The following is a 54,206-nucleotide window of genomic DNA, read 5'->3' as shown; positions in this document are numbered from 1 at the left end:
GCCGGCATGGCGCGCGAGCGCGTCGACGAAGCTGTCGATCGGCCCCGTGCCGACGCCGTTGACCCGCACTTCCCGGCCGCCGTCGAGTATGGTGGCCTCCAGCACGCGCCGCCCTTTCACCTTCTCGTCGGGATAGGTGCGGTGATCGACATATTTGAAGCGCGCGCCGGGCTGGTCGACATAGAGCTTGCGGAACTCGTCATGGATGCGGCTGGAAGGCAATTCCTTGCCTTCGGCATCGGTGATGGCCTGGACTTCGCGGCTGAACTCGATCTGGAGATTGCGCGGCAGGTTCAGCCCGTAGTCGGCCTGGAGCACATAGGCGATGCCGCCCTTGCCCGACTGGGAATTGATGCGGATGATCGCCTCGTAGGAGCGGCCGACATCCTGCGGGTCGATCGGCAGGTAAGGCACCTCCCAGATCGGCGAGTTGGCCTTGGCCGCGGCCTTCATGCCCTTGTTGATGGCGTCCTGGTGCGAGCCCGAGAAGGCGGTGTAGACCAGTTCGCCGACATAGGGGTGCCGTTCCGGGATCACCAACTGGTTGGAATATTCGTAGACGTCCTTCATGCGGTTGATGTCGGTGCAGTCCAGCATGGGATCGACGCCCTGCGTGTACATGTTCAGCGCCAGCGTGACGATGTTGACGTTGCCGGTGCGTTCGCCGTTGCCGAACAGGGTGCCTTCGACGCGATCGGCTCCCGCCATCAGGCCGAGTTCGGTACTGGCGATGCCGGTGCCGCGGTCGTTGTGCGGATGCAGCGAAATGATGAGATTTTCACGGTTGTCGAGGTTGAGGCACATCCATTCGATGCGGTCGGCATAGACGTTGGGCGTCGACATCTCGACGGTCGACGGCAGGTTGAGGATCAGCTTGTTCTCCGGCGTCGGCTTCACGATCTCGGCGACCGCGTTGCAGATCTCCAGCGCCACCTCCAGCTCCGTGCCGGTGAAGCTTTCCGGCGAATATTCGAACCGGTAGCCGCCGCCGGCCTTGGCCGCCATGTCGGTGATCATCTTGGCGGCATCGGTGGCGATCCTCTTGATGCCGCGCACGTCCTTCTCGAACACGACGCGGCGCTGCAACTCGCTGGTGGAGTTGTAGAAATGCACGATCGGCGTCCTGGCGCCCTCCAACGCCTCGAAGGTACGCGAAATCAGTTCGGGCCGGCATTGCACCAGAACCTGGAGATCGACGCCGTCGGGCACGTCGCCGTTTTCGATGCACCAGCGGGCGAAATCGAAATCGGTCTGCGAGGCGGAAGGAAAGCCGATCTCGATTTCCTTGAAGCCCATGTCCAGCAACAGCCGGAACATGCGCGCCTTGCGCTCATGGCCCATCGGGTTGACCAGCGCCTGGTTGCCGTCGCGCAGGTCCACCGAGCACCAGACCGGCGCCTTCTCGATCACTTTCGAGGGCCAGGTGCGGTCGGGCAGGTTCACCGTGGGGTAGGAGGCATATTTGGCGCCGGCGGTCGGCATGCCGTGGCGGGCCGATACGGCAGGTTCGGAAGTCGTCTTGTTCATCTCGGTCTCGTTCTCTCTGCCGCCCTGCGCCAAGCGCGTCGTCAGGCGGACTTAAACCAGAAATTCGGTTCGGATGTGAAGAGCAAAGGAGCGCATGCCTGGCGGCAACTCGACCGCCGGACGCTCCTTCAACGAGCCCGGCGATCGCCGATAAGGCCGAGAAGCAGAAGGCTGGAGGCAAGCGCGCGCACGGTCTCGCCGGCCAGGATGGCCGGGCGCGAGGCGGTCGATGCGGAACGCTTTGTCATGGGCGCTCTCTTTACAGCAGCGCATGCCCCGAGGCAAGGGTCGTCATGCCTTGACCGTTGCGGCAACCAGACGGGCGAGCCCGGGACCCAGCAGCAGCACCACGAGGAAGCGGGCGGTCTGCAGGGCCATGATGAAGGATATGTCCACGTTCTGGGCCGCGGCTGCGATGATTGCGACCGAATCCATGCCGCCCGGGCTGGTGGCCAGATAGGCCGAAAGCGGGTCGATGCCCAGCGTGCTGCTGATCAGCCATCCCAGCCCGCCGCAGAAGGCGACGAGTGCCACGATCGAGCCGAGGATCTGCGGCAGGGCGCGGGCGGCGTGGCGCAGCACGGGCCGCGTGAAATTGAGGCCGATCGCCCAGCCGATCAGCGCGTAGCTCGCCGCCAGAAGCCATTGCGGCAACTGGAACTCGGCGTCGAAGCCGAGATGCAGCACGGTGCCCAGGATCATCGTGCCGAGAAAATGGGGCGAGGGCAGCCGCAGGGCCATGCCGGCCAGCGTTCCGGTGACCGCGACGAGGATGGTGGTGGCGAACGGGCCGGCCTGGAGCGGCGGAAACCATACGATCGCCGGAACTTCGACGCCGGAGGTGTCGACGAACAGCCGGGCGACCAGCGCCGCCGTCATCGAAACCAGCAGCACGCGCAGGTACTGCATGAAGGCCACGAGGCGCTGGTCGGCGCCGAAGGCGCCCGCCATCAGCACCATGGCCGTCGCCGCTCCCGGCGTGGATCCCCACACGGCCGTGGTGCCGGGCAGCACCCGCCAGCGGCTGATCAGCCAGCCCAGCAGGCTCGATGCCGCGACCGTGGCGACGACGGCGCCGAGGAACAGCGGCCAGTCGGCATAGACGACGCCGAATATCGTGGGCGAGATCGAACTGGCGATCAGGCAGCCGATGACCGCCTGCGCCAGGGCGAAGACCGGTCGCGGCATGCGCACGGTGGCGCCGTTGGTGCCGGCCAGGATGCCGGCGAGCATCGGCCCTATCAGCCAGGCGGCGGGCAGGGAGGCCATCTCGAGGCCCATGGCGAGCCCGGCCGAAAGCAGGGCAAGCAGAAGCCATTGCGCGGCGGGCGCGACTTCCTGGAGCGGCAGCCTGTCTTCGGCCTGGGGGGTCTGATCCATGCGAGAGGTCTTAGAGCCTTTCATGGTTCCGTGTAACCATGAAAGGCTCTAATGCGTTTGCAGCCAAGTGGAAACAGTTGACGTCGCACAAACGCGGCAAAAACAAATAGATAGAGCAGCGGCGCCGATATGGTCGCAGCAGCGCTCCTTCGCGGCCGGATCGCAACCCCGGCTATGCGGGCAGGCCGAAGCCGCCGGCCGGAGCGGTCTCGACCTGGAAGTCGAACCCGGCGATCAGCGGCCGGGCCCGGGCGATCGCCGCCTGCACGTCGGGGCGCGACAGCGAGGTCTTGTGGCTCTCGGCGTCGGTCCACACCTCCGTCACCCAGATCGCGTTGGTGTCGGCCGGATCGCGCGCGACGATATAGCTGAGGCAGCCGGGCAGCGAACCCGTGGCCTCCAGCAGGATGCCGACCACTTCCTCCCGCTTGCCCGGCGCGGCACGCAGCTTTCCGATCAGGCCATACATATTCCTTCTCCCTTCGGTCCCGCACCGGCCAGTTGGGAAGCAAAGCAGGGCAACGGGCAGACCGGCAACCGTCGCGGAGACGACTTTCTTCGTTCCGGGCCTTCCGTTCAAGTCCTTTGTCCGGGAAGGGGCCGCGCCGCCGGCCTGCCTCAGGCGAAGGGGACGGCGGCCGTACCCCTGGGCAACTTGGCCTCGTCGTCCGGCTCGACATGGATGGTGATGCGCACGGAGGGTATCTCGGCCTTCAGCGCGTCCTCGATGCGATCGCAGATGACATGGCTTTCGCCGACCGACATGCCCGCATCCACCACCAGGTGGAACTCGATGAAGGTGGCGCGGCCGGCGATGCGGGTCTTGAGGTCGTGCACCTCCAGCGCGCCCTTCGAGTTGGCGGAGATGATGTCGCGGATGCGCATGTTCTCCTGCACGTTGACGGCACGGTCCATCAGGCCGCTGAGCGATTCGCGGGTCACCCTCCATCCCTGGTAGAGGATGTTGATGGCGACCAGCAGCGCCAGCAGCGGGTCGAGCAGGTGCCAGCCGGTCAGCACGGCGGCCACCAGCCCCACGAGCACCCCGAAGGAGGTGACGACGTCGGTCATGATGTGCTGGCCGTCCGCCACCAGTGCCGGCGACTTCTGCGCGCGTCCGTTGCGGATGAGCACCCAGGCCCATGCGGCATTTATGAAGGCCGCGCCGGTGTTCACCGCAAGACCCGGCCACGGCTCCTCCAGCGGCAGCGGGTTGCGCAGCGATTGCCAGACCTGGGCAAGGATGAGCAGGGCGGCCACGACGATCAGCACGCCTTCCAGCACGGCCGAGAAATACTCGGCCTTGTGGTGACCGAAGGGATGGTCCTCGTCGGCCGGCGTGTGGCTGACGAGGATCGCCCAATAGGCGGCCATCGCCGTGACCACGTTCGCGATCGATTCCAGGGCGTCCGAATAGAGCGCGACCGAGCCGGTCATGCGCCAGGCCAGCAGCTTGAGCGCCGTCACCACGAAGGCGACGACGATCGACCAGATGGCGAGCGTCGCGACCCGTCGCTTGGATGCCGCCTTTTGATCCGCGATCGCAGTCATGCGCTTGTCAGGCCGCCTTTTCCTTCGCCTTGCGCGGCAGGTGCACCACCACGTTCTCGATCATGCGCATGCCGGCGTCGTGACCCAGGCTCATGATCGATTCGGGGTGGAACTGCACGGCCGCGACAGGCTCCTTCTCATGCTCGAAGGCCATGATGACGCCGTCGTCGGTCTCGGCGGTGACGGTGAACTCCGGCGGCAGGGTGGCCGGATCGGCGAAGATCGAGTGATAGCGGCCGACAGTGACTTCGCCGGGCAGGCCGGAGAAGATGATGCCGGGCTTCGAGACCTTGATGCGCGAGGGCTTGCCGTGCACGGGCACGCGCAATTGCCGCAGCTCTCCGCCATAGGCTTCGGCCAGCGCCTGAAGGCCGAGGCAGACACCGAAGATCGGCAGGCCGCGCGCGCGCGCCTTCTTGATGGTTGCGGCGCAGTCGAAGTCCCTGGGCGTGCCGGGCCCGGGCGAAAGCACGACGAGATCGGGCTTCAGCCGGTCGAACAGTTCGTCGGCCACCGGCGTCCGCACCGTGGAGACATTGGCTCCGGTCTGGCGGAAATAGTTGGCCAGCGTGTGGACGAAGGAGTCCTCGTGGTCGACCAGCAGGATGTTGACGCCGTCGCCGACGCGGGCGGTGGCCCGCTCGGCGGAAGGAGAGTTCCCGACCTTGGCGTCGCGGATGGCGGAGAGCATGGCGGATGCCTTCAGTTCTGTTTCGGCTTCCTCGTCCTCGGGGACGGAATCATACAGCAGCGTGGCGCCGGCGCGAACCTCGGCGATGCCGTCCTTGATGCGGATGGTGCGCAGCGTCAGCCCCGTGTTGAGGTCGCCGTTGAAATGCACCATGCCGACGGCCCCGCCATACCAGGCGCGCGGGCTCTTCTCGTTCTGCTCGATGAAGCGCATGGCCCATAATTTCGGCGCGCCCGTGACGGTGACGGCCCAGGCGTGGGTAAGGAAGGCGTCGAAGGCGTCCATGCCTTCGCGCAGCCGGCCCTCGATGTGGTCCACCGTGTGGATGAGGCGCGAATACATTTCGATCTGGCGCCGGCCGATGACACGCACGGACCCCGGCTCGCACACGCGGCTCTTGTCGTTGCGGTCAACGTCGGAGCACATGGTGAGTTCCGACTCGTCCTTCTTGGAGTTGAGCAGCTTGATGATCTGCTCGGCGTCGGCGATGGCGTCCTCGCCGCGCTTGATGGTGCCGGAGATCGGGCAGGTCTCGACGCGGCGGCCGCTGACGCGCACGAACATCTCGGGCGAGGCCCCGACCAGATATTCGCCTTCGCCCAGGTTGATGAAGAAGGAATAGGGCGAGGGATTGATGGCCTTGAGCTTGCGCGAGATTTCGGAAGGGGCGGTCTCGCAGCGCTCGTAGAACATCTGGCCGGGCACGACCTCGAACAGGTCGCCGCGATGGAAGCTTTCCTTCGCGCGCCCCACGAGGCCTGCATATTCGCCCGGCTCATGGTCGCCGCGCGGCGGCACATGGTCTGCCGGCCTGAAGGGCTCGACGACCGGCGCGCGCGGCAGGCCGGCGGTGGAAAAGGCCTCCCCGGCATAGTCGTAGCGGTCGGTCCAGGCCTTGGCCGAATAATGGTCGACCACGAGGATCTCGTCGGGCAGGTAGAGCACCAGGTCGCGCTGGCTCTCGGCGCGCTTCAACCTGTATTCCACCGGGTCGAACTGGAAGGCGAGGTCGTAGCCGAAGGCGCCGTAAAGGCCGAGATTGGCGTCTTCCGGCGATTTGAACAGATCGGTGACGGCGCGCAGCACGGTGAATACCGAGGGCATGCGGCTGCGCTCCTCCTCGGTGAAGGGCCGGTCGGGCTTGTCCACCTCCAGCCGGATCAGCCGGGTGTCGCGTTCGCCGATCCTGACCTCGGCCAGCGCGCCGACCGCCTTGCCGATGACGGGAAGCAGCGCCTCGCCGCGGGCGTTGAGCGCCTCGATCTTCATGGCGCGGCCGCGCGCGGAGATCACCAGAGGCGGGTCGATGATGGCGGTGTCCCAGCGCGTGTAGCGGCCCGGATATTCGTAGTTGGAGGAAAACACCGCGCCGCGGCGCTCGTTCAGCCCGTCGAGATAGGCCTCGATCGCGCCGGCATAGGGCTTTTCGTGGCGCTCGCGGGTGATCGCGACGCCGCCTGCCGTGATGAAGCGCTCGGCGCCGTTGTCCAGGAGTTCCACCGTCATTGCCGTCTCCATTCGCTCTTGGGCAACGGAACCCGGAGGCTGGAAAAACAAATGGCCGCCCGGACATCCCGTTGCGGCCACCATCCATGTTCACGCGCACGCGCTGCGACAGGCCGCTTCTAGCAGGCCCACCACCAGGCAGTGTTGGAAGAACGCATGATCATGGGCTTTCCATAGCGGCGAATGGAGGGGAGGGCAAGGGGATTTGACGTCGCCCTCTCCAAAGCCCGGCGCGACGCCTAAGCCCTGATCTCCTGCCGCTGGAAGGCGACATAGGCGATGGTGAATAGCACCAACAGCGCCGCGATCATGCCGGCGATCTGCGGCCACACCAGCGCGAAGCTGGCCGACAGCGGCAGCGGTGCGCCCATCAGGGCGCCGCTGAGTTGGCTGGCGAAGAGCAGGCCGAGCGAGCGCGTGGCGGGATTGAGCAGCGCCAACGTCGCCTCGCCGTAAAGCACGTTGGGCGAGATGCGGGCGATCGCCTGCTGCAGGTCGATCTGGTGGACCATGGTCATCGGATCCAGCGGATCGACCGGCGCCAGAGCGCCGGCGATCAGCGGCGCCAGCATCGGCCAGAACACGGAGAACACCAGCCACAGCGTCAGCGCGCACAGCGCCGAGGTGGCGGGCGACTTCACCAGCGTGGAAAAGGCCATGGCCACCGCCAGCCACACGCCGGCATAGACGAAGGAGGCGAACAGGAAGGCGAGCCCGCGCGCGATCTCCTCGCCGCTCGGCGGCAGGCCGAGCAGCAGCATGCCGAGCCCGGTCACCAGCAGCCACAGCGCCAGCAGGCAGATGGCGATGACCAGCAGGCCGCCGAGGAATTTTCCCGTGAGCAGCGCGTCGCGGTAGATCGGCTGGGACAGGATGCGCGACATGGTGCGTCGGCTGTACTCGCCGTTGATGGCGTCGAAGCCCAGCGCGATCGCCACCAGCGGCACCAGGAAGCCGAGGAAGGAGACGAAGGAGGGCAGGGGCTGCTCGGCGGTGGTGAACAGGCGCAGGAACAGGAACTGGTCCTCGCCGACGGTCGCCTTGATCTGGCCGATGGCGGCATAGACGGAGCCGATGGCGGTCAGCAGCACCAGCAGCATCACCAAATGGATGCGGGCGGAGTTCATATGGTCGGCGGCTTCCTTGAGCGCCACCGTCGACAGGCCCGCGAAGGGCGAGCCCTCACGCCGCGACGTCATGGTTGTCTCCTTCGAAGAAATGCGCGTAGACCTCGTCCAGCGAGGACTGGCGGATGCTCATCGAGCGCAGCGCCCCGCCGGCGGCCACCACGTGCCGGGCGATGTCGGCGCGGATGTCGGCGTCGGCGTCGACGCGCCAGCGGCCGCCCGCGAGCGGCGAGACGCCCGAAACGTGCGGGGCATGGGCCAGCACCGAAGGCAGGTTGACGCCGCCGGCCTCCACCTCCACCACATGGGTGCCGCCCAGCACGTCGGCGGTCAGTTCGCCGACCCTGCCGATCAGCCCGATGCGGCCGCGCTGGAACAGCGCCACCCGGTCGCAGATGGTCTGCATCATCGAAAGCAGGTGCGAGGAGAGCACGATGGTGACGCCTTCGGCGGCCAGTTCGCGGATCTGCTCCAGCAATTCCTGCGTGGATTGCGGGTCGAGGCCGGAGGTCGGCTCGTCGAGGATGGCGATCTCTGCCCGCTTGACCAGCATCTCGGCCAGCCCCAGGCGCTGGCGCATGCCGCGCGAGAAGGTGGCCACGCGCCTGTCGCGAACCTCCGGCAGGCGCACCCGCTCCAATGCGGCGTCGATGCGCCCTTGCGCCTCGGTCGACGGGATGCCGGCGAGGCGGGCGGTATAGGCGAGGTTTTCGCGCGCGGTCAGGTGGTCGTAGAAGCCGATCTGGTCGGGCAGGTAGCCGACGCGGCGCTTCACCTCCAGCGGCCGGCGCAGCGGGTCGAGCCCCAGCACGCGGATTTCGCCGGCGCTCGGTTCGGTCAGGCCGAGCAGCAGCAGGATGGTCGTGGTCTTGCCGGAGCCGTTCGGCCCCAGCAGGCCGAACACCTCGCCCTTTTCCACCGTAAGGTCGATGCCGTCCACGGCCACGGCACGGCCATAGCGCTTGGCAAGGCCCCGCGCCTCGATGACGGGTGCTTCGGGGGCGGGGCTCATCTGCGGCCGTACCTTGTCACGGCGAAGGCCAGGATCAGCGCCGAGGCGCCGATGACGCCCAGCCCGGTGACGCCCCACAGCGTGGAGGTGCGCACGGTGACGCGGAAATTGGCGCTGTCGGAGGCGCCGGAACCGTTGGCGCGCACCGGGACCATGTAGTCGCCGGCGATCGCCTGCTGCGAGGGCGTCATCGACACGCCGACACTGGCGGTGGCGCCGGGGGCGATCTCGTCCACCTTCTCGGGATTGAAGGCGACCTTCCAGCCCGAGGGTGGCGTGGCCGACAAGGCCACGTCGCGCGCCGGCGCGGAGCCGGAATTGGAAAGCGTGAAGGTGAAGGTGCGTTCCTGCCCGGCGGTGGCATCGCCCGAAAGCCGCCCCTCGGGCCCCGACAGCGACACGGAAGGCCGGCCGGTGATGTCGAGCACCAGCCTGGTGTCGGCGCTGATGTCGCCCGCCGCGGCGGCCACGGCGACGGGGTACTGGCCTGCCTGGGCCGAGTGGGGCGGCTGCACGTTGACGGACAGCGTCTTCTTCTCGCCGGCCTTGAGCGGCAGGCTGGTCAGTTCCTGCGAGCCGTAGCCCTCCTTGAAGGTGACCTGGAAGCCGTCCGGCGCCTTGGAGAGCAGGTTGACGGTGGTGTCCTCCTGGCCCTCGTTCTTGATGTCGACCTGGAAGTCGAAGGCGGATTTCGCCGTTCCGCGCAGCGCCGGCAGTTTGGGTTCGAGCGTCAGCCTGGCCGGCTCGGTCCTGGAGGGCGTCACCTGCAGGGGCAGTTGCAGGGCCTCGCCGTCGCCCTTCGCCGACACGGTGAAGCCGACCGGCTTGTCGCCGGGGGCGCCGGCGGGCGGCGTCAGCTTCAGCGTCAGGTCCACAAAGGCATCGGAGGCGGCGATCGCCGCGCGCACGGGCTTGCCGCCGCCGTCCATCTCCCAGGCCCAGCCTTCCGGCAGCCCGGTCACGCCCAGTTCCACGCGTTGCGGCGGCAGGCCGTGGTTGCGCAGGGTGAGCGGTACGGAAACCTCCTTGCCGGCCTGCGCGGAAAATTCCGGATAGGGCGTCGTCAGCCACAGCCCCGAGGGCGCGGAAACGGCGGAAGAGGGGGCGGATTGGGCGTTTGCCGGCGGCGGGGTGCCGGCCAGCGCCAGGGTGCCGACCATGGCGGCGGCCAGGAGCTTCGAAGGGGTTGCGAAGGACGAGCGAAAGCGCGCCGGACTCATATCTGCCTCCCGCATGAAGTTCAAAATAAATTGTTGTTTTGCAAAGCCTTGGCGACTTTATGCGCAGCGGAAGGATGGCCCCGTTTGTGGCATGAATGGGGCAGCGGACGGCCCTTTCGAGCCGTTCACAAAATTGTAATCGACAGCGACGCGGCGTGAGCCGCTCAGTCCTCCAGCGTGCCGGAACGGGCGTCGGCGCTGCGCTGTTCGCCGACCAGCTTGACCAGGTCGTCGCCGGCGCGGGTGATGCGGTGGGAGCGGCGGGTGAGGATATAGCCGTCCTGCGGGGCGAACACTTCGGCGCGCCCGTCCTTCTCTCCCGGCGCATGGACGATGGTGGCAAGCCGGTCGCCTCTTTTCACCCGTTCGCCGGGTGCGACGTCGTAGAGGACGGCGCCGGCTCTCGGGGCCGGCATCATGTCGATGTTCTCCAGCGGCGCGACGACGCCCTTGAAGGGGCCGGGCGCCGGCACGGAAGGATCGACGATCACGCCGCGCGCCGCCAGCAGCCGGTAGAGCCCTTCCGCATCGGAACGCGCCAGCGCACCGTTGACGTCGCGCAGGCCGCGATATTCGACCGTGGTGACCGCGACCTTGCCCAGCCGGTCGCGCGCGCCCGTCAGGTAGGGGTGGACGGAAGCCTCCTCGAAGGCGGAATTGGAGGCGCCCTGCCACAGCAGAACCGCATCCACGCCCATGGCCGCCGCGCAGTCCTGCATGGCTGGCCACAGCTCGGCTGGCACGTAGAGATAGGCCACGCTCTCGTCGTCGCAGTGAAGGTCGAGCACGATGTCGTGGCCCAGCGAGAGCGCGAGCAGCCGCGCCTTCAGCTTCTGGTTGACGCTGGCCAGCGAGGTGTCGGGCAGCAGCGCGGCGTCCGGGCGCTCCACCAGAGGGAAGTCGCGGTTGAAGTTGGTGCGGGTGCCGAGGTGGAAGCGGCCTTGCTGCTCGCCGAGGAAATATTGCGCGCGTCCCACCGGGTTTGCCCAGGGCACCGCGGTGATGCGCTGGCGGATGCGCCCCTCGGCTTCCGCCTTCTCCAGCATCGGCATCAGCGCGTCGATGGCCACCGTGCCCGGCAGTTCGCCGGCATGGAGCGCTGCCTGGATGTAGGCGCCGGGTGCGGCGTCGTCCGAGCCTTCGAAGCGGAAGACGGGGAATTCGTAGGCGACGCCTTCGGTGTCGCCGGAAATCTTCTCGATGCTTTTCTTCATCGTCGTCTCCCGCTTCGTCTTGCCGGTCAGCTCAGCCCTTCGATCTCGCCGTCCTCGTTGAGGTAGATGTTCTCGGAGGAAGGCTTGGAGGGCAGGCCGGGCATGGTCATGATCTCGCCGCAGATGGCCACGACGAAGCCGGCGCCGGCCGAAAGCCGTACCTCGCGCACGGCGACCGTGTGGCCGGTGGGCGCGCCGCGCAGGTTCGGATCGGTCGAGAAGGAATATTGCGTCTTGGCCATGCACACCGGCAGGTGGCCGTAGCCGGCCTGCTCCCACTGGTGGAGCTGGTCGCGCACGCTCTTGTCGGCGATCGCCTCCGAGCCGCGATAGATGCGCTTGACGATGGTGTCGATCTTGTCGAACAGCTTCAGTTCGTCGGCATAGAGCGGCGCGAACTGCGAGGCCCCCGATTCGGCCAGTTGCACGACCTTGTGCGCCAGTTCCTCGATGCCGGCCGAGCCCTGCGCCCAGTGCTTGCACAGGATGGCCTCCTCGCCCATGGAAGCGACGTAGTCCTTCAGCGCCTCGATCTCGGCTTCGGTATCGCTATGGAAATGGTTGATCGCCACCACGGCGGGCACGCCGAACTGGCGCACGTTCTCGATATGGCGGCCGAGATTGGGGCAGCCTCTCTTCACCGCCTCGACGTCTTCCCGGCCAAGGTCTTCCTTCTTCACCCCGCCGTTCATCTTCATCGCCCGCACAGTGGCGACGATGACCGTTGCCGCCGGCTTCAGCCCCGCCTTGCGGCACTTGATGTCGAAGAATTTCTCCGCGCCCAGGTCGGCGCCGAAGCCGGCTTCGGTGACGACATAGTCGCCGAGCTTCAAGGCCGTGGTGGTGGCCATGACCGAATTGCAGCCATGGGCGATGTTGGCGAACGGGCCGCCATGCACGAAGGCGGGGTTGTTCTCCAGCGTCTGCACGAGGTTGGGCTGGATGGCGTCCTTGAGCAGCACGGCCATGGCGCCGTCGGCCTTGAGGTCGCGGGCGAAGACCGGGCTCTTGTCGCGGCGGTAGGCCACGATGATGTCGCCCAGCCGCTTCTGCAGGTCCTTGAGGTCGCGCGCCAGGCACAGGATGGCCATCACCTCGGAAGCGACGGTGATGTCGAAGCCGGCCTCGCGCGGATAGCCGTTGGCTACCCCGCCGAGCGAGCATACGATCTGCCGGAGCGCGCGGTCGTTCATGTCCATGACCCGGCGCCAGGTGACGCGGCGCATGTCGATGCCCAGGTCGTTGCCCCAGTAGATGTGGTTGTCGATCAGCGCCGACAGGAGATTGTGGGCCGAGGTGATGGCGTGGAAATCGCCGGTGAAGTGCAGGTTCATGTCGTCCATCGGAACGACCTGGGCCATGCCGCCGCCGGCGGCGCCGCCCTTCATGCCGAAATTCGGCCCGAGCGAGGCTTCGCGGATGCAGATCACCGCCTTCTTGCCGATGCGGTTCAGGCCGTCGCCGAGGCCGACCGTCGTGGTGGTCTTGCCTTCGCCGGCCGGCGTCGGATTGATGGCGGTGACCAGGATCAGCTTGCCGTCCTTGTTGCCCTGCACCGACTTGATGAACTCGGCCGAAACCTTCGCCTTGTCGTGGCCATAGGGCAGGAGGTGCTCGTTGGGGATGCCTATCCTGCCGCCGACCTCCTGGATCGGCTTCTTCTTCGCAGCGCGGGCGATCTGGATGTCGGACTTCACTTCGGCCATGAAGGCGCTCCCATTGCTTTCATCGGTCGGGCGTTCCCCGCCCAAGGTTGCGCATACAAGCGCGAGAGGCGGGCGATCCGCCGTCTCAAAACAGGCGCGGAATGCGCGAAAAACGACAGGCGCCGGCCTGGCCTGCGCAGCAAAAGCGGCATGGTCAGCGCTCCAGCACCGAGCGCAACTCGACGATGTTGGAGCGCACCTGCAGCAGGTTGAAACCCATCGTGGCAAGGTGCGAGGGGAAGAAGGCGCTGGACTCGTTGCCGTTGGAGATGATCCAGGGCTGCACGTTCAGCGAGGTGCGCAACTGGCCTTCCATGCGCGTCCACAGGGCCGTGAGGTTGCGCTCGGCGATGACGGCGGCGAAGTCGGAGCGGGCGGCCACGAGTATGCCGTAATAGGCGTAGAGCTGGCCGTAGGCGAACCAGAAGCGGTCGTCGGCGCGGAAGTCGAACCATCCGGCGTCCGATGCGGCGATGCGCTGGCGCAGGATGTCGGAGGTCGAGCCGATGTCGCCGGCGATGCGGTCCAGGAACTGCATCAGGTTGTCGGCGCGGGCATCGAAGGTGGACTGGCACTTCTCGAGGCCGGCGTTGAAGGCGCGCAGCTTCCTGATGGCCTCGCGGTAGACGCTGGGCGTGGGGCGGGTCGGCCCGCGCAGGCCGATGTACCAGGCGGTCTCGCTCCAGGCCAGCGCGGTGCGCGCGTCCTGCAGGTTCTGGTCGATCTGCGAGGTGCCGCGCACGCGTCCCAGCGTGTCGACCAATTCGGTCGTGGTGCGGCGCATCACCTGGTTGATCCCGAGCTGGAAGGCCGCCTTGTTGTCGAAGAAGGGCGTGTTCTTCCATTCGATGCCGAACAGGCCGAGCTTGGAGAGCACCATGGACGAGATCCAGGCGTTCTGGTTGACGTTGAAGTCGATCAGATCGGCCGAGACGGCCGCGATTGCCGAAGGCTTGCAGCTCTGCGCCGGCTGGGCGGTGCCGCTTCCGGCCGCTTCCGTGCCGACGGGGTCGCCGGCGCCGGTGTTCTCGCGGGCTGCCGCAAGCGCTGCCGGATAGTCCGGATTGAAGTTTGTCCAGAACTGGGTGACGTAGAAAAAATAGCCGTAGAGGGCCACGATCACCAGCAGGACGGCGCCGATCGCTCCCCGGAGCATCCAGTTTCGCCCCCAATACCAGCGGCCGGCCCACATGAACGGCCACAGGATGACGCCGATCAGAAAGCCGAGACCGCGGCCGATCCACTGGAAAAGCCAGGTGAAGAAGCTCACGATCGGATCAAGCATCAGTTCCCCTCGTAGAAGCCGCGCCGCGCTCGCTTTCAAATATGCGGTTTTGGCGGCGCCCACAACCGGTGGCGGTCATGGCGATCGTTCGGGGGGCAGGGAGAAATCCGCGACCGGAACGGGCGGTCTGTGGCCGGAAGCGGCCTGACGCATCCGCCCGCCACCGGCAGGCGCCGTGTGGGGACGGATGATCGGCGCGCCCGAAGGACAAGGAGCCCTTGGCGCCGTCGAACCTACGATGCGGTGGCCGTCGGGGCAGCCGCCTTGCGCGGCGCAGGCCGCGGCTTCCTGGCCGGCGCGGCGATCAGGCCCTCGCGGATGGCGAGCTTGCGTGCAGCCTTGCGCGAGCGACGAATGGCTTCGGCCTTCTCGCGGCCGCGGCGCTCGGAAGGCTTCTCGTAGGCGCGCCGCGCCTTCATCTCGCGGAAGACGCCTTCGCGTTGGAGTTTTTTCTTGAGGGCCCTGATGGCCTGTTCGACATTGTTATCACGTACGAGTACCCGCAATGGTCTATCGTCCTCCTGTCGGTTGGATGGTCATGAAGTGACGTTGAGTGGGCGGCTGCGTGCCAGCCGGCCCTGGTCCTATATAGGGTGTTGAGCCGGCTCCGAACAGTGTTTTAAACAAATTGACGTGATTTCAATTGGTTAGCTTTGTGAACTTAACCCAATTATGCTTTTTTCTCCGCGAATCCCTTGATATTTCCAGTCATGCACGTATGCCGCGCATTGCGGATGGCTCGGCCTGGGCGGCAATTGGCGTGAAAAAAGCACGGCGGTGTCGCGGATCGGCCAACCGGCGCCGCCTATCGTGATGTGCAGATGCTTGAAACCGCTGAAGAATGATGTTTGGCTGGCAGGCGAAGCAAGAAAAATCATTTCCGCCAGGCCGAAGAAATCGAACTGGGAACCAACCGAATGGGAGAATGTTCATGTCGCGCATGAAATCCGTTGCTGCCGGGCTCTGCCTGGCGACGTTCCTGTCCACGAGCGCCGCCTTTGCGGGCGATGCCGAAAGCTGCAAGACCGTGCGGCTGTCGGATGTGGGCTGGACCGATATCCAGGCCACCACCGGCGTCGCCTCGGTGCTGCTCACGGCGCTCGGCTACGAGCCCGACGTCAAGCAGCTTTCGGTGCCGGTGACCTATGCGTCGCTGAAGAACAACGACATCGACGTCTTCCTGGGCAACTGGATGCCGTCCATGACCAACGACATCAAGCCCTATACCGAGGACGGCTCGGTCGAGACCGTGAGCGAGAATCTGACGGGAGCGGGTTACGGCATCGTGGTGCCCGACTACGTCGCCGAGGCGGGCGTCAAGACGCTGACCGATCTCGGCAAGTTCAAGGACAAGTTCGGTGCCAAGATCTACGGCATCGAGGCCGGCAATGACGGCAATCGCATCATCCTCGACATGATCAAGAACCCGGCCGACAATCTGGAGGGCTTCGAACTGGTCGAGTCGTCGGAAGCCGGCATGCTCACGCAGGCCGAGCAGTCGATGAAGAACAAGGAATGGATCGCCTTCCTCGGCTGGACCCCGCATCCGGTCATGGGCGCCATGAAGATCACCTATCTCGACGGCATGGGCGATTCCGGCTTCGGCGCGGCGACCGTTCACACCAATGTGCGCAAGGGCTACACGAGCGAGTGCCCGAATGCCGGCAAGTTCATCGCCAACCTGAAGTTCAATCTCGACATGGAAGGCGAGATGATGGACGCCATCCTGAAGGGCGGCGATGCCAACACGGTTGCCGCCGACTGGCTCAAGAAGCATTCCGACGCCGTGACGCCCTGGCTGGAGGGGGTGACCACCTTCGACGGCGGCGACGCGGCCGCCGCGGTCAAGACCGCACTGGGAAGCTGAGCCGGCGTCCGTCTGCAAGGATGAAAAAAGGGCAGCGCCGTGCCAGGGCTGCCCTTTTTTTCCGTGCCGCCACGGAAAGCTTTGCGGGAGAGGCGGCGGCGGGGCGGCAAGGAGGGTTGAGAGGGGCGCATGGATCCGATTTCGAAATTCCTGGTAGCCTGGAAAATCCCGATCGGCACGTGGGGGAAGGACTTCTTCACCTTCCTCACCGACAATTTCGATACGTTCTTCCGGGGCCTGTCGCGGGGGCTGAACACACTCCTGGACGGCACGGTGGACCTGCTGCTCATGCTGCCGCCCTCGCTGCTCGCGCTGCTGATCGCGCTTCTGGCGTGGTGGCTGCAGCGCTCGAGGGCGCTGGCCTTCGGCGTGCTGATCGGCCTGCTCTTCATCATCAACCAGGGCCTGTGGAAGCAGACCGTGCAGACGCTGGTGCTGGTTGTGGCGGCGGCCGCCGCCTCCATGGCCATCGGCGTGCCGCTCGGCATCTGGGCCGCGCACAAGCCGAAGGTCTACCGTTTCCTGCTGCCCGTGCTCGACATGATGCAGACGCTGCCGACCTTCGTCTACCTGATCCCGGTGCTCACCCTGTTCGGCCTGGGCAACGCGCCGGGCCTGATCGTGACCATCATCTTCGTCATCCCCACGCCGGTCAGGCTCACATATCTCGGCATCACCTCGGTGCCGACGGCCATCGTGGAGGCGGGCGAGGCGTTCGGCGCCACCAGGCGGCAATTGCTGTGGAAGGTGGAGCTTCCTTCCGCGCTGCCCACCATCATGGCGGGGCTGACCCAGTCGATCATGCTGTCCTTGTCCATGGTGGTGTTCGCAGCGCTCATCGGCGCCGGCGGCCTCGGCACGGAGATCAACCGCGCGCTGGGCTCGCGCCGCATCGACCTCGGCCTTGAATCCGGCCTGGCCATCGTGGTGCTGGCAATCGTGCTCGACCGCATGACGCGCATCGGCGTCGGAGGCAGGAAATGAGCGTCGCCGTCGATTTCCGCAACGTCGACATCATTTTCGGCGCCGACACGCGCGAGGCGCTGGCCATGGTCGACCGCGGCGCCAGCCGCGCCGAGATCCTGGAGAAGACCGGCAACGTGCTGGGCTGCGCGGGCGCCAACCTCACCGTCAACGAGGGCGAGATTTCCGTCCTCATGGGGCTGTCCGGCTCCGGCAAGTCCACGCTGCTGCGCGCCGTCAACCGCCTCAACGTGGTCTCGCGCGGCCAGGTTCTGGTCAAGGACGGCGACCGCATGATCGATGTCGTGACCTGCGACGAGGCGACGCTGCGGCGCTTGCGCCAGAGACAGGTCGCCATGGTGTTCCAGCAGTTCGGCCTGCTGCCGTGGCGCACGGTGGAGGAAAATGTCGGCTTCGGGCTGGAACTGGCCGGCGTGCCGGAGGCCGAGCGCCGCGAGCGCGTCCACCGCCAGCTCAGGCTGGTCAATCTGGAGCAATGGTCGAAGAAATACGCGCACGAACTGTCGGGCGGCATGCAGCAGCGCGTGGGCCTGGCGCGGGCCTTCGCCACCGACGCGCCGATCCTTCTGATGGACGAGCCGTTCTCGGCGCTCGACCCGCTGATCCGCACGAAACTCCAGGACGAGCTGCTGCAACTCCAGGCGGAACTGAAGAAGACCATCCTGTTCGTCTCGCACGATCTCGAGGAGGCGCTCAAGATCGGCAGCCACATCACCATCATGGAAGGCGGCCGGATCGTGCAGACCGGCGCGCCCGAAGACATCGTGCTGAAGCCCGCCAACGACTATGTGCGCGACTTCATCGCCAACGTGAACCCGCTGTCGGTGCTGACCGCGTGGAACGTCATGCGCGCGCTGCACGAACTGGACACCGACGGCGAGGGCTGGATCTGGCTGGACCGGCGCCAAACCACGCGCTTCAAGCTGGACGGGCAGGGGCTGGTGGTGGCGGCCGAGCGCAACGGCAAGCCGGTCGAATGGGTCTCGTGCGCCGATGTCGAACGGCACCCGGAAGACGGGAGTCAGGTGTTCTGGGCCACGCCCGGAACCTCGCTCAAGGTGGTGATGCTGGCCATGCACCGCTCGCAGACCGCGCCGGTTGCGCTGTTCGACGAGCAGTCGCGTTTCGTCGGCGCCATCGGCATACGCGACGTGCTGAGCGCGGTGCTGCGGCGGTAGGACGCCCGGGAACCGAAGCCAAAAGCAGACGGCCTGTAGCCGCTACACGGCCGAAGGCAGGCGCAGTTCCGTCAGCAGGCCGCCGCCGGGAGGATTGGAGAGACTGATCTCGCCGCCGGCATTGCGCGCAATGTTTCGGGCGATCGTCAGGCCGAGCCCCAGCCCTCCGGTCTCGCGGCTGCGCGAGCCTTCCAGCCGCACGAAGGGGTTGAAGACGGCATCGAGCTTGGCCTGCGGGATGCCCGGTCCCTCGTCGCGGATGGCAAGCACGATCGCGTTGCCGTCGCGATGCAGGCTGATCTGCGCCTTCTTGCCGTAGGTCACCGCGTTCTGGACGAGATTGGTCACGCAGCGGCGAAGCGCTACCGGCCGGGCCATGCAGATCAGCTCGCGCGGGCGCATGCCCTCCTCCTCCAGCGTGGCGTTCTCGAAATCGTCGGCCACCGATTCGACCAGCGACAGGAAGTCGATGCGCTCGGCCTTCTCCTCGGCCACCTCGAAGGTGGCGAAATCGATCACCGAACGGGCTATGGTCTCGATGTCGCCGAGATCGCGGGCGAGGTCGTCGCGGATCTTGGAACTGCGCAGCAGCGCCAGGCGCAGCCGCATGCGCGTCAGCGGCGTGCGCAGGTCGTGCGCCAGCGCCGCCGCGAGCTGCTCGCGGTCCTCGACATAGTCGCGAAGCCGGGCCTGCATGGTGTTGATGGCATGGGCGGCGGTGCGGATCTCGCGGCTGCCGGTCTCGGAAATGGGAGGGCTCTTGAGGTCCTCGCCGAGCCTCTTCACCGCCCTTTCCATGACCCGGTAGGGCGCCGTCAGCCGCCGCAGCGACCAGACGCAGGTGACCACGACCAGCCCTGCCATGATGGCATAGAGGGGCAGGCTGTCGGGGCTCAGCACCGGGCCCGGCGGCAGGATCGGCTCCGTGAAGTTCAGCCATTGCCCGTCCGCGAACTGGATCGAGGCGGTCAGCTTGTCGCTTCTGGCGAAGCCGGCGGCCAGCGCCAAAAGGTCCTTCTCGACCTCGCCCACGTCGGAATCCTCGGCCCTGTGGCGCGGCACGCGGTCCATCAGCGAGGCCGGGTCGCGCCGCACGCGCGCCTCGGTGACGCCGAATTTCGACAGGCGGCCGACCAGAATGTCCTCCAGTTCCGCCAACTGGTCGTCCTGGGCGATGGCGGAGGTGACGGCAGGCGTGTCCGAAACCGTCATCGCATAACTGGAACTGGTCACGCCCGAGGCCAGGCGCCGGCGCTCTTCGGGCGAGGCCGAATACATGAGCTGGACGATGGAGAAGGCGCGGTCGTTGAGGCGGTAATAGTTGACGATGTCGCTGGAGGCGGCGCGGTCGCGGGCCACGATGTAGAGCGTCGTCACCTGGCTGGCGAGCAGGCCGGCGATGACGATGAGCAGCACCCAGGCGGGCAGGGTCTGCGGCAGCAGGCGCCTCATTCGGACGTGGTCTCGGGGATGAACTGGTAGCCGCCGCTGCGCACGGTCTGGATCAGTTGCGGCGAACGCGGATCGTCCTCCATCTTGCGGCGCAGGCGGCTGACCAGAATGTCGATGGAACGGTCGTAGGCGATGCCGCCTTCGCCCCCCGACAGTTCGATGAGCTGATCGCGGGTGAGCACGCGCTGAGCGCTCCTGACGAATGTGTGCAGCAGGTTGAACTCGGCGGCCGTCAGTTCCACGCGCAGGTCGCCGGGCGCGATCAGCCGCCGCCGCCCGCAATCCATGGTCCAGCCGGCGAAGCGATAGATCTGGCGCGGTGCCAGCCCCTTCGGCTCGGCGCTGCTGTGGCGGCGCAGCACGGCGCGGATGCGTGCCAGAAGTTCGCGCGGGTCGAAGGGCTTGGGCACGTAGTCGTCGGCACCCATCTCCAGCCCCACCACCCGGTCGGTGGTCTCGGTGACGGCGGTGAGCATGATGATGGGCGTGGACTGGCGTGCGCGCAGGTCTCGGCACAGCTCGAGCCCGCTCTTGCCCGGCAGCATCACGTCGAGCACGACGAGATCGACCTGGGTGCGGCGCAGGACCGCCTCCATCTCAATGCCGTCGGCGGCGACGGAGACGCGCAGGCCCCGCTTCTGGAAGAATTCCTGAAGCAGGTCGCGGATGCCTTTGTCGTCGTCGACGATCAGGATGTGTGCATCGGACTTCACGAAGATACCCGCCCGCGGATTTTCGGCCGAGGCCCGGCCCTGCCACATAGAATAGGAGCGGCCGCATTCCTTGGCCAGCGGCCGCGGCGGGAGACGGAAACAAAAACGGCGCCTGCGCGAAAAAAATGCCGCCGGAAACAATCCGGAAACAAAATTCAACAAGCCGGAAAAAACGGCGAAAAAAACCGGTGCCATAACGATATCCGCGCCGGCTGGAAACGGTTCGGCGCTTCGTCAACCGGGGTTCCAGGAACCCGATCATGCGCAGACTCTCGTTCGGACTGATGGGTGCATTGCTCGGCATTTCGCTCGTCACGGCCGCAGCGCAAGAGGCTCATGCAAAGGCGGGAATCACCCGGAGCGAAACATGCAGCAGGCTGAGTCACCAACTCGACGAAGCCATCGAAACCCACGCCAAGGCGGTGCAGGTCGCCGAGGCGAAGGCGCTTCAGAAGAAGGCCAGCCGGTATTGCGCCGCCAGGAAAGAGGCGCAAGGCATCCGGATGCTGGCCGACGCGCTGAAGCTCCTTGGAGTGGCACCGGCAGAGCCGAACCAGTGACACCCGAACCAGCCTGCGTGACAAAGGAAACGATGATGAACAAGACCCTCCTCTCCGCTCTTGGCCTCGGCCTTGCTCTTGCCTTCTCGGCGCCGCTGGCTGCCAATGCGGCCGCTTCCACGGCTGCCGCCACCACTTCCACGACCGCTCCGGCCGCCACGACCGTCAAGAAGCCGGTCCACAAGGTCGCGAAAAAGAAGGTCGTCCACAAGAAGAAGGCTGCCCAGAAGGCTCCCGCCAAGAAGACCACTATGTGAGCCGACCCCCTCCCGGCTTCACAAAGACCGCCTCCGCCCTTCGGAGGCGGTCTTTTTCATGCGTGATTTGCCCCTTGCCGGCGATCGTGCGAAAATGAAAGACGTCAGCGCGCGCGGCAGACGGCCATGACCGAAGACGTCCTCCTCAAGCCCAGACCCAAGACCCGGCCGAAGACCGAGCGGCCGAAGCTCTACAAGGTGATCCTGCTCAACGACGACTTCACGCCGCGCGAATTCGTCGTGGCCGTGCTCAAGGCCGAATTCCGGATGAGCGAGGACCAGGCGCAGCGCGTCATGATCACCGCGCACCGGCGCGGCGTGTGCGTGGTGGCGGTGTTCACCAGGGACGTGGCAGAAACCAAGGCGCAGCGTGCCTCCGACGCCGGCAAGGCCAAGGGCTATCCGCTGATGTTCACGACGGAGCCGGAGGAATAGGGCGATAAGGGAATAGGGCAGTATGTTGGTGCGAACCGAAGAACTGCCTCGCCAAGTACATTGACGTGCGCCCGCCCTTCGATCCTTTCCCTACTGCCTATCTCCCCTCCCGGTACCACATGCCGCCCAGCGCCAGCAGCAGCAGGCCGAGGCCGAGGAAGCCGCCGAACAGCGGCACGCGCCTGAGCGCCTTCAGCACGCTGTCGTCGGTGGTACGCAGGCCGATCCAGTCGTCGCCGGAGGCCTGGGCGGAGGCGCGCACAGGCACGATGGCGGGCAGCGCTATGCCGCCGGAGGCGGTGGCGAGCCGTCGCACGCTGCCGCCGGTGGCGTCGGCGGCCGGTTTCAGGATCTTGTCGGTCGACACCACGTCCTGGAATTCCGGCGCATTGACGGGGCCGACATGGGCGAGCGCGGTGAGGTCGCCATTGGCCACCTGATAGAGGCCGATCTCGCCCACCTGGACGCTGCCGGTGAACACGCCGGGCTCGGATTTCTGCAGCTTCACCGTCAGCGCCTTGCCGGTAGGCGTGATGACCTGCGCGGCGCCGGGGTCGTCGCGCATGGTCTGGCGGCGGATCTCCAGCACCATGCCGCGGCCGTCGGCGGTGAGGCGCTCCTCCTCCAGTTCCGGTTCCTTCATCAGCCAGTGGGCGATGCGGCGATAGAGCTGCACATGCGGGCCGCCGCCCTCGTAGCCGCGCGCCCACAGCCAGCCCTGGTCGGAAAGCAGCATGCCGACGCGGCCCTCGCCCTTGCGGTCGAGCACCAGCAGCGGGCGGTCGTCGGCGCCCTTCATCACCACCTCGCCCTCCGGGTGCTCGACGCCGATGGTGCGGAACCAGCGGCCCCAGTGCGGCGGCTCGGCGTTCGATCCGTCCAGGGCGCGCGTCACCGGGTGGCGCTGGCCGAGATCGGTGAGCCGGGGGTAGAACGCCTTGTCGATGACATTGCCGTCGGGCAGGGCGGGCAGGGCCGGCATCAGCGGCGTGCGCGCGATGGTCTGCGCGCCGGCATATTCGGGGCCGGCCGCGATCAGCAGCGCGCCGCCCTTTTCCACATATTCGGCGATGTAGTCGTAATACAGGATCGGCAGCACGTCGCGGTGCTGGTAGCGGTCGAAGATGATGAGGTCGAACTGGTTGATCTTCTCCACAAACAGCTCGCGCGTGGGGAAGGCGATCAGCGACAGTTCGTTGATCGGGGTGCCGTCCTGCTTTTCCGGCGGGCGCAGGATGGTGAAGTGGACGATGTTGACCGAGGCGTCGGACTTGAGCAGGTTGCGCCAGGTGCGCTCGCCCGCGTGCGGCTCGCCCGAAACCAGCAGCACGCGCAGGTTCTCGCGGATGCCGTCGATCAGGGCGACGGTGTGGTTGTTGATGCCGGTCAACTCGCCTTCCTCTTCCGGAATGGCAAGCTCGACGATGTTGCGGCCGGCGTTCGGCACGGTGATCTGCAGGGGCATCTCCTGGCCGATGAAGGCGCGCTCCATCGACACCTGCTGGCCGTTGACGGAGACACGGACGTCCACCGGCCCGGTCTCGCCGTCGGAGGCGATGACGCGGTAGGTCATGTCGAGCGGCTTGCCGACCAGGCCGAAGCGCGGCGCCTTCTCGAAGCGGATGCGGCGGTCCTTCTCGTGCTCGTGGCCGGTGATCAGCGCATGCAGCGGCGCGTTGAGGTCCGGCGGGCCGGAGGGCGCGTCATGCACCTCGCCGTCGGTGATCATGATGGCGCCGCCGACGCGCGAAGGCGGCACGTCGCGCAGCGCGCCCTCCAGCGCGGAGAACAGGCGCGTCTGCGTGCGGTCCTCCACGGCATCGGCCTTGCCGGCCTCCACCACCACGCGCACGTCGAACTGCTTGAAGCGGGAAAGCCGCTCCTTGATGCCGGCAAGGGCGTCGTCGGTCTGCCTGGTGCGGTCGCCTATGTCCTGGCTCTGGCTGCGGTCCACCACCACGGCCACGACGCTCTTCAGCGGCTCGCGCTCCTCGTCGAGCATGACGGGATTGGCCAGCGCCAGCGCCAGCGCGGTCAGCGCCGCCAGCCGGAGCCAGGCGCCGCGCCGGCGCAGCCACAGGCCGGCGAGCGCCAGAACGGCCAGCGGCACCACAAGCGCAGCCATCAGCGGCCAGGACAGCAGCGGCTCGAAGGAGAGCGACCAGTTCATGCCCTACTGCCCCAGCCGTTCGAGCAGGATCGGCACGTGCACCTGGTCGGATTTGTAGTTGCCGGTCAGCGTGTACATCATGATGTTGACGCCGGCCCGCAGCGCATAGACGCGCTGCATGGGGTCGGCCGGAACGGTGGGCAGCAGCGGCGCGCCGTCGGCGCCGATCGCCCAGGCGCCGGCGAAATCGTTGGCCGTGATCATGATGGGAGAAACGCCGTCGCCCGTGCGAACGGGCCGGTTGTCGGCGTTGGAGGCATCGAGCGAGGCTTCCACCCATAGCGGGCTGCCGGCGAAGCGGCCCGGAAACTCGGGCATGATGTAGAAGGATTTGGTCAGCACGTGGTCCGGCGGCACCGGCTCCAGCGGCGGTATGTTGAGGTTGGCGAGGATGTCGCGCAGCCGCTCCGTCGCCGGGCTGGCGGAATCGGCGCCGATGCCGTTGGAATACTGGTCCCGCGTGTCGAACAGCACCGTTCCGCCCTGGTTCATGTAGGCGTCGATGCGGGCGATCGCTGCCTGGTCGGGCATGGGGGCCGCCGGATCGATCGGCCAGTAGATCAGCGGATAGAAGGACAATTCGTCCTTGGCGATGTTGACGCCGGCCGGCTCGTCCGGCTCCAGCGCTGTCTTGTCGATCAGGAAGCGGGTCAGCCCCTCCAGACCGGCGCGGCTGATGGCGTCGTCGGCCGGCACGCCGGTCAGCACATAGGCGATGCGGGTCTTGTCGATGGCGGCGATCGCGGCCGCGTCGCCCGGCTTGGAATCGTCGGCGCGGGCACCGTCCCCGCCTCCCACAAGCAGGCCGAGGCCGACCAGCAGCGCCAGTGCCGCACCGGCAGCCTGGCGACGGCGCGGCCGGCGCGCGAAGGCGCCGCCGATCCACAGCACGGCCAGCGTGTCCAGTGCCAGCAGCGCCAGCGCTGCGGCAATCAGCGGCCCCTTCAGGCGCTGCGATTCGTCGAAGCCGTAGCGGATCGTGGTCACCGGCACGGAAAGCTGCGGGCGCGCCAGCGGCGTCAGCGCGGCCTTCGCCTCGAGCAGGTTGTGGGCGAGCACGCCGGCGTCCGAGCCGTAGAGGCCGGGCGGGTTTTCCAACGTCACCGGCAGGATGCCGGGGCGCGCGACGAGCGGGCGGGCATCCGGCGTCGGGGGCACCAGCGCGCCGTCGGCGGCGATCATGCGATAGGGCGCCAGCGAGGTGTGCGCAGACCCGGAGGAATCGGCAGCGGCCGTGCCCTGGTTGCGCGAAAGCTGCACGATGCGCCGCAGCATCTCCACGAAGCTGCCGGAGATCGGCAGGTTGGACCATGTCGCCTCGGAGGTTACATGGAACAGCACCACCGTGCCCTTGCCCTTGCGGGCGCCGGTCACCAGCGGCGTGCCGTCGGCGAGATTGGCCCAGGTCCGGTCGGCTATGTCGGGCGAGGGCTCGGCCAGCACCTGGCGCGAGACGGTGACCTCGTTGGGCGGGGAGAGATCGGCGAAGGGGCCGTTGCCGGGAAATTCGGTGACCTGCTGCGGCGTGGTCCACGACAGCGCCCCGCCCAGCGAGCGCTCGCCGGTGCGCAGCCGCACGGGCAGCAGGTCCTCGTCGTTGCCGGCGGCGGCCAGCCGGGGGCCGGCGAAGCGCACCAGCGTGCCGCCATTGTCCACCCAGTCCACCAGCTTCTGGCGCACCTGCGGCGGGATGGTGCCGATATCGGCCATGACGATCATGGCCGGCTTGCGGTCGAGGATCTGGGGGATGGCGTCGGCGAGATCGGCGCTGGAAGGTTCTGCGAGATCGGCATAGGGCGAGAGCGCGCGGCGAACGTAGTAGAGCGGCGAAAGCAGCGGCTGCGCCTGGTCGGCCTCGGTCTGCGACAGAAGGCCGACGCGGCGGCGCTTGGAGCTTTCGTCCAGCACCCGCACCGCGCCCGCATGGCGCTCGCCGTCGAGGGCGATGGCGGAAAAGTCGTTGCGCAGCTCGAAGGGCACGGCGATCTTGCCGGTCGCGGTGGTCTCGCCCGGCTGGAAGGTCAGCGTGGCGTCGGCGATGCGGCGGCCCTTGTCGTCGAAGGCGCCGGCGGTGACCCGGGCCGGCGTCGGGTTGCCCGGCGCACGGATGGCGGTCAGCGCAAAGCCGTCCACCTCGTTTTCGGCGGCGGTCAGAGCAATCGGCTCGATGCGATCGGGCACGGCCCAGACCAGGCCGGCCGCCCCGTGCGAGAAAAGCCGGTCGAACGCCTGCTTGTCGTCTTGCGCCGCCAGCCCGTCGGCCAGAACGGCGACGCTGGCGTTGGGCAGCGAGGCCAGCGCCTCGGCCACGCGGGCATACACGGCCGGCCGGTCGGTGGGGATGGGCCGCGGCTTTGCCGCGCGCAGCCGGTCGAGAGCTGCGGCGGCGTCGAAGGGGCCGATCTCGGCATTGGGCTTCTCGGCGGTGAAGGCGATCACCACCGGCTCGCCCCTGCCGCCGGCATCGGCGATCAGCCGCTCGGCGGTGGCCACGCGCTTGTCCCAGTCGGGCGCTGCGGCCCAGCCATTGTCGATCACCAGCGCCAGCGCCGCGCCCTTGGTCGGCAGTTGCTCGCGCGGGTTCCAGACGGGCTCGGCAAGCGCTGCAATGACCAGGGCCGCCATCAACAGCCTGAGCAAGGTCAGCCACCAGGGACTCTGCTGCGGGGTCTCCTCGCGCCGCAGCACGCGCGCCAGCACGGCAAGCGGCGGAAACACTTCCGTCTGCGGCCGGGGCGGGGTGAGCCTGAGCAGCCACCAGATCACCGGCAGGGCGATCAGGCCCCACAGCACCATCGGCGCGCCAAAAGAAAGCGGCAGCCAACTCATGCCGCCGGCCTTCCGGTCTGGAAGCCCTCGGCGCCCAGCGCCATGTGCAGCCGCACCAGCGCCTCTGAGGCGAGGCGGTCGGTGTGGTTGGTGGTGAAGCTCCAGCCCAGCCGCCGGCACCACGCCGCCAGTTCGTCGCGGCGGGCGTGGTAGAGGCGGCGGTAGTCGTCGGCCAGCGTTTCGGCACGGCCGGCGGTCAGCTTCTCGCCGGTCTCGGGATCGGTGAATTCGGTGCGTCCGGAATAGGGGAAGCTTTCCTCGGCCGGATCGGCGATCTCGATCAGATGCGCGCGCACCTCATGGCGGGCCAGCACGTCCAGCCAGGCGACGGTTTCCTCGACGGGGTCGAGGAAGTCGCTGACGAGGACGATGTCGGAAAAGCGGCGCACCATCGAAAGATCGGGCTTGTCCGGCAGGTCGGGCGCGTGGACGAGGCGGGCGGCGACGCGCTCGGCGCCGTCGCGGGCGGTGAAGGGATCGGTCAGGCCCGGCCAGGCGATGCGCTCGCCGCTGCGCGACAGAAGCTCGGCCATGGCCAGCGCCAGCACCAGCGCGCGGGTCTGCTTGGAGACTTCCGCCGTGGTCGACTTGTAGAGCATGGAGGGCGAGGAATCGGCCCAGATCCACACCGTGTGCGCGGCCTCCCACTCGCGGTCGCGCACATAGATGTGGTCGTCGCGGGCGGAGCGGCGCCAGTCGATGCGGGCGATCGATTCGCCCTCGACATAGGGCCGGAACTGCCAGAAATTCTCGCCGATGCCGCGCTTGCGGCGGCCGTGCCAGCCGGCGATCACCGTGTTGACGATGCGGCGCGCCTCTACCAGCAGGTCCGGCACCAGGGCGGCGCGAGCCCGGCCGCGGACAAGCGCCTCGCGCGCCGCCGCCGGTGCCTGGGCCTCGCCGATCCGCGCCATCAGATTTCCTTGACCAGCCTTGCCACCACGTCGCGCACGCTCATGCCCTCTGCGCGGGCGGCGAATGTCAGCGCCATGCGGTGCTGCAGCACCGGCTCGGCCAGGGCGCGCACGTCGTCCACGGAAGGCGCCAGCCGCCCGTCGTAGAGAGCGCGCGCACGGGCGCACAGCGTCAACGCCTGGCCGGCGCGCGGACCCGGCCCCCAGGAGACGTGCCGGTCGGTGTCGGCGCCGCCCTGGCCCGGGCGGGCGGAGCGCACCAGGGAGAGGATGGCCTCCACCACGCTTTCGGGCACCGGCATGCGGCGGATCAGCATCTGGATCTCGCGCAGCCGCTCGGGACCGAGCACGTTCTGCGCCCTGGCCTCGTCCACGCCGGTGGTCTCCAGAAGAATGCGGCGTTCGGCGTCCAGTTCGGGATAGAGGACGTCGATCTGCATCAGGAAGCGGTCGAGCTGTGCCTCGGGCAGCGGATAGGTGCCCTCCTGCTCAAGCGGGTTCTGCGTCGCCAGCACATGGAAGGGGGCGGGCAGGTCGTGGCGCGCGCCTGCCACGGTGACGTGATATTCCTGCATGGATTGCAGCAATGCCGACTGCGTGCGCGGCGAGGCGCGGTTGATCTCGTCGGCCATCAGCAATTGGGTGAAGATCGGCCCGGGAATGAAGCGGAAGGAGCGGCGGCCGTTCTCGTCCTGCTCCATCACCTCGGAGCCCAGAATGTCGGACGGCATCAGGTCGGGGGTGAACTGGATGCGGCGCGAATCCAGGCCCAGAACGATGCCCAGCGTTTCCACCAGCTTGGTCTTGGCCAGGCCCGGCACGCCCACCAGAAGCGCGTGGCCGCCGGCCAGCAGCGCCACCAGCGTGCGTTCCACCACCCCTTCCTGGCCGAAGATGACGCGGCCCACGCCTTCGCGGACGCGGGAGATGTCGGCAAGCGCCTGCTCGGCCTGGGCGACCATGTCCCTGTCGCTGACCGGGCCCTCCTTGACCATGATGCTCATGAAGCTTCCATTCCTCGTCATTGGCGGCGGCGCAAGGCCTGCCGCCGCGATTCGTGCCGGACCTAGCCCTTTCCCGAACTTAAATCACCTGCCCCGGCTGACAAGCGCGCCAACAGTGACTATTTCGTGGCCATGGTCGATCAGTCCGCATCCAGGAAGGGAAGCATTGCCGGGGAAAGTCTGGCCACAGCCGCGGACGCGGCCGGGCTGGAGGCGCTGGTCGCGCGGGCTGCCCGCGCCGGCAAGGGCCTGCCGCCGGTGGAGCGCTGGAACCCGGATTTCTGCGGCGACCTCGACATGGAGATCCGGCCGGACGGCACCTGGTTCTACCTGGGCACGCCGATCGGCCGCATGCCGCTGGTGCGGCTGTTCTCCACCGTGCTGCGCAAGGACGCGGATGGCAGGACCTATCTGGTCACGCCGGTGGAGAAGGTCGGCATCCGCGTGATCGATGCCCCCTTCGTGGCGGTGGAGATGAACGTTTCCGGCGCGGGCGAGGGGCAGGTCATCACCTTCCGCACCAATGTCGGGGACGTGGTGGAAGCGGGACCGCGGAACCCGCTGCGATTCGTCGACGAGGACGGCACCGGCGGGCTCAAGCCCTATCTTCTGGTGCGGGGGCGGCTGGAGGCGCTGGTGGCGCGGCCGGTCATGTACGAACTGGTCGGCCACGGCGAGGAGATAGCCGTAGACGGGCACGCCATGTTTGCCGTGCGCTCGCTGGGCGCGGTCTTTCCGATCATGCCGGCGGAGCGGCTCAGGAGCTTGAGCACGTGATGGACCGCCGGACCGCTGCCGCTCCCTTTTCCGCCGCCGATTTCCGCGCGCGCGCCGCCGCGCAGTCGCCGGCCCGCCAGGGCGAGGCCTTCGGCGACCATCGCTTCAATCCCGGCCACCCGCGGCTCGACCTTGCCGCGCCGCTGCGCGACGCGGCGGTGCTGATACCGGTGGTGGATCACGGGTCGGAGGCCACCGTGCTGCTTACCAAGCGCTCCGAGACGCTGCGCAGCCATACCGGCCAGGTGGCCTTTCCCGGCGGCCGGATAGACCCGGGCGATCCGACGCCGGAATCCACGGCGCTGCGCGAGACGGCCGAAGAGGTCGGGCTCGACGCCGGCTTCGTGGATCTTGTCGGCCGTATGCCCGACTACGTCTCCGGCTCCGGCTACCGCATCGCGCCGGTGCTGTCGGTGGTGCGGCCGGGCTTTCACCTGACGCTCAATCCCGATGAGGTGGACGCCGCCTTCGAGGTGCCGCTGTCCTTCCTGATGGACCCGGCCAACCACCGCCGCGACAGCCGCTTCTGGAACGACCGCGAATGGTTCTTCTACGAGATGCCCTATGGCGGGCAGCGCATCTGGGGGGTGACGGCGGGCATCATCCGCACGCTCTACGAAAGGCTCTATGCGTGAGCGGCACGGTCACCATCGCCGGGCGTGCCGACTGGCTGCGCGACAAGAACCTGCAGCGGCTGCTTTCGGTTCTGTCCAGCCATGGCGACCAGGCGCGCATCGCCGGCGGGGCGGTGCGAAACGCGCTGATCGGGCAGAAGGTGGCCGATGTCGACATAGCCACCACCACGCTGCCGGAAGAAACGATGCGGCGCGCGGAAGCCGCCGGCTTCAAGCCGGTGCCGACCGGCATCGAGCACGGCACCATCACCGTGGTGGCCGGCGGCAAGCCGTTCGAGGTGACGACGCTGCGCGCCGATGTCGAAACGGACGGGCGCAGGGCGAAAGTGTCCTTCGGACGCGACTGGAAGGCGGATGCCGAGCGGCGCGACTTCACCATCAACGCGCTCTATGCTGAGGCCGATGGCACGGTGGTCGACCTGGTCGGCGGCATCGCCGACATAGAGGCGCGGCGGCTGCGCTTCATCGGCGATGCGGAAGCCCGCATCCGTGAGGACTACCTGCGCATCCTGCGTTTCTTCCGCTTCTTCGCCTGGTATGGCGACGGCCGTCCCGACGCGGAGGGGCTGAAGGCCTGTGCAAGGCTGAAGGAGGGCCTCGACAGGCTTTCGGCCGAGCGCGTCTGGATGGAACTGAAGAAGCTGCTTTCCGCTCCGGACCCTTCACGCGCGCTTTTATGGATGAGGCAGGCGGGCGTCTTGTCGCGCGTGCTGCCCGAAAGCGACAAATGGGGCATCGACGCCATCCACGCGCTGACCGAAACCGAGCGCGCCCTGGGCTGGGGCGCCGACCCGCTGCTGCGGCTGGAGGCGATGGTGCCGCCGGACGCCGCCCGCATGAAGAAGCTTGCCGAACGGCTCAGGCTTTCCACCGCCGAGGCCAACCGGCTCCAGCGTTGGGCGCTGACCCCGCCCGTCGAACCGACGGAGACCGAAGGCATGCTGGCGCGGGTGCTCTACCACGGCGATCCGCAGGGCGTGATCGACCGCCTGCGGCTTGCACTGGCCGCGGCGCGCGGGCGGGCCGCGCAGGACGTCGCGACGCTCGCGCAGGCGGGCGGGCTTTCACGCCTGCTCGCCTATACGCAAAAGTGGGAGCGGCCTGTGTTTCCGGTGAAGGGCGCGGACCTTGCGGCACTGGGCGCGGCACAAGGGCCGCGGCTCGGTGCCCTGCTCAGGCAACTCGAGACGGAATGGATCGGATCGGGCTTCGTACTTGGTCGCGACGCGTTGCTTGAGCGCGCGCGGGCCGTGATCGGGAGCTAAGCCGCCGCGGTCAGGCGGCGTCCCGCACCTTTTCGATGCGCGAACGGATGGCCTCGATCATGGTCTCGCGGATGACGGTCTCGCCATGCGTCTGGCGCATGTGCTCGACAGCGCGGCGCATCACCTCGGCCTCCTCCTCGGCGCGCGTATGCCATTCGCAGCCGGGAACGAGCGAGCCGCAATAGAACTCCTTCATCGTTTCCTCCTTTCCTGGTCGTGTCGAAGGTCGAGCATAACACGCTTCGGGCGGTTTTGGTTGCGCCGTTGGCGGGCCGCGTATGCGAAAGGCGGAGCGCGCTCAGGCGCCCCGCCCTTTCACGCTGTCCTGCGAAAGGATTACTGCTTCAGGATTTTCACAGCCTCGGCAACCTTCTCCTTGCCGCTCATGTCCCAGGAAATCCTGACCTTCTCGCCGGCCTTCAAGCCAGGATCCTTGAAAGTCTTGGGCAGCGTAAAGGCGGAGCCGTCATCTAGGACGAGGCTCTTTGCCGTCCCGTCGAACGTCTTTACCGTGCCCGTGGTGTGCTTGACTGCGGCGAACGCCATGGAGCCGGAAGCCAGAAGCGCGGCGGCGGCGGCGGATACGATGAGCTTGCGCATATCGATTTTCCTGGAGTGCGGGCATCGTGGGAAGATGCCCCTTGTTCGGGCCGTCCGGTCGCGTCGGGTCGCGGTTCCGGGGAGGGGGAACCGCCGGCGCTTCCCGGCCCGGCCACAAACTATCGCCCGCTCCAGGCCAGGCTATTAGACGAAAAAGAAAATCCGCAGTGCGGCCCGCGCCATATTGCGGGTCCAAATCCGCGAATTTGGACCCGAATGCGGTTCACGCGCCGCTCACGGCAATTTTACGGCCACTTCACCTGCGGCGGCATGGAGGAAAGGATCGAGGATACGTTGCCGCCGGTCTTCAGGCCGAAGATGGTGCCCCGGTCGTAGAGCAGGTTGAATTCGACATAGCGGCCGCGCCGGATCAGTTGCTCCTCGCGGTCGCCGTCGGTCCAGTTGTCGTTGAAATTGGCGCGCAGCAGATGCTGGTAGACCACCAGGAAGGCGCGGCCCACATCCTGCACGAAGGCGAAATCGGCATCCCAGCCGCCCTTTTCATCGGGCGAATGCAGCCAGTCGAAGAAGATGCCGCCGATGCCGCGCGGCTCGCTGCGGTGTGGCAGGAAGAAATACTCGTCGCACCAGTCCTTGTATTTTTCATAGTCGGCCACGGCCGCGTGCTTCTCGCAGGCGAAGCGCATGGCGCGGTGGAAGGCGACCGAATCCGGGTCTTCCTGGGTGCGGCGGCGGTCGAGCACCGGCGTCAGGTCGGCGCCGCCGCCGAACCACCGCCGGGTGGTGACGACCATGCGCGTGTTCATGTGGACGGCAGGCACGTTCGGGTTCCACGGGTGGGCGATGAGCGAGATGCCGCTGGCCCAGAAGCGCGGGTCTTCGTCGGCGCCGGGAATCTGTTTGCGGAATTCGGGCGAGAACTCGCCGAAGACCGTGGAGGTGTGCACGCCGACCTTCTCGAAGACGCGGCCGTGCATCATCGACATGGTGCCGCCGCCGCCCTTGCCTTCTTCGCGCTGCCACGGCGTCTGCTCGAAGCGGCCCGGCGCCCAGCTCGCCTGCGGGCCGGCCAGTTCGTCCTCGATCGCCTCGAAGGCGGCGCAGATGCGGTCGCGCAGCGTCTCGAACCAGGCGCGCGCCTTGTCCTTCCTGGCCTCGATGTCGGCGGGCAGGCCCGCGGGGATTTCAGGTCTTTCCAAGATGCCGTCTCCGCTGGCGGGCCGGGCGGCCCGACAAATGACTCGTCTTTTGTCGGCGCGATCCCTAATCTCTTGAGACAACGGGTCAAGGAGTTCTTTCGTGCGTACTCCGGCAAGACCGCCGCTGGATGGCCTGAAGAAGAGGCTCGACCGCAGCCGCGCCGAGCACGGGCGCATGCCGCGCGACGGCTTCCTGCGCGAGACCTTCGTGCTGCCGCGTCGCGATGCCAGGCTCAAGGCGCAGGAATGGTTCGAGCGCTGGCCGAAGCAGGCCTACTGGACCGAGATCGAAAGCTGGTTCGAGCGGCCGGGCGACGTCATCGAATTCACCATAAGGCGCCTGCCCGCGGCAGATTGACGTCGGTCAGCGCAATTGGCGGATCGCTTCGCCCGCCGCCATCGCCACGGAGAGCGCGATGTTGAGGCTGCGGGCACCGGGCTGCATGGGAATGAGCAGGCGGGCATCCGCCGCTTCGTGCACATTTTCCGGCACGCCCGCCGATTCGCGTCCGAACAGCAGCGTGTCGCGCGGCGAAAAGGAAAAATCCGCATAGGGCATCGCGGCGCGGGTGGAAAGCAGCACCAGGCGGCGCCCCTCGGCCCGGCGCCGCTCCTCGAAGGCCTGCCAGTCGACATGGCGCGTGAGGGCGGCCATCTCCAGATAGTCCATGCCGGCGCGCTTCAGATTGCGGTCGGAGAGGTCGAAACCGGCCGGTTCGACGATGTCCACCGCCAGCCCCATGCAAGCGGCGAAGCGCAGGATCGTGCCCGTGTTGCCGGCGATGTCGGGCTGGTACAGCGCAATGCGCAGGCCTTCCTTCTCTTCCGTCATGGGCATTCCGAACCTTCCTGCGTGGCGCGCCGGCCACAGTGCGCCGCGGTTTCCCGCCTTTCGCGGACCCGTATATGGCCATCGGCCGCGAATGCGTGTATAGGACGGCGATTGTCAACTCGAACCGACGGAGGCGGATATGGAATTCATGAAGACCGTAGACATCCACCGCCCCATCTATCGCCCATTGGGGTGGCGCTTCGCCTGACGGCGGCACTCGGTTCGACGCTTTCCTGACCATCTAAGGCACATTTGTCCCGATTCCGGCCGGAACCGTTTTCCGGTTTCCGAAGGAATCTTCCGATGTTTCCAAGCTTCCAAGGGGCTGAAGGTCCCGCCAAAGCGCGCCCGTCGCCGTGATTTCCCTGCCGGTGCCTTCGGTCCCGGCCGGCACTTTTTTCAACCAAGTTCCTTTTTCGGAGGACGGACCCATGTTCGATCCCTGCAAGATACCCGGCTCACGCAACCTCCACGAGCGCAAGCTCGCCACCTGGGCGCTGCTGGTCGGCGAAACCCATTCCTCGGACGCGCACGCACAGATGCGGCGGCGGCCGCATCGCGGCATGCTGCCCGACGTGGACTTTTCCCGTGCCGTGCCGGACTACGGCCGGCCTTCGCTGGTGCGGCGCCTCTTCGGCCTGTTCCGTCGGGGGGCCGCAAGCACCGATGACGGCGAACGTCAGGAGGTTTGCGCATCTCCTGTCGGCGAAAAGCCATCGGCTTCCTATATTGCGCGGACGGTCCTGCGCCTTCCTGCCGATTCCCAAGAGCCGCGGGCCCATGCCGCGCGGGCCCGCGCCGCCTAGGCGGACGTCCAGACAAGAAGAGAGACGAAACGATGTTCCGCTGGTTTGAGAAAAGGCTCGATCCGTTCCCCGCAGCCGAGCCGGTCGAGCCGCCGAGGACGCTGGTCGGCTTCTGCATCCACTACACGCGCGGCGCATGGCCCTATCTGGCCGTCGATGCGGTGCTGATCGCAGCTATCGCGATCGCAGAGGTGTGGATGTTCGGCTTTCTCGGTCATATCGTCGACTGGCTTTCGGCGCAGAACCGCGAGACCTTCCTGCAGACGGAATGGCTGAAGCTCGCCGGCATGGCCTTCGTCGTGCTGGTCGCCTTGCCCGGCACGGTGTGGTTCCATTCGCTCATCAACCAGCAGACGGTGATGGGCAACTACCCCATGCGTATCCGCTGGCAGGTGCACCGCTATCTGCTCAAGCAGTCGATGACTTTCTACCAGGACGAGTTCGCCGGCCGCATCGCCACCAAGCTGATGCAGACGGCGCTGGCCGTGCGCGACTGCGTCATCAAGCTCAGCGACGTGCTCAACTATGTCGTGGTCTATTTCCTCGGCATGCTGGTCATCGTCGGCTCGGCCGACTGGCGGCTGGCCGCGCCGCTCGGCGCGTGGCTGGTCGGCTATGTGCTTCTGCTGCGCTACTTCATCCCGCGGCTCGGCAGGGTGGGGCAGGAGCAGGCCGACGCGCGCTCGCTGATGACCGGCCGCATCGTCGACAGCTACACCAACATCCAGACGGTGAAGCTGTTCTCGCATGCGCGCCGGGAAGCGAGCTTTGCGCGCGAGAGCATGATGCTGTTCCTCGACACGGTCTACCGCTCCATGCGCCTCGTCACCAGCCTCTACGGCGTGCTCTACGTGCTCAACTCGCTGCTGCTGTTCTCGGTGGCGGCGCTGTCGATCTGGCTGTGGCTGGGCGAGGCGGTGACCATAGGCGCGGTCGCCGTCGTCATCGGCCTCGTGCTCAGGCTGTGGGGCATGTCGCAATGGATCATGTGGGAGATGTCGGCGCTGTTCGAGAACATCGGCACGGTGCAGGACGGCATCGGCTCGATCTCGCTGCCCCGGCTGGTCGAGGACCGGCCGCAGGCCAAAGACATCGTGGTCGACAAGGGCGATATCCGTTTCGAGCACATCGGCTTCCACTACGGCAAGCAGAAGGGCGTCATCGAAGACCTCGCACTCACGGTGAAGCCGGGCGAAAAGGTCGGCATCGTCGGCCGTTCGGGAGCCGGCAAGTCCACGCTGGTGAACCTTCTGCTGCGCTTCTACGACCTGGAGCGCGGGCGCATCCTGGTCGACGGGCAGGACATTTCGGCCGTCACGCAGGATTCGCTGCGCGGGCAGATCGGCATGGTCACCCAGGACACCTCGCTGCTGCACCGATCCGTGCGCGACAACATCCTCTACGGCCGGCCCGACGCCAGCGAGGAGATGATGCTGGAGGCTGCCCGCCAGGCCGAGGCGCTGGACTTCATCGACGGGCTTTCGGACGCCAAGGGCCGCAAGGGCTTCGACGCCCATGTCGGCGAGCGCGGCGTGAAATTGTCCGGCGGCCAGCGGCAACGCATCGCCATCGCCCGCGTTATGCTGAAGGACGCGCCGATCCTGATTCTCGACGAAGCGACGTCTGCGCTCGATTCCGAGGCCGAGGCGGCCATCCAGGAGAACCTCTACAAGCTCATGCAGGGCAAGACCGTCATCGCCATCGCCCATCGCCTGTCGACCATCGCCGCGATGGACCGGCTGGTCGTGATGGACAAGGGCCGCATCGTGGAGGAAGGCACGCATGACGAGTTGGTCGCCGCCGGCGGCATCTATGCGCAACTCTGGCAGCGCCAGTCTGGCGGTTTCCTGCTCGACGACGGCCAGCACGAGCCGGCCGCCCGCATGGCGGTGGAAATGAAGGAAGAAGCCGCCGAATGATGAAGGCCGTCTACCGCTGGTTCGAGAACTGGGTCTACCCGTTCAGGGAGCCGGCGGACCTTCGCCCGCCCTTCGCGGTCGGGCGCTTCATCTGGCACTATGTCGGGCAGGCCAAGCTCGCCTTCTTCGCCATGCTCGTCATCGGCGGCATCGCGCCGCTGGTCGAGGCCGGCCTGTTCTATTTCGTCGGCCGGCTGGTCGACATACTCGACCAGATCCATGGCCAGCGGAGCTGGCAGGCGCTGTGGGACGCGGCCGGCTGGGAACTCGTCTTCATGGTCGTGGTGGTGCTGGTCATCCGCACGGTGGTGGTGGCGCTGTCGGCGCTGGTGGACGAGCAGACCATCACGCCGGGCTTCTACAACCTCGTTCGCTGGCAGGCGCATCGCCACGTCTCGCGCCAGTCCTACGCCTTTTTCCAGAACGATTTCGCCGGCCGCATCGCCACCAAGGTTTGGCAGGCCGGGCAGGCCACCGGCGACCTGATGGAAAGCTTCATCGAGGTGGTGTGGTTCATGATCGTCTACACCGTCACCACGCTGGCCCTGGTGGCGGGGCTGGACTGGCGGCTGGCGGCGCTGGTGGTGATCTGGATCGCGGCCTTCGGCTGGCTGGCCAGGCTCTATCTTCCCTCCATCCGCAAGCATGCGGAGGCGACCGCCGAAGCCGGCTCGATGATCAACGGCCGCATCGTCGATTCCTACTCCAACGTGCAGACGCTCAAGCTGTTCGCCGCCGACGGCGACGATCGCTACATCCGCAACGGCTTCGACATCTATCTCGACGCGCTGCGCCCCTTCACCCGGCGGCTGACCGGCGTGCGTATGGCGCTGACGGGCCTGTCCGGCGTCATGATCACGGCGATCGCCTGCTTTTCCGTCTATCTGTGGCTGGAAGGCTCCATCACGGTCGGCGCGGTCGCCTTCACGCTGTCGCTGGTGCTGCGGCTCAACATGCTGCTAGGCCGGCTGATGATGCAGCTCAACGGCATATTGCGGAACCTCGGCGTGCTGGAGAACTCGAAGGCGCTGATCTCGCAGCCGCTCGGGCTGGTCGACTGCCCGGACGCGAAGGAGCTCGTCGTTGCCGGCGGGCGCGTGGAATTCCGCGACGTGGTGTTCCACTACGGCAAGGGCGCCGGGGTGCTGGACGGCATCGACCTCATCATCAGGCCGGGCGAGAAGGTCGGGCTCATCGGCCCTTCGGGCGCGGGCAAGACCACGCTGGCAAACCTGCTGCTGCGGCTCTACGACCTCGAGGGCGGCAAGATCGCGATAGACGGGCAGGACATCGCCGCCGTCACGCAGAATTCGCTGCGCGCCAATATCGGCGTTGTCAGCCAGGACACAGCGCTCTTCCACCGCTCGCTGCGCGACAACATCCGGCTCGGCATGCCCGATGCCACGGATGCACAGGTGATGGCGGCCGCGCGCCGCGCCGAGGCGCACGAGTTCATCCTGCAGCTTCGCGACAATCGCGGCCGCACCGGCTACGACGCCTTCGTGGGCGAGCGCGGCGTGAAGCTTTCCGGCGGCCAGCGCCAGCGCATCGCCATCGCCCGGGTCTTCCTCAAGGACGCGCCGGTCCTGGTGCTGGACGAGGCGACGTCGGCGCTCGATTCCGACATCGAGGCGGCGATCCAGCAAAATCTGACCCGGCTCATGCACGGCAAGACCGTGATCGCCATCGCGCATCGCCTTTCCACGATCGCGGCCCTGGACCGGCTGGTGGTGCTGGACCGGGGCCGGATCGTGGAGGAGGGCACGCATGAGGAACTGATTGCGCTGGACGGGCTCTATGCGCGGCTGTGGCGGCGCCAGTCCGGCGGCTTCCTCTTCAACGAGGAGAACGCGCTGGAAGAAACGCGGCCAGCGGAATAGGAACAGGAACGCGGAACAGGAAAGCCATGTCGCTGCGCCCACCTTCCGGGTTTTCCGGCGCCTCCGCCCCGGAGGTGTTCTTCGACGCGCTCGGCCACGAGATCCTGGCCGAGAAGGCTTCGGCGCTGGGCCGGGCGGGCGCCCGGGCCGAATCGGCCCTGGCGCGCCTGCGTGCACACCAGGGCGGGCAGGCCGAGCGGCGGACGCTGCTGGCCGACACCGCCGACGCCGTCTACGCCTGGTTCATCCAGCGCGAATTGTGCGGCTTCCGCCGCCATGATTCGGTGATCCGCGAATTCTCCATCCCGCCAGAGGTCCTGGTGCGGCTGGGGGCGAAATAGGGTGCTCCCGTAAAGCGCGCCCGTTCAGCCGGACAAAGCGGCCAGGTCGGCCGGCGCGATCACGTCCGCCGGGCAGTCGCCCGACAATATGACGGCGCGCACGCGCACGGCCGGCGCGGCGATTCCCGCATAGCGCTCGGCGCGCCGCAGATAGTGGGTGAGCAGCGGACCGAGGATCGGCTGGCTGCGATGCAGGGCCGCCCCCGAGGAATAGAACAGTTGCGCACCGGCGGCACGACGCTCTACTGCCGCCCGATGCCAGCCCTGCGGGGAAACGCTGGCGATCAGGACGCGGCAGCCGGCGCGCGTGCCGGTTATCCATTGCGGATCGGTATTGGGTGTCGGCAGGCTCACTTCGAACCGGTTCCGCGACAGCATCGCCAGGATGTCGTCGTCGCTGGGGTCCTGCCCGGCGAAATTCGTCGGCGTGCCCAGCAGCAGCTTCAGGCCCATGCTCGCCAGCAGCAGCAGGGCAAGCGCGAGGCTAAGGCCGAGCCGGGTCACCGATGCCGATCCCGTAGGTGAAGATGGCCAGCATGGCGGCTATGGTCGCCCATGCCGTGAGGGTGGCGCCGAGCATGCCGTGGATTTCGGCGTAGTGCTGGGGCATCACGCCGATCAGCGCGATGCGGAAAACATTGATGAGCACGGTCACGGCGCCGGCTGCGGCGATGGCGGCTATCGCGCCCGGCGTCCATCGGTAGCCCTGCCCCTTCACGAACAGCACGCCGCAGAGGATGACGAGCGACAGGTTGGTGAGGGAGGAGCAGGCCGGTTCCAGGAATATGATGCCGGATCCGTCGGCAAGATCTATGGTGTTGCCGTGGCTGCGGGTGCCGACCATCCAGGCGATCATCCTGGCATCGAGCCCCAATATGGTGTTGCTGGCCGAGGCGAACAGGATGCGCGCCCACAGCACCGGAACGGTCAGCGCCAGAAACACCGTGCCGGCGCGGCGGGCGAGCGCATCGGAGCGGCGCGACAATCGCAGATGCGCGCCGATGACGAAGATGCCCAGCCAGCTCATGAAGGGGGCGGGCACGAGGAAGCAGGCCGCGGCAAACAGGCCGGCGGCGGCGTCGCCCGTGGTGATCATGCGGGGCCCACTACGCCAAAGCAGCACAAGGCCGATGATCGCGGCGGCCCAGATCACCGCGCTGACGCCGAGCGTGCTGAACAGAGCGGGCGCCACGCCGTAGCGCTCGATCTCGGTGCCCGCGCGTTCGCTGATGCCATTCACGAAGCCGATGGAGACGAGGCCGCAGAACAGAAGGGCGGGGGAAGCGCCTGCGGAAAGATATGCGAATCCGGGCTGCGGCAGTTCGGAGACGCCACGAGGGTGCACGGGCGCCATGTGCCTGCGACCGCTATTGCTTCCCGGTATTGTTCCGGTTCCGGCGTCTCAGCCAGACATAGCCGCCGACCACTGCGACGACGGGCAAGCCGATGCCCAGTATCGGTCCCGGTGCGGAATGGGAGACCGGGTCGCTCTGGCCCTTGTCGCCGCCCTTGTCGCCACCATCACCGTGATGAAAGTAGGGAAACCACTCCGCCATCGCGAAGGCGGGTGCGACAACCGGAGCGCTGGTGAACGCCGCGAGCAGAACCGCGGCGGGCAAGGTTTTCAATATCGACATCCAAACCTCCAGCTCGATCACCCCATTTTCGAGATGTATCACGGGAGGGCCATTCGGGTGCTAGACCATAGGTGGTAGTGCGATCGATACTCTGCATTAGCCGTCAGCAATCAATGGAAAGGCCGGTGCGGCTTTCGGGGAGTTGCCGCCCGTTGACTGACCGTTTCGACGTGCCTTGGATAAATGCCGCGACAATCTGCCCATATGTTCCGACCCGGCTGGACAAAAACAGGCTTCACGCATAAACCGAAGTCCGAAATGCCGGAGGAATTCGCTAGCCTGTCCGCAATGCGCTGCCGGGCCGATGCGATTGAGCGGGGACAAGGCTCGGCCGCCGGTACGGAAGAGGCAAAAGGACCAGGCACCCGTGAGCGCAACCGAAACCCACGATCCTAACCGCCGCGATTTTCTCTATATCGCCACCGGCATGGCCGGCGTGGTGGGCGCGGCCGCGGCCGCATGGCCGTTCATCGACCAGATGCGCCCCGACGCTTCGACCCTGGCGCTGGCCTCGGTGGAGGTCGATGTCGCGTCGCTGTCGGAAGGCTCCTCGCTGGTCGTCAAGTGGCGCGGCAAGCCGGTCGTCGTGCGCTACCGCACCGAAAAGGAAATGAAGGACGCCGAGGACACCAAGCTCGATGAGCTCAAGGATCCGCTCGCGCGCAACGCCAACCTGCCTTCGGACGCACCGGCCACCGATGCCAACCGCACCGCGCCCGGCAAGGAAGCCTGGATGGTGATGGTGCAGGTCTGCACCCATCTCGGCTGCATTCCGCTCGGCCAGGAAGGTGAATATGGCGGCTGGTTCTGCCCCTGCCACGGCTCGGTCTACGACACCGCCGGGCGCATCCGCCACGGACCGGCGCCGGAGAACATGGCCATTCCGGCATTCGAATTCATCTCCGACACCAAGATCCGCATCGGCTGAGGCAGGGGGACATTTCTATGAGCGAGGGACACTCCACCTATACGCCGACGACCGGGCTCGGACGCTGGGTCGACGCGCGCATGCCGCTGCCGCGGCTGGTCTATGACAGCTTCGTCGCCTATCCGGTGCCGCGCAACCTGAACTACGCGTGGACCTTCGGCGGTATCCTTTCCATCATGCTGGTGGCGCAGATCCTCACCGGCATCGTGCTGGCCATGCACTACGTGTCGGACACGTCGCTGGCCTTCAACTCGGTCGAGAAGATCACGCGCGACGTCAACCAGGGCTGGCTGCTGCGCTATCTGCACGCCAACGGCGCCTCGTTCTTCTTCGTGGCCGTCTACATCCACATCTTCCGCGGTCTCTATTACGGTTCCTACAAGGCCCCGCGCGAGCTTCTTTGGATTCTCGGCTGCATCATCTATCTGCTGATGATGGCGACGGGCTTCATGGGCTACGTGCTGCCGTGGGGACAGATGAGCTTCTGGGGCGCGACCGTCATCACCGGCTTCTTCAGCGCCATCCCGCTCGTCGGCGACTGGATCCAGCAACTGCTGCTGGGCGGCTTCGCGGTGGACAACCCGACGCTCAACCGCTTCTTTGCGCTGCACTACCTGCTGCCGTTCATGATCGCCGGCGTCGTGGTGCTGCACGTCTGGGCGCTGCACGTCACCGGCCAGAACAATCCGACCGGCATCGAGGTGAAGTCGAAGACCGACACGCTGGCCTTCACGCCCTATGCGACCGTCAAGGACGCGCTCGGCATGGTGGTGTTCCTGCTGGTCTACGCCTATTTCGTCTTCTACATCCCGAACTATCTGGGCCATCCCGACAACTACATCGTCGCCGATCCGCTGAAGACGCCGGCGCACATCGTGCCCGAATGGTATTTCCTGCCGTTCTACGCCATCCTGCGCGCCATCACCTTCAACATCGGGCCGATCAACTCCAAGCTCGGCGGCGTGCTGGCCATGTTCGGCGCCATCGTCATGCTGTTCCTGGTGCCGTGGCTCGACACCTCCAAGGTGCGCTCGGCCGTCTACCGGCCCTGGTACAAGCTGTTCTTCTGGCTGTTCGTCGCCGACTGCATCCTGCTCGGCTGGCTGGGCTCGCAGCCGGCGGAGGGCGTGTTCGTAGCCATGGCGCAGGTCTGCACGCTGTTCTACTTCGCGTTCTTCCTGATCGTCATGCCGGTGCTCGGCCTCATCGAGACGCCGCGGCGCCTGCCCAACTCGATCACCGAGGCCGTGCTGGAAAAGAGCAAGGGTTCCGGCGGCGGGCATCCGGCGGGTGCGACGGCCGCGCCGGAAACCAAGGGCTGAGCGAAGAGAATCCAGGGGATTTTGGCATGAAAAAGATTCTCATCTCGCTGGTTGCAGCCGGTGTGGTCCTGGGCGGCGGCTTCGCCATCGCGCAGGAAGGGGGCGAGGAGGCTGCGCCGACTCATTTCCCGATCAAGGAGCCGAAGGAAATGAGCTGGAGCTTCTCCGGCCCGTTCGGCACCTATGACAAAGCGCAGCTCCAGCGCGGGCTCAAGGTGTACAAGGAAGTCTGCGCGGCCTGCCATTCGCTGGACCTCGTGGCGTTCCGCACGCTGGAGGACCTCGGCTATTCGGAAGCCCAGATCAAGACGCTGGCCGCCGAATACACGATCCATGACGGCCCCAACGACGAAGGCGACATGTTCGACCGTCCGGGCATCCCATCGGATCATTTCCCGGCACCGTTCCCCAACCACCAGGCCGCTGCGGCCGCCAATGGTGGCGCGGCTCCGCCGGACCTGTCGCTCATCGCCAAGGCGCGGGGCGTGGAGCGCGGCTTCCCGCAGTTCGTGTTCGACATCTTCACCCAGTATGCGGCGGGCGGCCCCGATTACATCCATTCGCTGCTGACCGGCTACAACGAGCAGCCGCCGGCCGGAATGAAGATTCCCGAGGGCACGCACTACAATCCGCATTTCAACGCGGGCGTCTCGCTGGCGATGCCGCCGCCGCTGTCCGACGACCAGGTGACCTATGACGACGGCGCGCCGCAGACGGTTGAGCAATATTCGCAGGACGTCTCGGCTTTCCTGATGTGGGCGGCAGAGCCCCATATGGAAGACCGCAAGAAGACCGGATTCCGGGTCATGGTCTTCCTGCTTCTCTTCGGCGCGCTGATGTATCTCACCAAGCGCAAGGTGTGGGCGAACGTCGCGCACTGAGCCAATCCGCCTCAAGAAATCGAGAGGGCGCCGCCGGGCGCCCTTTTCTTTGTGCGCCCGAGGCTGCAAGACTGAACGGCAACCGGAACGCTTCCCCATGAAACCTTCGATCGAAGACACGCTGCTGGCCTCCATCCGCACGATCCCGGACTATCCGAAGCCCGGCGTCATGTTCCGCGACATCACCACGCTGCTCGGCAATGCCAGGGCTTTTCGCCGGGCGGTGGACGAACTGGTTCATCCCTATGCCGGGCAGAAGGTGGACAAGATCGCCGGTGTCGAGGCGCGCGGCTTCATTCTCGGAGGGGCCATGGCCCACCAACTCTCGGCCGGTTTCGTGCCGATCCGCAAGAAGGGCAAGCTGCCGCACGAGACCGTGCGTGTCGCCTATAGTCTCGAATACGGGCTGGACGAGATGGAGATGCACAAGGACGGCGTGGCGCCGGGCGAGCGCGTGATCCTGGTGGACGACCTGATCGCCACGGGAGGAACGGCGCAGGCGGCCGTCGAGCTTCTCAACCAGATCGGCGCCGACATCGTCGCTGCCTGCTTCATCGTCGACCTGCCCGATCTCGGCGGCCGCGCGAAGCTGGAAGCGCTCGGCGTGCCGGTGCGCACGCTCGTCGCCTTCGCCGGCCACTGAGCGCGGGCGAACCGGAACCTATTGCGCCTTGACCAGCACGGCGCAGTCGAATTCGATCACCTTGTCGCCGGTGGAATCGAAGCCTTCCGCCTTGAGCGTCAGCAGCCGCCAGCCGGGGCGGGAGGCGAGCGGCCGGTGGCCGAGCGCCGTGCGCGTATAGGTCACGGTCTCGCCCGCATAGACGGGCTTCAGCCATTTCAGGTTCCTGAACCCCGGCGAGGGGCCGAACTCCGGTTCCGCTCCCGGCCCGTCCCAGCGGCCTTCAGGCGCGCGGGCCGAAAGATTGCACTTCATCCAGGCGGAGGCCGTGTGCCAGCCAGAGGCGCAGAGCCCGCCGAGGACGCTGTCCCTGGCGGCCTCCTCGTCCACGTGGAAGGGCTGTGGATCGTATTTGCGGGCGAAAGCCTTGATCGCCTCCGGCTCGAATGTGTGGGAGCCCAGCGTGACGGTGACGCCGATCTGCAGATAGTCGTCCAGTGTCATGCGCCGGCTCCCGCACGCGTCAGGAACATGGCGGTGTTCTCCAACTCGAACACGCGTTCGCCGCGCTGGTTGAAAAGCTCGGCCCGCAGCGAAACGAAGCCGAGTTGCGGCCTGGACCGGGACAGGCGCTTGCCCAGAACCGTGCAGCGGCCGGTGAGCGTGTCGCCGGCCAGCACCGGCCGCGCCCACTTCACCTGATCGACGCCGGGCGCTCCCTGGGACGTGGATTCCAGCAGGAAGGCGTCGCACAGCATGCGCATGAACATGGCGCAGGTGTGCCAGCCCGATGCCGACAGCCCGCCCAATATGCTGTTCCTGCCGGCCTCCTCGTCGAGATGCATCGGCTGGAAGTCGAATTCGGAAGCGAACTCGACGATCTCCTCGGCGCTCACGCGCTTCGAGCCGAGGTCGAGGGAGGCGCCTTCCTCGAAATCCTCATAGGCCCATCTTTTGCCGGTCATGATCGAATCCCGTTCAAGATTGTACGATCATTGTGGACCGCCTCGCTGCACCGCACAAGAGCAGCGTGCGCCTGGCCCAGCACCTCGCCGGCCCTGCGGGCCGGGACCTTCAGGTATTGAACTTGAACAGCATCACGTCGCCGTCCTGGACGACGTATTCCTTGCCTTCGTCGCGGGCCTTGCCGGCCTCCTTGGCGGCAACCTCGCCGCCCAGGGCGACAAAGTCGTCATAGGCGATGGTCTGGGCGCGGATGAAGCCGCGCTCGAAATCCGTGTGGATGACGCCGGCCGCCTGGGGCGCCTTGGTGCCGCGCTCGATGGTCCAGGCGCGTGTCTCCTTCGGGCCGGCGGTGAAATAGGTGATGAGGTGGAGCAGCTCGTAGCCGGCGCGGATCAGCTTGTCGAGGCCGGGTTCATCGAGACCCATGGAGGCCAGGAACTCGCGTTCCTCGTCGTCCGGAAGCTGGGCGACCTCCGCCTCGATCGCGGCGGAGATCACGACCGTGCCGGCGCCCTGCACGGCAGCCATCTTCTCCACTGCCCGCGTGTGCTCGTTGCCGGTGGCGGCATCGGCCTCGGCGACGTTGCAGACATAGAGCACCGGATGCGAGGTCAAAAGGTTGAGCCCCTTCAGGATGCGCAGGTCCTCGGCGGCAATGCCCTGCAGCAGCAGGCGCACCGGCTTGCCGGCCTGCAGCAGCTCCAGCGCCTTTTCCATCATCGGCAGGACCGTCAGCGATTCCTTGTCCTTGCCCTGCGCGCGCTTGCGCGTCTGCACGATGCGGCGCTCCAGGCTTTCGAGGTCCGACAGCATCAGTTCGGTCTCGACCGTGTCGGCATCCGCCACGGGGTCGATGCGGCCTTCGACATGGGTGATGTCGTCATCCTCGAAGCAGCGCAGCACGTGCACGATGGCGTCAACCTCGCGGATGTTGGCGAGGAACTGGTTGCCCAGCCCTTCTCCCCTGGACGCGCCGCGCACGAGGCCCGCAATGTCCACGAAGGAGATGCGGGTGGGGATGATCTCCTTCGATCTGGTGATCTCGGAAATCTTCTTCAGGCGCGGGTCGGGCACCGCCACCTCGCCGGTGTTCGGCTCGATCGTGCAGAAGGGATAGTTGGCGGCCTGCGCGGCGGCAGTCCGGGTGAGCGCATTGAACAGCGTCGACTTGCCGACATTGGGCAGGCCGACAATGCCGCATTTGAAACCCATTTTCGTCCGGTCCTATCGGGGATTGAGAATTTGCTCAGGGCTATGGGCGAAAGGGTCGATGATCGTCAAGCCTTGGATCGCATGTCCGTCCTGCAAATCCTCGGAAAGGAAGTGGCTGCAGCCCAGTTCGATCGCCGAAGCAAGCAGCAGGCAGTCCCACCAGGAGTAGCCGTGGTGGAGATGCAGGCTGCGCGCTTCGGCGACTTCCCGTTTCGTAAGCGGGCTGTCCCCGAACTCGGCAAAATCCGCCGCGGTCGAGAAAACCTGTTCGGGCGTCCCGAACCACTTCTTGCGCAGCAGAACGTGGGTGAGTTCGTTCAGCACCTGGAGATTGATCGCCGCGATCCGGCGTTTGGCCAGTTCCCGCAGCCATAGCTGCGCCCTAGCAGCCTTTTCGCCATTCTTTCTGTCGTGGGAATAGAGAAGAATGTTGGTGTCGATGAAGACCCTAGCGCCGGGCATTGCGGTCTTCGGCAGTCGGCATCCTGCCGTCATCCGTCACGTCCCATTTGGGACCGGAAAAGATACGCTCGAGCGCTTCAATCTGGCGATTGCCGCCACTTTGGCCGGCCAGCTTCTCGTCGGCTTCGATTTTTGCCTTTGCTGCATCGGCCATATATTTCGACACGCTTATCCCGGCTCGCGCAGCGGCAACCCGCGCGCGCTGTGCAAGTTCGTCATCCATCGAGATCGTCACATTCTTCATGAAACGCTCCGCCACGGAAACACGAAGCTCGTGTTTTCGTGAAAGATAGGCGGCTCCGGCCTGTCCGGCAAGGGAAGGGGCCGGGGCGGGCGGCCCGATGGCGGTTCACTCCTTGCCGAGCAGCTTCTTCAGCATAGCGGCCATGGGGCCGCCCTCGGGGAGCTTGACGGCAGGCTGCTGCGGACGCGCCTGGCGGATATGGCTCTGGGCCTTGGCGGGCTTCTGCTTCGGCGGCGGGGTATCGTCCTCGCCGGTCGGCTGGAGCTTTTCGCGCAATGTCAGCGTGACGCGGTTCATGAAGCCGCTGTCGTCGCCCCGTGCCAGCATGTCGGCACCGTCGGAAATGGCGTCGAGCAGCACGTCCACCCATTCGCGGTCGGCCTTGGAGAAGTCGCCCAGCACATGGCCGTGCACCATTTCCTTGACGCCGGGATGGCCGACGCCGATGCGCACGCGGCGGTAGTTGTTGCCGATGTGCTGGTCGAGCGAACGGATGCCGTTGTGGCCGCCCGAACCGCCGCCCACCTTCACCCGCACCTTGCCGGCGGCGAGGTCGATCTCGTCATAGAAGACGGTGACGGCGGCAGGATCGAGCTTGTAGAAGCGCAGCGCCTCGCCCACCGCCTGGCCGGAGAGGTTCATGAAGGTCTGGGGTTTGACCAGCAGCACCTTTTCGCCGCCGATGCGGCCTTCCGCCACCTCGGCCTGGAATTTTCGCGACCAGGGAGAAAAGGAATGGCGGCGGGCTATCGCCTCCGCCGCCATGAAGCCGACATTGTGCCGGTTGTTGGCATATTTCGCTCCCGGGTTGCCGAGTCCTGCAAACAGCAGCATCGTTCAGCCCCGGGTGCGAATGCTTACTGGCCCTCGGAAGCCGGCGCCGCGGCAGCAGCTTCCTCACCGGCCTCCGACTTTGCCGCGGCAGTGCCGGCAATGGTGGCGATGGTGAAGTCGCGGTCGGCAATCACCGGCTTGACGCCGGCCGGCAGTTCGACGGCCGAGATGTGGATGGAGTCGCCGATCTCGGAGCCCTCGAGGTCCACGGTGATGAAGTCCGGGATCGAGTTGGCCGGGCAATGGAACTCGACCTCGTGACGCACCACGTTGAGGGTGCCGCCGCGCTTGATGCCGGGCGACTTCTCTTCGTTGATGAAGCGAACCGGAACGTTGACATTGACCTGCGTGTTCTTGCTCACGCGCAGGAAGTCGACGTGCATCGGGAAGTCCTTGACCGGGTCGAGCTGATAGTCCTTGGGCAGGACCTGGATCTTCTTGCCGTCGACATCGATCGTAGCGACGGTGGTCAGGAACGCGCCGCCGTGGATCTTGTAGTAGATTTCCTTGTAGGACAGAGCGATGGCCAGGGGAGGCTGCTTGTCGCCGTAGATGACTGCAGGCACTTTACCGTTGCGGCGAACTGCACGGGCGGACCCCTTACCGACCTGTTCGCGCGCTTCGGCCTTGAGCTCGTAGGAAGATTGGCTCATGGCATTTCCTTTCGCGTGTTGTGGAGCGTCTGCGGCGACGGGCGCCGAAAACGTCGAAAGCCGCCATTGCCGCGCATGACCTTGCCCAAAAACCGGAATCCACTTTCTGGGATCGTGCGAGCCGACAGCTCTCCGCCGCGTTGCCTCCAAGGGTGTCTACGCGGGTGGCGACCCTATAGCGGAAGCCGGACCGGGGCGCAAGCTGCGCATCGGCCGCGGCTCAAGCTGCATCGAGGGCCGCTCCTCAGGTGGCTTTCCGCATCGCGGCCTGCTCCCTCCTGATCTTCTTCATGTTGGGCAGGAAGATGGTCAGCAGGCCGAGGAAGGGCAGGTAGGAGCAAAGCCGGAAGACGAAGTCGATGCCCTTCATGTCGGCCACGACGCCCAGCACCGCAGCCGCGATGCCGCCCATGCCAAAGGCAAAGCCGAAGAAGACGCCGGCGATCATGCCGACGCGCCCCGGCACCAGTTCCTGCGCGAAGACGACGATGTTGGAGAAGGCTGACGACAGGATCAGGCCGATCAGCACGGTCAGGATCATCGTCCATTCCAGATTGGCGTAGGGCAGCAGGAGCGTGAAGGGCAGCACGCCGACGATGGAGAACCAGATCATCGCCTTCTGGCCATAGCGGTCGCCGAAGGGGCCGCCGAGCAGGATGCCGAGCGCCGAGGCGCCGAGGAACAGGAACAGCATGACCTGGGACATCTGCACCGACACGCCGAACTTCTCGATGGCATAGAAGGTGTAATAGCTGGAAAGCGAGGCGATGTAGGCGTTCTTGGTCAGCACCAGGAGCGTCAGGATCGCAAGCGCCCACATCACCCGGCCGCGCGAGAACGGCGACACGAAGCTGGCCGCCTTGCGAGCAGCCATGGAGGCGTGCAGGCGGCTGTACCAGCCGCCGACGTTCCACAGCACGAAGATGCCGATCAGCGAACCGACGGCGAACCAGGCGATGCTGGTCTGGCCGAACGGAACCACGATGAAGGCGGCGAGCAGCGGCCCCAGAGACTGGCCGAAATTGCCGCCCACCTGGAAAAGCGATTGCGCCAGTCCGAAGCGTCCGCCAGAGGCATAGCGGGCGATGCGCGAGGATTCGGGATGGAAGACGGCCGAGCCGATGCCGATCAGCGAGGCGCCGGCAAGCAGCAGCCAGTAGTGCCCCGCATAGGCCAGTATGATCAGGCCGACCAGAGACGAGGCCATGCCCCAGGGCAGCGAATAGGGCATCGGCTTCTTGTCGGTGATCCAGCCGATGACCGGCTGCAGCAGCGAAGCCGTGACCTGGAAGGTGAAGGTCAAAAGGCCGATCTGCCAGAAGTCGAGGCCGTAATTGTCCTTGAGCAGCGGATAGATCGCCGAAAGCAGCGACTGCATGATGTCGTTGATGCAATGGCAGAAGCTCACCGCCAGGATCACGGTGAAGGCCGTGGCCGTCGCCGAAGGGCGCGCGGCCGTCGCTGTGGTATCGGTCAAGGAAACTGCTCCGTCGTCTTTCCGGCATGTCGATGGCGAGCCGCTTATAGCTCCGTTGCGCATGAACTTCTTTCGTGGTTTGCTACAAAAATTACGTAAGTGGGCCACGGAAACCCAACCTGATGCCTTATCCCATCTCCTATCTCGACACATCCGCCACAAATCTGGACCGATTGCAGCACGACCGGCTGGCGTGGCTTGAAAGCCGCAGGGGAGCCATCGTGGCGCTGCCCTCGGAATATCCGGACGGCTACGAGGTGCGGGCGCACAGCCACAGCCGCAGCCAGTTGCTGCATGCGCTGGCGGGCGTGGTGCTGGTCAAGACCGGTTACGGCCGCTGGATGGTGCCGCCCGACCACGCCATGTGGATTCCGGCCGGCATCGAGCACGGGGTGGAAATGCTGGGCAACGTGTCGATGCGCTCGGTCTATGTCGAGCCCGAGGCGATAAAGGGGCTGCCGTCACTTTTGCGTGTCGTCGGCGTCGGCGACCTGATGCGCAGCCTGATCGTCGAGGCCGTGGCCCTGCCGGACGAGCCGCCGCTGCCGGAACGGGCGAAGCTGCTGCTCAATCTCCTGCTGCATGAAATCCCCAACATGCCGGAGCGGCCGCTGGGCCTGCCTTTCCCGGCCGATCCGCGCCTGGCCGCGCTATGCCGGCGCTTCGTCGCCGAGCCGTCGCCGCACGCCACCATCGACGAGTGGGCGCTGCAGGCGGGCATGAGCCGGCGCAGCTTCACCCGCACCTTCCACCGGCAGACCGGGCTTTCTCTGTCGACATGGCGTCAGCAGGCGCTGCTGTTCGCGGCGCTGCCCCGGCTGGCCGACGGCGAGGCGGTGACGAGCGTGGCGCTCGATCTCGGCTACGATTCGGTGCCGGCCTTCACCACCATGTTCAAGCGCATGCTCGGCACCTCGCCGCGCGGCTATCTGCGCGGCTCGCGCGAATCCTCTCCGGGCTGAGCGGGGCGCGACGCGGCTCGAAAGCAGAGCATGCGCCGCAGCGTGTCGTCGCGACGGACGACGTGGTGATAAAGAGCCGCCCCCATATGGGCCAGCACCAGCAGCCCCGCCGCATAGGCCAGCAGCGCATGGATGCGCGACCACAGCGCTTCGGCCGCATCCGAAACGGTGAGCGGCAGGTTGGGGATGACGACGAGATCGAAGGCGTAGCTGGGTATGTCCAGCGGCGAGGACGACACGACTGCCCAGCCGGCCAGCGGCACCAGCAGGGTGAGCAGAAGGAGCAGCCGGTGGACGACGTACGCCGCCGCCCTTTCCAGCCTGCTCAAGGTCGCCAGCGCTGCTGGGTGGAAGCTGAAGGTCCACCAGCCGAACCTGAGCGCCGCAAGTCCGAGGGTCAGGAAACCAAGGGATTTGTGCCACTGGTAGAGCTCGAATTGCAGCGCCGGGTCGTCCGCGCTTGCCTGGGTGAGGTATCCGAGCGGCAACTGGCAGATGAAAAGCAGCGCGACCAGCCAGTGCAGCGTCTTTGCCGCCAGCCCATAGCGCCCGCGTGTGTTGCGCCACATGGACCTGTCCTCATGTCGGCCGGATGCCGGCCCTGTCAGCTCAACTGCTTGTAGGCGCGCATGGCGATGTCCTGGAGCCGGTCCCTGGGAAGGTCGCCGACCAGCGCGCAGCTCACGGTCTCGTCGGTCCAGGAAAACGACTCGAGATTCTCGGCCGTGGCGTAGCGCATGGAGGTTTCCTTTCCGTTGCGCGTCGGGACGATGAAGAGCGTGATGCGGCGCCCGCCGTCGTCCTGATACATGAACTGCGCGGCCGGCCCGCCATTGGCGGGCAAAAGGCGCCCGCCCACCAGCGTCAGCCCGGCGGAGCGAAGATCGGGGATGGTCAGCGGGCGGTCGAGCCGTTTCGAGAGCCACGCCGCCAGATGGGCCTGCTGATCCCCGCCGACCTCGACGGGGTGCAGCACCTCGCGCGCATAGAGGCTGTGGGCGGCGAAGGCCTCGCTCACCAGCGACTGGCCCGGCCGGGCGGCCATGCTCACGTCGCGCGCGATCCATCCGGCCAGCCCGCCGCATGCCACCAGCATCGCCGCCGCCGCCATGCGCCAGCGGCCGGCCGCCTGCGCCTTCAGCCTTTGCGCGATGCGATAGGCGGAAAGCCGGGCGGGCGGCACCTCGCGTGCGACATGGTCGTAGAGCGCGCGAAGCGTCTCGTTCTGCTTGCGCCAATGGGCGACGTCGTCGGTCAGCAGGGGGTCGGCTGCGAGATGGCGCTCGATCTCGGCGCGGCGATCCGGCGTCAGCGCGTCGTCGACATAGGCATGCAGGTCGCTTTCGGTGATCGGGCTGTTGTCGACGGTCATTTCACGGTCCTCAGTTTCGATCCGCCGTCCTCCGTCAGGCTTCGCAACGCCGCCCGGGCCCGCCCCAGGCGCGACATCAGGGTTCCGATCGGGATTTCCAGCATGTTCGCCGCCTCGGCATAGCTGAGCCCCTCGACCGCGATCAGCAGCAGCGCCTCGCGCTGCTCGACCGGCAGGGCCTGCATGGCCCTTGCCGTTTCCGCGAAGGCGAGCCGGCCGGGCGAGGCGCTCGGCACCTGCGGCTCGACCGGCAGGCTGGCGATCGGCATGCTCTCGGGCGCGCGGCGGCGCTGCCGCAGGTCGTTGCGGTAGATGTTCAGCAGCATCTTGAACAGCCATGCCTGCAGCGATCCCGTCGGCCGCCACAGGCCGCTCTTGCGGATCGCCCGTTCGAGGCAGTCCTGGACCAGATCGTCGGCAAGGTCGGAATTGTGGGTCAGCGCCCGGGCGTAGCGCCGCAGCGGCGGCACGCATTCCTCGATCTTGTCCAGGAACTGCGACATGGGCTTCAGTCTTTCGCCACGTGCCAGACCCCGCCGACGCCGTCGCCGCCCACGTCGCCCGGCTTCTTGTCGGCCTGCCACAGATAGAGCGGCTTGCCCTCATGCGCCCATTGCCTGCTGCCGTCCTTGCGCGTCACCAGCGAGAAGGGCGCTTCGGCCTTGGCCGAGGCGTCTGCCGCCAGCGGAGGCCACTTGGCCGCGCAGGCATCGTAGCAGCTGGAAGCATCCTTGCCATCCTTGTCGAAGGTGTAGAGCGTCATGCCCTTCTGGTCGGTCAGCACCTCGCCCTTGGCGGTCTGCATCGACTTGACCGCGCCGCCGGCATAGTCCTCGGCATGGGCGGCGAGCGGAAGGGCAAGGGCGAGGGCGGCAGCGAGAAGCGTCGGGTTTGCGGACATGGTGTTCCTCCTGGTTGTCTTGCGCGGACGATCTCGCGCATGGCTGTAAACACCCGTTGCGTGGTTTTAATCCCCCGTCCGACCGGGCCGGCAGAGCCGGGCTTTCACTTGAGGCCCTGCATGGTCATGTCGAACTTCACCACATTGGAGTAGATCGGCGCACCGATACCCATGTCGTAGCGCGAACGCAGCACGTCGCCGGTGACATGGAAGGCGATGCGCCGTCCCTCGTGCTGCGTCAGCGCGACGTTGAAGATTTCCCCGCGGGTGATGCCGCGTGCGGTCAGCATGCCTTCGACGGTGGCGCTGCGGGGGCCGGTCTGCCTGACCTTCGTCGACCTGAAGGTGATGCTGGGATGCTCCTCCACATCGAACACGGCCGACGAGCGCAGGAAGCTGGTGATGCGGGATTGCGCGGTCTCCACGCTGCCCGGCTGCAGGGTGAAGGAGACCTGCGAGCGCGAGACATGGGCGGGATCGATGAGGAAGACGCCGGAAAACCGCTGGAACTGGCCCGCAATGCCGCCGCCTCCGACCTGGCTCACCGTGAAGGCGATGTGCGAGGACGGCTCTATGGCATAGCGGCCGCCCGAACTGGACAGGCTGTCGCCGAAGCAGGGCGAGGACGCCAGCACCACGGCGCCTGCCAACAGGATGGAGCGGATCATGACGATCTCCCGGTGTCGGTGGTTTTACCCCACGACAACACCGGGAAGGCGCCTTTAGTCCATCACGGCATCAGGAGACCGGCCGGTTCAGTCGAACAGGCTCGACACCGATTCCTCGCTTGCCGTGCGCGAGATCGCCTCGCCCAGCAGGTCGCCGATGGAGATGGTGCGGATGTTCGGTGCGTCGATGACCTGCTGCGTCGGCTGGATGGAATCGGTGATGACCAGTTCCTGCAGCTTCGAGCCGGCGATGCGCGCGCACGCCCCG

The 54,206-nt window shown here is 66.6% G+C and carries 58 protein-coding genes (2 of these 58 running past the window's edge); 19 read left to right on the top strand and 39 right to left on the bottom strand.

Annotated features, from left to right (window positions below; genetic code table 11):
* From leuA to rpsU, 12 genes are all read right to left on the bottom strand, one after another.
* On the bottom strand, positions 1–1,527 hold the 5' portion of the coding sequence (gene leuA / locus ACTDI4_RS17855) for a 2-isopropylmalate synthase (RefSeq protein WP_442842429.1). The gene continues 195 nt to the left of window position 1, outside the view; the window shows 1,527 of its 1,722 coding nt (coding positions 1–1,527); its start codon is at positions 1,525–1,527; the stop codon falls past the left edge of the window.
* Positions 1,528–1,818: 291 nt separating this feature from the next.
* The gene (locus tag ACTDI4_RS17850) at positions 1,819–2,907 is read right to left on the bottom strand and encodes an AbrB family transcriptional regulator (RefSeq protein ID WP_442842428.1); all 1,089 of its coding nucleotides are present in this window, start codon (positions 2,905–2,907) and stop codon (positions 1,819–1,821) included.
* 172 nt (positions 2,908–3,079) lie between these two features.
* Positions 3,080–3,376 carry a putative quinol monooxygenase gene (locus ACTDI4_RS17845; protein ID WP_442842427.1) on the bottom strand — a complete coding sequence of 99 codons (297 nt, stop codon included), beginning with the start codon at positions 3,374–3,376 and terminating at the stop codon, positions 3,080–3,082.
* A 149-nt stretch (positions 3,377–3,525) separates the two neighbouring features.
* Positions 3,526–4,458, bottom strand: coding sequence for a cation diffusion facilitator family transporter (locus tag ACTDI4_RS17840; protein WP_442842426.1), 933 nt, complete (start codon positions 4,456–4,458; stop codon positions 3,526–3,528).
* A gap of 7 nt (positions 4,459–4,465) precedes the next feature.
* Positions 4,466–6,655, bottom strand: coding sequence for an anthranilate synthase (locus tag ACTDI4_RS17835; protein WP_442842425.1), 2,190 nt, complete (start codon positions 6,653–6,655; stop codon positions 4,466–4,468).
* 239 nt (positions 6,656–6,894) lie between these two features.
* Positions 6,895–7,854, bottom strand: coding sequence for an ABC transporter permease (locus ACTDI4_RS17830; protein WP_442842424.1), 960 nt, complete (start codon positions 7,852–7,854; stop codon positions 6,895–6,897).
* Positions 7,838–8,794, bottom strand: coding sequence for an ABC transporter ATP-binding protein (locus ACTDI4_RS17825; protein ID WP_442842423.1), 957 nt, complete (start codon positions 8,792–8,794; stop codon positions 7,838–7,840). Before ACTDI4_RS17825 ends, ACTDI4_RS17830 begins: the two co-directional genes overlap by 17 nt.
* The gene (locus tag ACTDI4_RS17820; RefSeq protein WP_442842422.1) at positions 8,791–10,014 is read right to left on the bottom strand and encodes an NEW3 domain-containing protein; all 1,224 of its coding nucleotides are present in this window, start codon (positions 10,012–10,014) and stop codon (positions 8,791–8,793) included. The genes ACTDI4_RS17825 and ACTDI4_RS17820 overlap by 4 nt, the downstream gene beginning before the upstream one ends.
* 164 nt (positions 10,015–10,178) lie before the next feature.
* Positions 10,179–11,228 (bottom strand): peptidase M14, encoded by a 1,050-nt coding sequence (locus ACTDI4_RS17815; protein ID WP_442842421.1) that lies wholly within the window; start codon positions 11,226–11,228, stop codon positions 10,179–10,181.
* 26 nt (positions 11,229–11,254) lie between these two features.
* Positions 11,255–12,934, bottom strand: a complete 1,680-nt coding sequence (locus ACTDI4_RS17810) for a formate--tetrahydrofolate ligase (protein ID WP_442842420.1) — start codon at positions 12,932–12,934, stop codon at positions 11,255–11,257.
* Between the two features lie 154 nt (positions 12,935–13,088).
* Positions 13,089–14,219 carry a DUF2333 family protein gene (locus ACTDI4_RS17805; RefSeq protein WP_442842419.1) on the bottom strand — a complete coding sequence of 377 codons (1,131 nt, stop codon included), beginning with the start codon at positions 14,217–14,219 and terminating at the stop codon, positions 13,089–13,091.
* 233 nt (positions 14,220–14,452) lie between these two features.
* Entirely contained in the window at positions 14,453–14,725 is a 273-nt protein-coding gene (gene rpsU, locus ACTDI4_RS17800; RefSeq protein WP_442842418.1) for a 30S ribosomal protein S21, read from the bottom strand.
* A gap of 425 nt (positions 14,726–15,150) precedes the next feature.
* Here rpsU and ACTDI4_RS17795 point away from each other — a divergent pair, with 425 nt between their 5' ends.
* The 3 genes from ACTDI4_RS17795 to choV all read left to right on the top strand — a co-directional run bounded on the left by ACTDI4_RS17795 (position 15,151) and on the right by choV (position 18,248).
* Complete coding sequence (locus tag ACTDI4_RS17795; protein ID WP_442842417.1) at positions 15,151–16,086, top strand: choline ABC transporter substrate-binding protein; 936 nt, start codon at positions 15,151–15,153, stop codon at positions 16,084–16,086.
* Between the two features lie 129 nt (positions 16,087–16,215).
* The gene (choW, locus tag ACTDI4_RS17790; RefSeq protein WP_442842416.1) at positions 16,216–17,070 is read left to right on the top strand and encodes a choline ABC transporter permease subunit; all 855 of its coding nucleotides are present in this window, start codon (positions 16,216–16,218) and stop codon (positions 17,068–17,070) included.
* Positions 17,067–18,248 (top strand): choline ABC transporter ATP-binding protein, encoded by a 1,182-nt coding sequence (gene choV, locus ACTDI4_RS17785; protein ID WP_442842415.1) that lies wholly within the window; start codon positions 17,067–17,069, stop codon positions 18,246–18,248. The genes choW and choV overlap by 4 nt, the downstream gene beginning before the upstream one ends.
* 42 nt (positions 18,249–18,290) lie before the next feature.
* Here choV and ACTDI4_RS17780 read toward each other — a convergent pair whose 3' ends face one another.
* Positions 18,291–19,700, bottom strand: a complete 1,410-nt coding sequence (locus ACTDI4_RS17780) for an ATP-binding protein (protein ID WP_442842414.1) — start codon at positions 19,698–19,700, stop codon at positions 18,291–18,293.
* Positions 19,697–20,413 (bottom strand): response regulator, encoded by a 717-nt coding sequence (locus ACTDI4_RS17775; protein ID WP_442842413.1) that lies wholly within the window; start codon positions 20,411–20,413, stop codon positions 19,697–19,699. The genes ACTDI4_RS17780 and ACTDI4_RS17775 overlap by 4 nt, the downstream gene beginning before the upstream one ends.
* Positions 20,414–20,673: 260 nt before the next feature.
* Here ACTDI4_RS17775 and ACTDI4_RS17770 point away from each other — a divergent pair, with 260 nt between their 5' ends.
* The 3 genes from ACTDI4_RS17770 (at position 20,674) to clpS (ending at position 21,665) form a co-directional block, all read left to right on the top strand.
* Positions 20,674–20,973 (top strand): hypothetical protein, encoded by a 300-nt coding sequence (locus ACTDI4_RS17770; protein WP_442842412.1) that lies wholly within the window; start codon positions 20,674–20,676, stop codon positions 20,971–20,973.
* Between the two features lie 35 nt (positions 20,974–21,008).
* Positions 21,009–21,230 carry a hypothetical protein gene (locus ACTDI4_RS17765; protein WP_442842411.1) on the top strand — a complete coding sequence of 74 codons (222 nt, stop codon included), beginning with the start codon at positions 21,009–21,011 and terminating at the stop codon, positions 21,228–21,230.
* A gap of 126 nt (positions 21,231–21,356) precedes the next feature.
* Positions 21,357–21,665 (top strand): ATP-dependent Clp protease adapter ClpS, encoded by a 309-nt coding sequence (gene clpS / locus ACTDI4_RS17760; protein WP_442842410.1) that lies wholly within the window; start codon positions 21,357–21,359, stop codon positions 21,663–21,665.
* Between the two features lie 97 nt (positions 21,666–21,762).
* Here clpS and ACTDI4_RS17755 read toward each other — a convergent pair whose 3' ends face one another.
* From ACTDI4_RS17755 to ACTDI4_RS17740, 4 genes are read right to left on the bottom strand one after another with little or no spacing between them, the layout of a single operon-like run.
* The gene (locus tag ACTDI4_RS17755) at positions 21,763–23,835 is read right to left on the bottom strand and encodes a hypothetical protein (RefSeq protein ID WP_442842409.1); all 2,073 of its coding nucleotides are present in this window, start codon (positions 23,833–23,835) and stop codon (positions 21,763–21,765) included.
* A gap of 3 nt (positions 23,836–23,838) precedes the next feature.
* Complete coding sequence (locus tag ACTDI4_RS17750; protein WP_442842408.1) at positions 23,839–26,664, bottom strand: DUF4159 domain-containing protein; 2,826 nt, start codon at positions 26,662–26,664, stop codon at positions 23,839–23,841.
* Positions 26,661–27,578: a DUF58 domain-containing protein gene (locus ACTDI4_RS17745; RefSeq protein ID WP_442842407.1), complete on the bottom strand. Its 918-nt coding sequence runs from the start codon at positions 27,576–27,578 to the stop codon at positions 26,661–26,663. Before ACTDI4_RS17745 ends, ACTDI4_RS17750 begins: the two co-directional genes overlap by 4 nt.
* Positions 27,578–28,582, bottom strand: coding sequence for an AAA family ATPase (locus ACTDI4_RS17740; RefSeq protein ID WP_442842406.1), 1,005 nt, complete (start codon positions 28,580–28,582; stop codon positions 27,578–27,580). The genes ACTDI4_RS17745 and ACTDI4_RS17740 overlap by 1 nt, the downstream gene beginning before the upstream one ends.
* A 132-nt stretch (positions 28,583–28,714) precedes the next feature.
* On the opposite strand from ACTDI4_RS17740, the gene ACTDI4_RS17735 reads away from it, so the two are divergent.
* The 3 genes from ACTDI4_RS17735 to ACTDI4_RS17725 are packed head-to-tail and all read left to right on the top strand — an operon-like array spanning position 28,715 to position 31,259.
* Positions 28,715–29,359, top strand: coding sequence for a DUF1285 domain-containing protein (locus ACTDI4_RS17735; protein WP_442843389.1), 645 nt, complete (start codon positions 28,715–28,717; stop codon positions 29,357–29,359).
* Positions 29,359–29,994 (top strand): CoA pyrophosphatase, encoded by a 636-nt coding sequence (locus tag ACTDI4_RS17730; RefSeq protein ID WP_442842405.1) that lies wholly within the window; start codon positions 29,359–29,361, stop codon positions 29,992–29,994. The genes ACTDI4_RS17735 and ACTDI4_RS17730 overlap by 1 nt, the downstream gene beginning before the upstream one ends.
* Entirely contained in the window at positions 29,991–31,259 is a 1,269-nt protein-coding gene (locus ACTDI4_RS17725; RefSeq protein WP_442842404.1) for a CCA tRNA nucleotidyltransferase, read from the top strand. Before ACTDI4_RS17730 ends, ACTDI4_RS17725 begins: the two co-directional genes overlap by 4 nt.
* 10 nt (positions 31,260–31,269) lie before the next feature.
* Here ACTDI4_RS17725 and ACTDI4_RS17720 read toward each other — a convergent pair whose 3' ends face one another.
* The 3 genes from ACTDI4_RS17720 to hemF form a co-directional block, all read right to left on the bottom strand.
* Entirely contained in the window at positions 31,270–31,455 is a 186-nt protein-coding gene (locus ACTDI4_RS17720; RefSeq protein ID WP_442842403.1) for a DUF1059 domain-containing protein, read from the bottom strand.
* Positions 31,456–31,595: 140 nt separating this feature from the next.
* Entirely contained in the window at positions 31,596–31,859 is a 264-nt protein-coding gene (locus ACTDI4_RS17715) for a DUF1344 domain-containing protein (protein ID WP_442842402.1), read from the bottom strand.
* 245 nt (positions 31,860–32,104) lie between these two features.
* Complete coding sequence (hemF, locus tag ACTDI4_RS17710; protein WP_442842401.1) at positions 32,105–33,019, bottom strand: oxygen-dependent coproporphyrinogen oxidase; 915 nt, start codon at positions 33,017–33,019, stop codon at positions 32,105–32,107.
* Positions 33,020–33,119: 100 nt separating this feature from the next.
* On the opposite strand from hemF, the gene ACTDI4_RS17705 reads away from it, so the two are divergent.
* On the top strand, positions 33,120–33,377 hold the full coding sequence (locus ACTDI4_RS17705; protein WP_442842400.1) for a hypothetical protein: 258 nt from the start codon (positions 33,120–33,122) through the stop codon (positions 33,375–33,377).
* A 6-nt stretch (positions 33,378–33,383) separates the two neighbouring features.
* On the opposite strand, the gene ACTDI4_RS17700 is transcribed toward ACTDI4_RS17705, so the two are convergent.
* The gene (locus ACTDI4_RS17700; protein ID WP_442843388.1) at positions 33,384–33,851 is read right to left on the bottom strand and encodes a tRNA (cytidine(34)-2'-O)-methyltransferase; all 468 of its coding nucleotides are present in this window, start codon (positions 33,849–33,851) and stop codon (positions 33,384–33,386) included.
* A gap of 356 nt (positions 33,852–34,207) precedes the next feature.
* Between ACTDI4_RS17700 and ACTDI4_RS17695 the strand changes: the two genes are divergently transcribed.
* The 4 genes from ACTDI4_RS17695 to ACTDI4_RS17680 are packed head-to-tail and all read left to right on the top strand — an operon-like array spanning position 34,208 to position 38,797.
* The gene (locus ACTDI4_RS17695) at positions 34,208–34,657 is read left to right on the top strand and encodes a hypothetical protein (protein WP_442842399.1); all 450 of its coding nucleotides are present in this window, start codon (positions 34,208–34,210) and stop codon (positions 34,655–34,657) included.
* 32 nt (positions 34,658–34,689) lie between these two features.
* The gene (locus ACTDI4_RS17690; RefSeq protein ID WP_442842398.1) at positions 34,690–36,576 is read left to right on the top strand and encodes an ABC transporter ATP-binding protein; all 1,887 of its coding nucleotides are present in this window, start codon (positions 34,690–34,692) and stop codon (positions 36,574–36,576) included.
* On the top strand, positions 36,573–38,456 hold the full coding sequence (locus tag ACTDI4_RS17685; RefSeq protein WP_442842397.1) for an ABC transporter ATP-binding protein: 1,884 nt from the start codon (positions 36,573–36,575) through the stop codon (positions 38,454–38,456). Before ACTDI4_RS17690 ends, ACTDI4_RS17685 begins: the two co-directional genes overlap by 4 nt.
* Before the next feature lie 26 nt (positions 38,457–38,482).
* A complete protein-coding gene (locus ACTDI4_RS17680; protein WP_442842396.1) occupies positions 38,483–38,797 on the top strand; it encodes a DUF6665 family protein in 315 nt (104 codons plus the stop codon).
* Positions 38,798–38,821: 24 nt separating this feature from the next.
* Here ACTDI4_RS17680 and ACTDI4_RS17675 read toward each other — a convergent pair whose 3' ends face one another.
* Genes ACTDI4_RS17675 through ACTDI4_RS17665 form a run of 3 tightly spaced genes read right to left on the bottom strand, consistent with a single transcriptional unit; the run spans position 38,822 to position 40,455 of the window.
* Positions 38,822–39,301, bottom strand: a complete 480-nt coding sequence (locus ACTDI4_RS17675; protein WP_442842395.1) for a hypothetical protein — start codon at positions 39,299–39,301, stop codon at positions 38,822–38,824.
* Positions 39,282–40,151, bottom strand: a complete 870-nt coding sequence (locus tag ACTDI4_RS17670; RefSeq protein WP_442842394.1) for a hypothetical protein — start codon at positions 40,149–40,151, stop codon at positions 39,282–39,284. Before ACTDI4_RS17670 ends, ACTDI4_RS17675 begins: the two co-directional genes overlap by 20 nt.
* Before the next feature lie 13 nt (positions 40,152–40,164).
* Entirely contained in the window at positions 40,165–40,455 is a 291-nt protein-coding gene (locus ACTDI4_RS17665; RefSeq protein WP_442842393.1) for a hypothetical protein, read from the bottom strand.
* 346 nt (positions 40,456–40,801) lie between these two features.
* Between ACTDI4_RS17665 and petA the strand changes: the two genes are divergently transcribed.
* The 4 genes from petA to ACTDI4_RS17645 all read left to right on the top strand — a co-directional run bounded on the left by petA (position 40,802) and on the right by ACTDI4_RS17645 (position 44,208).
* Positions 40,802–41,362: a ubiquinol-cytochrome c reductase iron-sulfur subunit gene (petA, locus tag ACTDI4_RS17660; protein WP_442842392.1), complete on the top strand. Its 561-nt coding sequence runs from the start codon at positions 40,802–40,804 to the stop codon at positions 41,360–41,362.
* A 17-nt stretch (positions 41,363–41,379) separates the two neighbouring features.
* Positions 41,380–42,684 (top strand): cytochrome b, encoded by a 1,305-nt coding sequence (locus ACTDI4_RS17655; protein WP_442842391.1) that lies wholly within the window; start codon positions 41,380–41,382, stop codon positions 42,682–42,684.
* Between the two features lie 26 nt (positions 42,685–42,710).
* Entirely contained in the window at positions 42,711–43,565 is an 855-nt protein-coding gene (locus tag ACTDI4_RS17650; protein WP_442842390.1) for a cytochrome c1, read from the top strand.
* A gap of 97 nt (positions 43,566–43,662) precedes the next feature.
* Positions 43,663–44,208: an adenine phosphoribosyltransferase gene (locus ACTDI4_RS17645; protein ID WP_442842389.1), complete on the top strand. Its 546-nt coding sequence runs from the start codon at positions 43,663–43,665 to the stop codon at positions 44,206–44,208.
* Between the two features lie 18 nt (positions 44,209–44,226).
* Here the strand turns inward: ACTDI4_RS17645 and ACTDI4_RS17640 are convergent, their stop codons facing one another.
* The 8 genes from ACTDI4_RS17640 to ACTDI4_RS17605 form a co-directional block, all read right to left on the bottom strand.
* Positions 44,227–44,691 (bottom strand): MaoC family dehydratase, encoded by a 465-nt coding sequence (locus ACTDI4_RS17640; RefSeq protein ID WP_442842388.1) that lies wholly within the window; start codon positions 44,689–44,691, stop codon positions 44,227–44,229.
* Entirely contained in the window at positions 44,688–45,152 is a 465-nt protein-coding gene (locus ACTDI4_RS17635) for a MaoC family dehydratase (protein WP_442842387.1), read from the bottom strand. Before ACTDI4_RS17635 ends, ACTDI4_RS17640 begins: the two co-directional genes overlap by 4 nt.
* Before the next feature lie 109 nt (positions 45,153–45,261).
* Positions 45,262–46,365, bottom strand: a complete 1,104-nt coding sequence (gene ychF, locus ACTDI4_RS17630; RefSeq protein WP_442842386.1) for a redox-regulated ATPase YchF — start codon at positions 46,363–46,365, stop codon at positions 45,262–45,264.
* 12 nt (positions 46,366–46,377) lie between these two features.
* Positions 46,378–46,827 carry a PIN domain-containing protein gene (locus ACTDI4_RS17625; RefSeq protein ID WP_442842385.1) on the bottom strand — a complete coding sequence of 150 codons (450 nt, stop codon included), beginning with the start codon at positions 46,825–46,827 and terminating at the stop codon, positions 46,378–46,380.
* The gene (locus ACTDI4_RS17620) at positions 46,814–47,071 is read right to left on the bottom strand and encodes a hypothetical protein (protein WP_442842384.1); all 258 of its coding nucleotides are present in this window, start codon (positions 47,069–47,071) and stop codon (positions 46,814–46,816) included. The genes ACTDI4_RS17625 and ACTDI4_RS17620 overlap by 14 nt, the downstream gene beginning before the upstream one ends.
* A 105-nt stretch (positions 47,072–47,176) precedes the next feature.
* A complete protein-coding gene (gene pth / locus ACTDI4_RS17615) occupies positions 47,177–47,905 on the bottom strand; it encodes an aminoacyl-tRNA hydrolase (RefSeq protein ID WP_442842383.1) in 729 nt (242 codons plus the stop codon).
* A 23-nt stretch (positions 47,906–47,928) separates the two neighbouring features.
* A complete protein-coding gene (locus ACTDI4_RS17610; RefSeq protein ID WP_442842382.1) occupies positions 47,929–48,558 on the bottom strand; it encodes a 50S ribosomal protein L25/general stress protein Ctc in 630 nt (209 codons plus the stop codon).
* A gap of 244 nt (positions 48,559–48,802) precedes the next feature.
* Positions 48,803–50,035: an MFS transporter gene (locus ACTDI4_RS17605; RefSeq protein WP_442842381.1), complete on the bottom strand. Its 1,233-nt coding sequence runs from the start codon at positions 50,033–50,035 to the stop codon at positions 48,803–48,805.
* A 122-nt stretch (positions 50,036–50,157) separates the two neighbouring features.
* Here ACTDI4_RS17605 and ACTDI4_RS17600 point away from each other — a divergent pair, with 122 nt between their 5' ends.
* A complete protein-coding gene (locus tag ACTDI4_RS17600; protein WP_442842380.1) occupies positions 50,158–50,997 on the top strand; it encodes an AraC family transcriptional regulator in 840 nt (279 codons plus the stop codon).
* Here ACTDI4_RS17600 and ACTDI4_RS17595 read toward each other — a convergent pair.
* The 6 genes from ACTDI4_RS17595 to ACTDI4_RS17570 form a co-directional block, all read right to left on the bottom strand.
* Complete coding sequence (locus tag ACTDI4_RS17595) at positions 50,961–51,566, bottom strand: cytochrome b (RefSeq protein WP_442842379.1); 606 nt, start codon at positions 51,564–51,566, stop codon at positions 50,961–50,963. The two genes, ACTDI4_RS17600 and ACTDI4_RS17595, sit on opposite strands and share 37 nt — an antisense overlap.
* 35 nt (positions 51,567–51,601) lie before the next feature.
* Entirely contained in the window at positions 51,602–52,369 is a 768-nt protein-coding gene (locus tag ACTDI4_RS17590; RefSeq protein ID WP_442842378.1) for an anti-sigma factor family protein, read from the bottom strand.
* Positions 52,366–52,872, bottom strand: a complete 507-nt coding sequence (locus ACTDI4_RS17585) for a sigma-70 family RNA polymerase sigma factor (protein ID WP_442842377.1) — start codon at positions 52,870–52,872, stop codon at positions 52,366–52,368. Before ACTDI4_RS17585 ends, ACTDI4_RS17590 begins: the two co-directional genes overlap by 4 nt.
* 5 nt (positions 52,873–52,877) lie before the next feature.
* Positions 52,878–53,270: a COG4315 family predicted lipoprotein gene (locus ACTDI4_RS17580; RefSeq protein ID WP_442842376.1), complete on the bottom strand. Its 393-nt coding sequence runs from the start codon at positions 53,268–53,270 to the stop codon at positions 52,878–52,880.
* A gap of 104 nt (positions 53,271–53,374) precedes the next feature.
* Positions 53,375–53,938, bottom strand: a complete 564-nt coding sequence (locus ACTDI4_RS17575) for a YceI family protein (protein WP_442842375.1) — start codon at positions 53,936–53,938, stop codon at positions 53,375–53,377.
* Between the two features lie 87 nt (positions 53,939–54,025).
* Positions 54,026–54,206, bottom strand: partial view of a ribose-phosphate pyrophosphokinase gene (locus ACTDI4_RS17570; RefSeq protein ID WP_442842374.1) — the end only. 755 nt of this gene lie beyond the right edge of the window; only the last 181 of its 936 coding nucleotides appear in the window; its start codon lies beyond the right edge, outside the window — the gene reads right to left on this strand; the stop codon is at positions 54,026–54,028.

The sequence above is a fragment of the Mesorhizobium sp. PUT5 genome, assembly GCF_052216645.1.
Taxonomy (GTDB): domain Bacteria; phylum Pseudomonadota; class Alphaproteobacteria; order Rhizobiales; family Rhizobiaceae; genus Mesorhizobium.
This window is presented reverse-complemented; position numbering and strand designations above follow the sequence as displayed.

Excerpts from the sequence above, each read along its gene's own strand:
- pth (WP_442842383.1), bottom strand. The coding sequence starts at position 47,905 with ATGCTGCTGTTTGCAGGACTCGGCAACCCGGGAGCGAAATATGCCAAC.
- choW (WP_442842416.1), top strand. The coding sequence starts at position 16,216 with ATGGATCCGATTTCGAAATTCCTGGTAGCCTGGAAAATCCCGATCGGC.
- ACTDI4_RS17720 (WP_442842403.1), bottom strand. The coding sequence starts at position 31,455 with ATGAAGGAGTTCTATTGCGGCTCGCTCGTTCCCGGCTGCGAATGGCAT.
- ACTDI4_RS17750 (WP_442842408.1), bottom strand. The coding sequence starts at position 26,664 with ATGAGTTGGCTGCCGCTTTCTTTTGGCGCGCCGATGGTGCTGTGGGGC.
- ACTDI4_RS17580 (WP_442842376.1), bottom strand. The coding sequence starts at position 53,270 with ATGTCCGCAAACCCGACGCTTCTCGCTGCCGCCCTCGCCCTTGCCCTT.
- ACTDI4_RS17805 (WP_442842419.1), bottom strand. The coding sequence starts at position 14,219 with ATGCTTGATCCGATCGTGAGCTTCTTCACCTGGCTTTTCCAGTGGATC.
- ACTDI4_RS17850 (WP_442842428.1), bottom strand. The coding sequence starts at position 2,907 with ATGGATCAGACCCCCCAGGCCGAAGACAGGCTGCCGCTCCAGGAAGTC.
- ACTDI4_RS17640 (WP_442842388.1), bottom strand. The coding sequence starts at position 44,691 with ATGACACTGGACGACTATCTGCAGATCGGCGTCACCGTCACGCTGGGC.
- ACTDI4_RS17735 (WP_442843389.1), top strand. The coding sequence starts at position 28,715 with ATGGTCGATCAGTCCGCATCCAGGAAGGGAAGCATTGCCGGGGAAAGT.
- ACTDI4_RS17840 (WP_442842426.1), bottom strand. The coding sequence starts at position 4,458 with ATGACTGCGATCGCGGATCAAAAGGCGGCATCCAAGCGACGGGTCGCG.
- ACTDI4_RS17810 (WP_442842420.1), bottom strand. The coding sequence starts at position 12,934 with ATGGCCGAAGTGAAGTCCGACATCCAGATCGCCCGCGCTGCGAAGAAG.
- ACTDI4_RS17670 (WP_442842394.1), bottom strand. The coding sequence starts at position 40,151 with ATGGCGCCCGTGCACCCTCGTGGCGTCTCCGAACTGCCGCAGCCCGGA.
- ACTDI4_RS17590 (WP_442842378.1), bottom strand. The coding sequence starts at position 52,369 with ATGACCGTCGACAACAGCCCGATCACCGAAAGCGACCTGCATGCCTAT.
- ACTDI4_RS17700 (WP_442843388.1), bottom strand. The coding sequence starts at position 33,851 with ATGACGGAAGAGAAGGAAGGCCTGCGCATTGCGCTGTACCAGCCCGAC.
- ACTDI4_RS17635 (WP_442842387.1), bottom strand. The coding sequence starts at position 45,152 with ATGACCGGCAAAAGATGGGCCTATGAGGATTTCGAGGAAGGCGCCTCC.
- ACTDI4_RS17715 (WP_442842402.1), bottom strand. The coding sequence starts at position 31,859 with ATGCGCAAGCTCATCGTATCCGCCGCCGCCGCCGCGCTTCTGGCTTCC.
- ACTDI4_RS17650 (WP_442842390.1), top strand. The coding sequence starts at position 42,711 with ATGAAAAAGATTCTCATCTCGCTGGTTGCAGCCGGTGTGGTCCTGGGC.
- ychF (WP_442842386.1), bottom strand. The coding sequence starts at position 46,365 with ATGGGTTTCAAATGCGGCATTGTCGGCCTGCCCAATGTCGGCAAGTCG.
- ACTDI4_RS17820 (WP_442842422.1), bottom strand. The coding sequence starts at position 10,014 with ATGAGTCCGGCGCGCTTTCGCTCGTCCTTCGCAACCCCTTCGAAGCTC.
- ACTDI4_RS17690 (WP_442842398.1), top strand. The coding sequence starts at position 34,690 with ATGTTCCGCTGGTTTGAGAAAAGGCTCGATCCGTTCCCCGCAGCCGAG.
- ACTDI4_RS17825 (WP_442842423.1), bottom strand. The coding sequence starts at position 8,794 with ATGAGCCCCGCCCCCGAAGCACCCGTCATCGAGGCGCGGGGCCTTGCC.
- ACTDI4_RS17730 (WP_442842405.1), top strand. The coding sequence starts at position 29,359 with ATGGACCGCCGGACCGCTGCCGCTCCCTTTTCCGCCGCCGATTTCCGC.
- ACTDI4_RS17655 (WP_442842391.1), top strand. The coding sequence starts at position 41,380 with ATGAGCGAGGGACACTCCACCTATACGCCGACGACCGGGCTCGGACGC.
- ACTDI4_RS17685 (WP_442842397.1), top strand. The coding sequence starts at position 36,573 with ATGATGAAGGCCGTCTACCGCTGGTTCGAGAACTGGGTCTACCCGTTC.
- ACTDI4_RS17740 (WP_442842406.1), bottom strand. The coding sequence starts at position 28,582 with ATGAGCATCATGGTCAAGGAGGGCCCGGTCAGCGACAGGGACATGGTC.
- ACTDI4_RS17620 (WP_442842384.1), bottom strand. The coding sequence starts at position 47,071 with ATGAAGAATGTGACGATCTCGATGGATGACGAACTTGCACAGCGCGCG.
- clpS (WP_442842410.1), top strand. The coding sequence starts at position 21,357 with ATGACCGAAGACGTCCTCCTCAAGCCCAGACCCAAGACCCGGCCGAAG.
- ACTDI4_RS17755 (WP_442842409.1), bottom strand. The coding sequence starts at position 23,835 with ATGAACTGGTCGCTCTCCTTCGAGCCGCTGCTGTCCTGGCCGCTGATG.
- ACTDI4_RS17645 (WP_442842389.1), top strand. The coding sequence starts at position 43,663 with ATGAAACCTTCGATCGAAGACACGCTGCTGGCCTCCATCCGCACGATC.
- ACTDI4_RS17625 (WP_442842385.1), bottom strand. The coding sequence starts at position 46,827 with ATGCCCGGCGCTAGGGTCTTCATCGACACCAACATTCTTCTCTATTCC.
- ACTDI4_RS17575 (WP_442842375.1), bottom strand. The coding sequence starts at position 53,938 with ATGATCCGCTCCATCCTGTTGGCAGGCGCCGTGGTGCTGGCGTCCTCG.
- ACTDI4_RS17830 (WP_442842424.1), bottom strand. The coding sequence starts at position 7,854 with ATGACGTCGCGGCGTGAGGGCTCGCCCTTCGCGGGCCTGTCGACGGTG.
- ACTDI4_RS17595 (WP_442842379.1), bottom strand. The coding sequence starts at position 51,566 with ATGTGGCGCAACACACGCGGGCGCTATGGGCTGGCGGCAAAGACGCTG.
- ACTDI4_RS17795 (WP_442842417.1), top strand. The coding sequence starts at position 15,151 with ATGTCGCGCATGAAATCCGTTGCTGCCGGGCTCTGCCTGGCGACGTTC.
- ACTDI4_RS17770 (WP_442842412.1), top strand. The coding sequence starts at position 20,674 with ATGCGCAGACTCTCGTTCGGACTGATGGGTGCATTGCTCGGCATTTCG.
- ACTDI4_RS17600 (WP_442842380.1), top strand. The coding sequence starts at position 50,158 with ATGCCTTATCCCATCTCCTATCTCGACACATCCGCCACAAATCTGGAC.
- choV (WP_442842415.1), top strand. The coding sequence starts at position 17,067 with ATGAGCGTCGCCGTCGATTTCCGCAACGTCGACATCATTTTCGGCGCC.
- ACTDI4_RS17610 (WP_442842382.1), bottom strand. The coding sequence starts at position 48,558 with ATGAGCCAATCTTCCTACGAGCTCAAGGCCGAAGCGCGCGAACAGGTC.
- ACTDI4_RS17845 (WP_442842427.1), bottom strand. The coding sequence starts at position 3,376 with ATGTATGGCCTGATCGGAAAGCTGCGTGCCGCGCCGGGCAAGCGGGAG.
- ACTDI4_RS17745 (WP_442842407.1), bottom strand. The coding sequence starts at position 27,578 with ATGGCGCGGATCGGCGAGGCCCAGGCACCGGCGGCGGCGCGCGAGGCG.
- ACTDI4_RS17680 (WP_442842396.1), top strand. The coding sequence starts at position 38,483 with ATGTCGCTGCGCCCACCTTCCGGGTTTTCCGGCGCCTCCGCCCCGGAG.
- ACTDI4_RS17815 (WP_442842421.1), bottom strand. The coding sequence starts at position 11,228 with ATGAAGAAAAGCATCGAGAAGATTTCCGGCGACACCGAAGGCGTCGCC.
- ACTDI4_RS17780 (WP_442842414.1), bottom strand. The coding sequence starts at position 19,700 with ATGAGGCGCCTGCTGCCGCAGACCCTGCCCGCCTGGGTGCTGCTCATC.
- ACTDI4_RS17765 (WP_442842411.1), top strand. The coding sequence starts at position 21,009 with ATGAACAAGACCCTCCTCTCCGCTCTTGGCCTCGGCCTTGCTCTTGCC.
- ACTDI4_RS17585 (WP_442842377.1), bottom strand. The coding sequence starts at position 52,872 with ATGTCGCAGTTCCTGGACAAGATCGAGGAATGCGTGCCGCCGCTGCGG.
- ACTDI4_RS17835 (WP_442842425.1), bottom strand. The coding sequence starts at position 6,655 with ATGACGGTGGAACTCCTGGACAACGGCGCCGAGCGCTTCATCACGGCA.